The organism is Cyanobium sp. Copco_Reservoir_LC18, assembly GCF_009834675.1.
GTDB lineage: Bacteria > Cyanobacteriota > Cyanobacteriia > PCC-6307 > Cyanobiaceae > Cyanobium > Cyanobium minutissimum.
In genome coordinates this window covers 1-54309 of the sequence record NZ_ASAC01000010.1, presented here as the reverse complement: position 1 = coordinate 54309, position 54309 = coordinate 1, and the positions used below count along the sequence as shown (strand labels likewise).

60 protein-coding genes and 2 tRNA genes (1 of these 62 only partly in view) are annotated in these 54309 nt (G+C 68.1%); 39 read left to right on the top strand and 23 right to left on the bottom strand.

The features are described 5' to 3' along the window. Positions 1-193, bottom strand: partial view of a tRNA (guanosine(46)-N7)-methyltransferase TrmB gene (gene trmB / locus L107_RS04265; protein WP_159816770.1) — the beginning only. It extends 533 nt beyond the left edge of the window; only the first 193 of its 726 coding nucleotides appear in the window; it begins with the start codon at positions 191-193; the stop codon falls past the left edge of the window. A 2-nt stretch (positions 194-195) separates the two neighbouring features. After that, complete coding sequence (locus L107_RS04260; RefSeq protein ID WP_159816606.1) at positions 196-1521, bottom strand: FIST N-terminal domain-containing protein; 1326 nt, start codon at positions 1519-1521, stop codon at positions 196-198. 60 nt (positions 1522-1581) lie between these two features. On the opposite strand from L107_RS04260, the gene L107_RS04255 reads away from it, so the two are divergent. From L107_RS04255 to L107_RS04230, 7 genes are all read left to right on the top strand, one after another. Then, the gene (locus L107_RS04255) at positions 1582-2193 is read left to right on the top strand and encodes a DUF3177 family protein (RefSeq protein ID WP_159816605.1); all 612 of its coding nucleotides are present in this window, start codon (positions 1582-1584) and stop codon (positions 2191-2193) included. A gap of 23 nt (positions 2194-2216) precedes the next feature. Continuing rightward, positions 2217-2588 carry a hypothetical protein gene (locus L107_RS04250; RefSeq protein ID WP_159816604.1) on the top strand — a complete coding sequence of 124 codons (372 nt, stop codon included), beginning with the start codon at positions 2217-2219 and terminating at the stop codon, positions 2586-2588. A gap of 30 nt (positions 2589-2618) precedes the next feature. Then, positions 2619-2891 (top strand): VOC family protein, encoded by a 273-nt coding sequence (locus tag L107_RS16590; protein WP_236550499.1) that lies wholly within the window; start codon positions 2619-2621, stop codon positions 2889-2891. A gap of 5 nt (positions 2892-2896) precedes the next feature. Continuing rightward, a complete protein-coding gene (locus tag L107_RS04245; RefSeq protein WP_236550498.1) occupies positions 2897-3814 on the top strand; it encodes a hypothetical protein in 918 nt (305 codons plus the stop codon). 61 nt (positions 3815-3875) lie between these two features. Next, positions 3876-4388 (top strand): hypothetical protein, encoded by a 513-nt coding sequence (locus L107_RS04240; protein ID WP_159816603.1) that lies wholly within the window; start codon positions 3876-3878, stop codon positions 4386-4388. Further along, positions 4336-4923 carry a hypothetical protein gene (locus tag L107_RS04235; protein ID WP_159816602.1) on the top strand — a complete coding sequence of 196 codons (588 nt, stop codon included), beginning with the start codon at positions 4336-4338 and terminating at the stop codon, positions 4921-4923. Before L107_RS04240 ends, L107_RS04235 begins: the two co-directional genes overlap by 53 nt. Positions 4924-4945: 22 nt before the next feature. After that, a complete protein-coding gene (locus tag L107_RS04230) occupies positions 4946-5896 on the top strand; it encodes an aldo/keto reductase (RefSeq protein ID WP_159816601.1) in 951 nt (316 codons plus the stop codon). Here L107_RS04230 and L107_RS04225 read toward each other — a convergent pair whose 3' ends face one another. After that, positions 5897-6565 carry a TetR/AcrR family transcriptional regulator gene (locus L107_RS04225; RefSeq protein ID WP_201295801.1) on the bottom strand — a complete coding sequence of 223 codons (669 nt, stop codon included), beginning with the start codon at positions 6563-6565 and terminating at the stop codon, positions 5897-5899. 118 nt (positions 6566-6683) lie between these two features. Between L107_RS04225 and L107_RS04220 the strand changes: the two genes are divergently transcribed. From L107_RS04220 to L107_RS04205, 4 genes are all read left to right on the top strand, one after another. Next, complete coding sequence (locus L107_RS04220; protein ID WP_159816599.1) at positions 6684-7391, top strand: Coq4 family protein; 708 nt, start codon at positions 6684-6686, stop codon at positions 7389-7391. 11 nt (positions 7392-7402) lie between these two features. Continuing rightward, complete coding sequence (locus tag L107_RS04215) at positions 7403-8593, top strand: MFS transporter (protein ID WP_159816598.1); 1191 nt, start codon at positions 7403-7405, stop codon at positions 8591-8593. A gap of 236 nt (positions 8594-8829) precedes the next feature. Then, the gene (locus L107_RS04210; RefSeq protein WP_159816597.1) at positions 8830-9249 is read left to right on the top strand and encodes a hypothetical protein; all 420 of its coding nucleotides are present in this window, start codon (positions 8830-8832) and stop codon (positions 9247-9249) included. A 241-nt stretch (positions 9250-9490) separates the two neighbouring features. After that, positions 9491-11479 carry an ATP-binding protein gene (locus L107_RS04205; RefSeq protein ID WP_159816596.1) on the top strand — a complete coding sequence of 663 codons (1989 nt, stop codon included), beginning with the start codon at positions 9491-9493 and terminating at the stop codon, positions 11477-11479. A 658-nt stretch (positions 11480-12137) separates the two neighbouring features. Here the strand turns inward: L107_RS04205 and L107_RS04200 are convergent. After that, complete coding sequence (locus tag L107_RS04200) at positions 12138-12356, bottom strand: hypothetical protein (RefSeq protein WP_159816595.1); 219 nt, start codon at positions 12354-12356, stop codon at positions 12138-12140. A gap of 162 nt (positions 12357-12518) precedes the next feature. On the opposite strand from L107_RS04200, the gene L107_RS04195 reads away from it, so the two are divergent. The 8 genes from L107_RS04195 (at position 12519) to L107_RS04160 (ending at position 17583) form a co-directional block, all read left to right on the top strand. Then, a complete protein-coding gene (locus tag L107_RS04195) occupies positions 12519-13367 on the top strand; it encodes a ParA family protein (RefSeq protein ID WP_159816594.1) in 849 nt (282 codons plus the stop codon). Then, entirely contained in the window at positions 13364-13828 is a 465-nt protein-coding gene (locus L107_RS04190) for a hypothetical protein (RefSeq protein WP_159816593.1), read from the top strand. Before L107_RS04195 ends, L107_RS04190 begins: the two co-directional genes overlap by 4 nt. Positions 13829-14844: 1016 nt before the next feature. Beyond that, positions 14845-15093 (top strand): hypothetical protein, encoded by a 249-nt coding sequence (locus L107_RS04185; protein ID WP_159816592.1) that lies wholly within the window; start codon positions 14845-14847, stop codon positions 15091-15093. Positions 15094-15119: 26 nt separating this feature from the next. Continuing rightward, positions 15120-16211 (top strand): M14 family metallopeptidase, encoded by a 1092-nt coding sequence (locus L107_RS04180; protein WP_159816591.1) that lies wholly within the window; start codon positions 15120-15122, stop codon positions 16209-16211. 50 nt (positions 16212-16261) lie between these two features. Further along, positions 16262-16468, top strand: coding sequence for a CopG family transcriptional regulator (locus L107_RS04175; RefSeq protein ID WP_159816590.1), 207 nt, complete (start codon positions 16262-16264; stop codon positions 16466-16468). 189 nt (positions 16469-16657) lie between these two features. Continuing rightward, the gene (locus L107_RS04170) at positions 16658-17014 is read left to right on the top strand and encodes a hypothetical protein (protein ID WP_159816589.1); all 357 of its coding nucleotides are present in this window, start codon (positions 16658-16660) and stop codon (positions 17012-17014) included. Between the two features lie 82 nt (positions 17015-17096). Further along, positions 17097-17330, top strand: coding sequence for a DUF4160 domain-containing protein (locus L107_RS04165; RefSeq protein WP_159816588.1), 234 nt, complete (start codon positions 17097-17099; stop codon positions 17328-17330). Further along, positions 17323-17583 carry a DUF2442 domain-containing protein gene (locus L107_RS04160; RefSeq protein ID WP_159816587.1) on the top strand — a complete coding sequence of 87 codons (261 nt, stop codon included), beginning with the start codon at positions 17323-17325 and terminating at the stop codon, positions 17581-17583. The genes L107_RS04165 and L107_RS04160 overlap by 8 nt, the downstream gene beginning before the upstream one ends. Here L107_RS04160 and L107_RS04155 read toward each other — a convergent pair. Continuing rightward, positions 17576-19108 carry a SulP family inorganic anion transporter gene (locus L107_RS04155; RefSeq protein ID WP_159816586.1) on the bottom strand — a complete coding sequence of 511 codons (1533 nt, stop codon included), beginning with the start codon at positions 19106-19108 and terminating at the stop codon, positions 17576-17578. The two genes, L107_RS04160 and L107_RS04155, sit on opposite strands and share 8 nt — an antisense overlap. 155 nt (positions 19109-19263) lie before the next feature. Further along, the gene (locus tag L107_RS04150) at positions 19264-19833 is read right to left on the bottom strand and encodes an HPP family protein (protein WP_159816585.1); all 570 of its coding nucleotides are present in this window, start codon (positions 19831-19833) and stop codon (positions 19264-19266) included. A gap of 135 nt (positions 19834-19968) precedes the next feature. Between L107_RS04150 and L107_RS04145 the strand changes: the two genes are divergently transcribed. Then, positions 19969-20451 (top strand): nuclear transport factor 2 family protein, encoded by a 483-nt coding sequence (locus L107_RS04145; protein ID WP_159816584.1) that lies wholly within the window; start codon positions 19969-19971, stop codon positions 20449-20451. Positions 20452-20471: 20 nt separating this feature from the next. Here L107_RS04145 and L107_RS04140 read toward each other — a convergent pair whose 3' ends face one another. Together L107_RS04140 and mgtA are read right to left on the bottom strand one after the other, a co-directional pair. Further along, complete coding sequence (locus tag L107_RS04140) at positions 20472-22427, bottom strand: ABC transporter ATP-binding protein/permease (RefSeq protein WP_159816583.1); 1956 nt, start codon at positions 22425-22427, stop codon at positions 20472-20474. Continuing rightward, complete coding sequence (gene mgtA / locus L107_RS04135; protein WP_159816582.1) at positions 22427-24994, bottom strand: magnesium-translocating P-type ATPase; 2568 nt, start codon at positions 24992-24994, stop codon at positions 22427-22429. Before mgtA ends, L107_RS04140 begins: the two co-directional genes overlap by 1 nt. 113 nt (positions 24995-25107) lie before the next feature. Here mgtA and L107_RS04130 point away from each other — a divergent pair, with 113 nt between their 5' ends. After that, on the top strand, positions 25108-25863 hold the full coding sequence (locus tag L107_RS04130) for a hypothetical protein (RefSeq protein WP_201295800.1): 756 nt from the start codon (positions 25108-25110) through the stop codon (positions 25861-25863). Here L107_RS04130 and L107_RS04125 read toward each other — a convergent pair. Beyond that, the gene (locus L107_RS04125; protein ID WP_159816581.1) at positions 25833-26672 is read right to left on the bottom strand and encodes a glycosyltransferase family 25 protein; all 840 of its coding nucleotides are present in this window, start codon (positions 26670-26672) and stop codon (positions 25833-25835) included. The genes L107_RS04130 and L107_RS04125 overlap by 31 nt on opposite strands. Positions 26673-26771: 99 nt before the next feature. Here L107_RS04125 and L107_RS04120 point away from each other — a divergent pair, with 99 nt between their 5' ends. Beyond that, a complete protein-coding gene (locus L107_RS04120) occupies positions 26772-28553 on the top strand; it encodes a glycosyltransferase family 2 protein (protein ID WP_159816580.1) in 1782 nt (593 codons plus the stop codon). Between the two features lie 30 nt (positions 28554-28583). Here L107_RS04120 and ileS read toward each other — a convergent pair whose 3' ends face one another. Both ileS and L107_RS04110 read right to left on the bottom strand, forming a co-directional pair. Continuing rightward, complete coding sequence (gene ileS / locus L107_RS04115) at positions 28584-31523, bottom strand: isoleucine--tRNA ligase (protein WP_159816579.1); 2940 nt, start codon at positions 31521-31523, stop codon at positions 28584-28586. 25 nt (positions 31524-31548) lie between these two features. Further along, positions 31549-32280, bottom strand: coding sequence for a Ycf66 family protein (locus L107_RS04110; protein WP_159816578.1), 732 nt, complete (start codon positions 32278-32280; stop codon positions 31549-31551). Between the two features lie 94 nt (positions 32281-32374). Between L107_RS04110 and L107_RS04105 the strand changes: the two genes are divergently transcribed. The 3 genes from L107_RS04105 to crtR all read left to right on the top strand — a co-directional run bounded on the left by L107_RS04105 (position 32375) and on the right by crtR (position 35192). After that, positions 32375-32456 (top strand) — tRNA-Leu (locus L107_RS04105). A gap of 77 nt (positions 32457-32533) precedes the next feature. Then, positions 32534-34084 (top strand): alpha/beta hydrolase, encoded by a 1551-nt coding sequence (locus L107_RS04100; protein WP_159816577.1) that lies wholly within the window; start codon positions 32534-32536, stop codon positions 34082-34084. Positions 34085-34172: 88 nt separating this feature from the next. Then, positions 34173-35192, top strand: a complete 1020-nt coding sequence (gene crtR, locus L107_RS04095; protein ID WP_159816576.1) for a beta-carotene hydroxylase — start codon at positions 34173-34175, stop codon at positions 35190-35192. Positions 35193-35216: 24 nt separating this feature from the next. On the opposite strand, the gene gatC is transcribed toward crtR, so the two are convergent. Next, positions 35217-35510 (bottom strand): Asp-tRNA(Asn)/Glu-tRNA(Gln) amidotransferase subunit GatC, encoded by a 294-nt coding sequence (gene gatC / locus L107_RS04090; protein WP_106220773.1) that lies wholly within the window; start codon positions 35508-35510, stop codon positions 35217-35219. A 51-nt stretch (positions 35511-35561) separates the two neighbouring features. Next, positions 35562-36380, bottom strand: coding sequence for a creatininase family protein (locus tag L107_RS04085; RefSeq protein WP_159816575.1), 819 nt, complete (start codon positions 36378-36380; stop codon positions 35562-35564). Between the two features lie 70 nt (positions 36381-36450). On the opposite strand from L107_RS04085, the gene L107_RS04080 reads away from it, so the two are divergent. Then, a complete protein-coding gene (locus L107_RS04080) occupies positions 36451-36747 on the top strand; it encodes a DUF6679 family protein (RefSeq protein WP_015109479.1) in 297 nt (98 codons plus the stop codon). A gap of 32 nt (positions 36748-36779) precedes the next feature. Here L107_RS04080 and L107_RS16340 read toward each other — a convergent pair whose 3' ends face one another. Continuing rightward, complete coding sequence (locus L107_RS16340; protein ID WP_015109478.1) at positions 36780-36917, bottom strand: hypothetical protein; 138 nt, start codon at positions 36915-36917, stop codon at positions 36780-36782. A 126-nt stretch (positions 36918-37043) separates the two neighbouring features. Further along, positions 37044-37700: a hypothetical protein gene (locus L107_RS04075; protein ID WP_159816574.1), complete on the bottom strand. Its 657-nt coding sequence runs from the start codon at positions 37698-37700 to the stop codon at positions 37044-37046. Between the two features lie 136 nt (positions 37701-37836). Here L107_RS04075 and L107_RS04070 point away from each other — a divergent pair, with 136 nt between their 5' ends. Continuing rightward, a complete protein-coding gene (locus L107_RS04070; RefSeq protein WP_159816573.1) occupies positions 37837-38529 on the top strand; it encodes a DNA-3-methyladenine glycosylase in 693 nt (230 codons plus the stop codon). Beyond that, entirely contained in the window at positions 38526-39536 is a 1011-nt protein-coding gene (locus L107_RS04065; protein WP_159816572.1) for an aspartate carbamoyltransferase catalytic subunit, read from the top strand. The genes L107_RS04070 and L107_RS04065 overlap by 4 nt, the downstream gene beginning before the upstream one ends. Positions 39537-39568: 32 nt before the next feature. Here the strand turns inward: L107_RS04065 and L107_RS04060 are convergent, their stop codons facing one another. From L107_RS04060 to L107_RS04045, 4 genes are all read right to left on the bottom strand, one after another. Next, positions 39569-39907: a DUF565 domain-containing protein gene (locus tag L107_RS04060; protein WP_236550497.1), complete on the bottom strand. Its 339-nt coding sequence runs from the start codon at positions 39905-39907 to the stop codon at positions 39569-39571. Between the two features lie 318 nt (positions 39908-40225). Next, on the bottom strand, positions 40226-40423 hold the full coding sequence (locus L107_RS04055) for a hypothetical protein (protein ID WP_015109473.1): 198 nt from the start codon (positions 40421-40423) through the stop codon (positions 40226-40228). Between the two features lie 44 nt (positions 40424-40467). Then, a complete protein-coding gene (locus L107_RS04050; RefSeq protein WP_159816570.1) occupies positions 40468-40629 on the bottom strand; it encodes a PCP reductase family protein in 162 nt (53 codons plus the stop codon). Positions 40630-40686: 57 nt separating this feature from the next. Continuing rightward, a tRNA-Ala gene (locus L107_RS04045) sits at positions 40687-40759 on the bottom strand. Positions 40760-40805: 46 nt separating this feature from the next. On the opposite strand from L107_RS04045, the gene L107_RS04040 reads away from it, so the two are divergent. Both L107_RS04040 and coaBC read left to right on the top strand, forming a co-directional pair. Then, entirely contained in the window at positions 40806-41024 is a 219-nt protein-coding gene (locus L107_RS04040) for a DUF2555 domain-containing protein (protein WP_159816569.1), read from the top strand. Then, positions 41014-42285, top strand: a complete 1272-nt coding sequence (gene coaBC, locus L107_RS04035; RefSeq protein WP_159816568.1) for a bifunctional phosphopantothenoylcysteine decarboxylase/phosphopantothenate--cysteine ligase CoaBC — start codon at positions 41014-41016, stop codon at positions 42283-42285. The genes L107_RS04040 and coaBC overlap by 11 nt, the downstream gene beginning before the upstream one ends. Here the strand turns inward: coaBC and L107_RS04030 are convergent. Further along, a complete protein-coding gene (locus tag L107_RS04030) occupies positions 42251-42613 on the bottom strand; it encodes a hypothetical protein (protein WP_159816567.1) in 363 nt (120 codons plus the stop codon). The genes coaBC and L107_RS04030 overlap by 35 nt on opposite strands. A gap of 112 nt (positions 42614-42725) precedes the next feature. On the opposite strand from L107_RS04030, the gene psbO reads away from it, so the two are divergent. The 4 genes from psbO to L107_RS04010 all read left to right on the top strand — a co-directional run bounded on the left by psbO (position 42726) and on the right by L107_RS04010 (position 47384). After that, complete coding sequence (psbO, locus tag L107_RS04025; protein WP_159816566.1) at positions 42726-43538, top strand: photosystem II manganese-stabilizing polypeptide; 813 nt, start codon at positions 42726-42728, stop codon at positions 43536-43538. 146 nt (positions 43539-43684) lie between these two features. Continuing rightward, on the top strand, positions 43685-44854 hold the full coding sequence (sat, locus tag L107_RS04020; protein WP_159816565.1) for a sulfate adenylyltransferase: 1170 nt from the start codon (positions 43685-43687) through the stop codon (positions 44852-44854). A gap of 66 nt (positions 44855-44920) precedes the next feature. After that, positions 44921-46765, top strand: a complete 1845-nt coding sequence (ftsH3, locus tag L107_RS04015) for an ATP-dependent zinc metalloprotease FtsH3 (protein WP_015109466.1) — start codon at positions 44921-44923, stop codon at positions 46763-46765. Positions 46766-46793: 28 nt separating this feature from the next. Next, complete coding sequence (locus L107_RS04010; protein ID WP_159816564.1) at positions 46794-47384, top strand: bifunctional 4-hydroxy-2-oxoglutarate aldolase/2-dehydro-3-deoxy-phosphogluconate aldolase; 591 nt, start codon at positions 46794-46796, stop codon at positions 47382-47384. Positions 47385-47393: 9 nt separating this feature from the next. On the opposite strand, the gene aroC is transcribed toward L107_RS04010, so the two are convergent. Both aroC and psbA read right to left on the bottom strand, forming a co-directional pair. After that, positions 47394-48482, bottom strand: a complete 1089-nt coding sequence (gene aroC, locus L107_RS04005) for a chorismate synthase (RefSeq protein ID WP_159816563.1) — start codon at positions 48480-48482, stop codon at positions 47394-47396. Between the two features lie 125 nt (positions 48483-48607). Continuing rightward, the gene (gene psbA, locus L107_RS04000) at positions 48608-49687 is read right to left on the bottom strand and encodes a photosystem II q(b) protein (protein ID WP_015109068.1); all 1080 of its coding nucleotides are present in this window, start codon (positions 49685-49687) and stop codon (positions 48608-48610) included. Positions 49688-49893: 206 nt separating this feature from the next. Here psbA and L107_RS03995 point away from each other — a divergent pair, with 206 nt between their 5' ends. Together L107_RS03995 and L107_RS03990 are read left to right on the top strand one after the other, a co-directional pair. After that, positions 49894-50268 carry a hypothetical protein gene (locus tag L107_RS03995; RefSeq protein ID WP_159816562.1) on the top strand — a complete coding sequence of 125 codons (375 nt, stop codon included), beginning with the start codon at positions 49894-49896 and terminating at the stop codon, positions 50266-50268. Between the two features lie 2 nt (positions 50269-50270). Next, entirely contained in the window at positions 50271-50696 is a 426-nt protein-coding gene (locus tag L107_RS03990) for a hypothetical protein (protein ID WP_159816561.1), read from the top strand. Here L107_RS03990 and L107_RS03985 read toward each other — a convergent pair. Further along, positions 50681-51625, bottom strand: a complete 945-nt coding sequence (locus tag L107_RS03985; protein ID WP_159816766.1) for an aspartoacylase — start codon at positions 51623-51625, stop codon at positions 50681-50683. The genes L107_RS03990 and L107_RS03985 overlap by 16 nt on opposite strands. A gap of 60 nt (positions 51626-51685) precedes the next feature. Between L107_RS03985 and L107_RS03980 the strand changes: the two genes are divergently transcribed. From L107_RS03980 to L107_RS03970, 3 genes are all read left to right on the top strand, one after another. After that, complete coding sequence (locus tag L107_RS03980) at positions 51686-52678, top strand: glutathione S-transferase C-terminal domain-containing protein (RefSeq protein WP_159816560.1); 993 nt, start codon at positions 51686-51688, stop codon at positions 52676-52678. Further along, positions 52675-53349, top strand: a complete 675-nt coding sequence (locus L107_RS03975; protein ID WP_159816559.1) for a DUF2301 domain-containing membrane protein — start codon at positions 52675-52677, stop codon at positions 53347-53349. The genes L107_RS03980 and L107_RS03975 overlap by 4 nt, the downstream gene beginning before the upstream one ends. Next, a partial coding sequence (locus tag L107_RS03970; protein ID WP_159816558.1) for an ATP-binding cassette domain-containing protein occupies positions 53346-54309 on the top strand: 964 nt, incomplete at its 3' end. The genes L107_RS03975 and L107_RS03970, both read left to right, overlap by 4 nt.

Genomic DNA, 54309 nt, shown 5'->3' with positions numbered 1-54309 from the left:
GGGGCCGGCGGATCTCCAGGCCCAGGTGATTGCGCTGCGGCGCCAGGGGGGCCATCGCCAGCAGGAAGCGGCCCCGGGCGGAGCCGATGTCGAGGTGGAGGGGCAGGGAGGGATCGGCGAACAGCTCGACCAGTGGCGGCAGGGGCCGCGCCAGCTGGTGGATCCGGCTGAGCGGGTTGACGTGCTGACGCACCATCAGAGCGGCGCGGCGGTGCCCCCGGGCGGGTCGTTGGGCACCAGGAAGCCCCAGCTGGCGGTGTAGCCGTGCAGGTGGGTGGTGCCGCCCACCGGACCGATCTCGCCGTTGCAGAACAGGCCGGCGATCGGCACCGTGCCGAACACCTCCCGGCAGAGGCTCACGTCACCGTCCGCCTGGCCGTAGAGGCCTTCGCCCCGGCCCAGGCAGGCGAACAGGAAGGCGGCCAGGGGTTCGCTGCGCCGCCGGGCCTGGCCGGCCAGCAGCTGGCGGGATTCGTCCCGGGAGGCATCAGCATCGCGGAGCTGGAACTGGACCTTCTGGCCGACGCGCATCCGTTCGCCCACCGCCACCGCCCCGTTGCGGGGGTCGACGCCGATCAGGTTGCGCACCAGGAAGGAGCCGGGCGCCTCCGGCGCGGGGGTGAGGTCGGCGGTGGGGAGGCTGAAGTCGCTGCGGCCGACGCCGAGGAACAGGGAATGCTTCACCTGCTCCCGCTCGGCGGGGGTGAGGTCGGTGAGGATCGACTGCAGGGCGGCCACGGGGCTGTTGCGGGTGCTGCCGCAGCTCACCTCGATCACCACGTTGCGCTGGGCCTGCTCCACCTCCAGCACCGGGCCGATGGGCCGGCAGCCCTGGGCCACCAGGGGATCGAGCCGCCAGGCCCCCTCGATGACACAGCCCACCGCCCCGGTGCGGACCGTGTCGGCGGGGTCGCCGTCGCTGGCGCCACTGCCACCTGTGCCGAAGAGCAGCGAGCCGTGGGCGGCGCTGTGGGGGCCGGCGATGCCCCCCACCTTGGTGGTGTTGGGGTAGGCGTAATCCAGGCCGCTGATCAGGTCGTTGATGGCGGTGCCGGTCGGATCGAGCAGCAGCAGCATCGACTGGCCCTCCTCCAGCTCGGCCCCCACCCGTTCCCGCCAGGGCTCGGCCGGACCGTCGAGGTCGGGCAGGGAGGTGGTGTCGATGGCGAAGGGGCGCAGACGGGCGCCGGGCAGCCGCAGCAGGGTGACGGCCAGGGCCGGCTGGTGCTCGATCTCGTGGGGAACCCCCGCCGTGTCGGTGCCCACCACGCCGCCGCCGACACAGCCCAGCCAGTGGGCGGCGTTGAGCTTCTGCTGCAGCAGGGGCAGCAGGCGGGGGAGGTCGCTGGCGTAGCTGGCTGAGGCGAACACCAGGGCCAGGTCGGCCTCGCCGGAGCCGCGGAGCTGCTCGAACACCTGGTTGACGGCTTCCTGGAGCGAGGCATCCCGGCCGAGGGCGGTGCGGCACCAGGGGCCGCCGGGACGACGCTGCAGCCAGGGAAAGGAGGGGAGGGAACCCATGGACGGACCCTATCGCCTGGGGGGCACACGGATAATGGCGCCTTACCGAACCGAGCGGACGTGCCGGAACAGCTCTATCGCTCCCTGGTCTGGCTCGACGTGCGGCTGGGGATGCTGTTCGCCGTGGGGCTGCCGCTGGTGCTGCTCGTCTGGGCCGCCCTGCGCAAGGAGCAGGCCCTGGTGCGCCTGATGGGCCTGTATTGGAAGGTGGCCAGCCTGCAGCTGATCGCCCTGCTGCTGCTCACCGACAACCGCCCCACCGGCTTCCTGCTGCTGGTGCTGGCGCCGCTGCTGGTGGTGGTGACCCTGTGGTTCTGGGTGGATCTCAACGAGGAACTGGCCGACATGCCCCCCTGGCGGGCCCTGCCGCTGACTCTGCGCATCTGGCGCTGGAGCCTGACCCTGCTGTCCCTGGGCGGGGCGAGCCTGGCGGTCACCGCCCTGCCCTGCATGGGCGGCGCCGGTCTGCGCCTCTGCCGGGCCTGGCTGGAGGCGCCGCAGGGGCTGCACGGCGTGGTGGCCCGGGTGTTCGCCTTCGTGTTCGGCGGCGAGTGGACGCCCGGTGTGGCCGCCTTCGTGGGCTACGCCGCCCTGGTGGCCTATGCGGTGGGGCTGCTGCAGTGGCTGGTGGTGCGCCTGCCGCGGCTGGGCCGGGTGGCCGGCGAGTTCTGAGCTGAGCTTCGGAGCTGTTCCCCATGACCGACACCACGCCCGACCCCGCCTCCCCCTCCGTCGCCGCCCTGCTGGCCGCGCTGGAAACGATCAGCCGGGAGCGCCCCGACCGGGTGCTGCGCCTGGTGGGCACCCTGCCGCTGCCGGAGCCGGATCCCTCCGGTGCGGGTGAGGAGCCCTTCGAGCTGCTGATCTTCCGCGGCTTCTCCAGCAGCGTCACCCACCCCACCGCCTTCGACCCCGACCAGCCGGCCCTGCCGGCCTCGGCCCGCATCACCGCGGCCCTGCTGCTCGCCGGCCCTCTCAACCCCAGCGATGAACGCGGCCTGGCGGGGCCGCTGCCGGCGGCGACCTACCTGGATCCAGGGGCCTGGGACGGAGCGACCGGGGTCTGATTTGGCGATCACGATGGGTTTGACGGGGTGATGCTTGGGGAGCCGGGAGGTACCTATCACTTCGAATTCACCACCTGTCGCCATCATCCAGTTCTCCCGACACCCACCCCGGACGATCTGATTGTCTTCTTTGTGCCGGACAGGCAGGAATGGTTGCAGCGTTGCCAGACCATGGAATCGGCGGGGTTCAAGTCCGTCGGTCCCTTCAATCCTTACTGGGAGCAACAGGGGCGCACGTTCGAAGACCACGATGGCTATCGCATCGTGTTGCAGGGGAGCTCCTGGAACAACCGCACGGAGTAGCTCGCATGAAGTCGCTCGGACGAAGCGTGCAGGCCCTCGGTAAAGTCATCGCCCGAGAGCCCCTGAGTCATTTGTTCCGCCCGACCCTCCGGTTCCTGCTGCCCCTGGCGGGTCTGGCCGTGGTGCTGGCCCATCCCGAGGCGGCCCGTGCCGGCGCCTGCGAGGACAGCTTCGCGCAGACGGGCAACCCCCTCTCCGGCACCCGCTTCCAGGCGCAGGTCACCATCGACGACCTGACCCCACCGGTGGCGATTCGCCAGCTGCGCGGCATCGCCGCCGGCCGGGGTTACGACATCCTCAGCGAAGAGGCCGACGACGGCAGCATGCTGCTGGAGCAGCCGCGATCGGGCTCGGCCCGGCCGTTTCCGATCATCGCCACCGCCCTCGCCGAGCAGGCGGCCGCCAAGGTGAAGCTGGAGGCGAAGCTCCCGGCCGGGATGCTGGCCGGGGCCGGTGGGGCGCGCACCGAACTCTGCGCCATGCTGAACGCCATCAAGGGCGGCCCGGAAGGCATCGCGGCGGCGGAGCGCAGCGCGGGGGCGGTCTCCTCGGCTGGCCCGGTGGTCATTGATGCCCTGGTGCTGTCGCAGCAGATCTCCCAGGAAGCCGACACCAACGCCGCCTCGATTCCCTCCCGCTACCAGGGCAAGACGTTCACCATTAAGGGTCGGGTGGCGCACGTCGCCAGGGACGGCAGCGCTTACCGCATCGACTACGACATTCCCCGCTCCACCAACGATCTGGCGATCAGGTTCGGCAAGTTCCGCTTCCTCACCCAGATCAGCTGCCTGGCCGCCAAGGGCCAGGGCGCCTATGCCCTCTCCCTGCGTGAAGGCCAGGGCATCCGGCTGACGGGGCAGTACAAGGACTACGACCCGGCCCGGCATGTGATGTGGTTCGAGGGCTGCCGGCCGGTGGATTGAGGGGCGGCTGACAGACAAAGCCAGGCGGGCTGGCCATCATGACGGGGCCGTCAGGAGGGCCATGGCCGCCAGGGACCCGATCCGGGACTTCTTCAGCTTCCTGCTGGGGGGCGTGCTCTTCACCATGGGCGCGTTCCTGTTCTTCAACCAGGTGATGGTGAGCTCGGTGCCGATGGGCCTGGGATTCCGCCTCGGCCGGCGCTTTTCGGGGGGCTGGGGTGGTGCGGGTTCGGCCTGGGGTGGCGGCTGGGGCGGCGGTTTCGGGATGTCCCAGGGGCTGGGGGGCGGCTTCGGCCTGCTGCTGATCCCGCTCACGGTCGGGGTGTGCCTGCTGTTCGCCCTGCGCAACCAGCGCTGGGGCTGGTTCCTGGTGCTGGCCTCGGTGGCGGCCCTGGCGGTGGGGGTGCTCCAGACCCTGATCATGAGCTTCCAGCCCACCTCCCTCTGGAACCTGCTGACGATGGTCGCCCTGATCGGCAGCGGCGGCGGGCTGATGTTCCGTTCACTGATGGCCTACGACGATGGCAAGGACCGGCAAGAGCGAGCGGACCGCGGCGAGCGGCAAGACCGTTGAGGACCTGATCGTCGAGATGGAGCCGGTGCCACCCGGGGGACGGCCCCCGACGCCGCCGGCCCTGCCGCCGGCGTCCGAACCGGCCCGGTTTCCGATCCTCCAGCGGCTGCTGATGGTGGCCCTGGTGCTGGTGGGCTTCGGCGCCGGCTGGCTGGCGGCCGGCCTGCGGGCCTCCCTGGCCGAGAAGCCGGCCGCCGGCGGGCGGGGCGAGACCCGCCAGGACCTGCTCGCCGATGGCTGGGCGGAGGCGGATCAGGGGGTGTTCACCCGCCGTTGCCAGGGGATCTGCCGCAAGCCCCGGCTCTACGGCGGCGGCATCGTCGATGTGATGGAGGTGGCCTGCCTGGAGCGCCCCTGCGGGACCATCCAGGTGACGTTCGATGTGCTCGACGGCACGGGCCAGGTGATCGGGGAGGTGGCGGAAACCAAGATCGGCCGGCAGGGGGAACGGCTGCAGTTCGTGATCGAATCGGATAAGCCGCAGGCCCGAAGCTTTGCGCTGCGCTCCTTCACCGCCCGCGCCAGGGTGGAGTGATGCTCATCCGGGGTTCAGCGCCTTGAAGACACTCCCCTTTGACGACGGCTCCGAGCTGCCGATGCTCGGCCTGGGCACCTGGAATTCCCCGCCGGGGGAGGTGGGGGCGGCGGTGACGGCGGCCCTGCGGCTGGGCTACCGCCATATCGACTGCGCCGCCATCTACGGCAACGAGGCCGAGATCGGCGAGGCCCTGGCCGCGGCGATCCGCTCCGGCCTGGTGAAGCGGGAGGAGCTCTGGATCACCTCCAAGCTGTGGAACAACGCCCATGCCCCCGAGGACGTGGCCCCGGCCCTGGAGCGCACCCTGGCCGATCTGCAGCTCGACCACCTCGATCTGTATCTGATCCACTGGCCGGTGGCGACCCGACCCGGCGTGCTGCTGCCGGAGGTGGCCGGCGATCTGATCGCCCTCGAGGCCCTGCCGATCGCGGCCACCTGGGCGGCGATGGAAGCGGCCGTGGAGCGGGGCCTGTGCCGCCACATCGGCGTCAGCAACTTCGGCATGGCCACCCTCTACGGCCTGCTGGGGCAGGCGCGGATCCGGCCGGCCATGAACCAGGTGGAACTCCACCCCTACCTGCAGCAATGCTCGCTGTTCGCCTTCTGCGAGGCCCATGGCGTGCACATGACGGGCTTTTCGCCGCTGGGGGCCCCTGGCCTCAGCCTCCCGGTGCCGTCAGGGAGCCGGCCGGTGCTGCTGGAGGACCCCACCATCACAGCGATCGCCACCCAGCGGGGCCTCACCCCAGCCCAGGTGCTGCTGCGCTGGGCCCTGCAGCGCGGCACGGCGGTGATCCCCAAGTCGGTGACCCCGGCACGGCTGGCCGAGAACCTCGCCGCCGGCGAGGGCGAGCTGGCCCCCGAGGACATGGAGGCGATCGCCGGGCTCGACCGGGGCCATCGCTTCATTGACGGCTCCCTGTGGGTGAAGGAGGGCGGCCCCTACACCCTGGAGTCGATCTGGGCCTGATCAGGCGGGTGGGCCAGCCCCGGCCAGCCGCCGCCGCATGTAAGCGATGGCCAGCTCGCCGGCTTCGGCCACCAGTTGGTCGCGGCGGCCCTGCTCCTGGGTGGCCGCCAGCCAGAGCAGGTGGCCGACGGTCTTGACCAGCACGTAGGCGAGCAGGTGGGCGTCCTCTTCGCCCAGGTTTGTGCACTCGCAGCCGGCCCGCTCCACCAGCAGGCCAGCCCAGTCGGCGATGAGGCGGGCGTCGGCCTCGGCCTCGATGGCCAGCAGCTCGGGGGTGGCGCTCTGCACATCCAGGAAGATGGCCGGGTAGCCGGGGTGGTCGCGGGAGAAGCGATCGGTGAGGGCCACGGCGGCGGTGATGGAGTCCTCCAGGGAGAGCGACTGGCCGTCCCCCTCATCGAAGAAGGCCCGAAGCTGCTCGTGCAGCTGCTCGGCGTAGCCCTCGGCGAGGCTGCGCAGGATGGCGCCCTTGTCGGGGAAGAACTGATAGAGGGAGCCGATCGGCACCCCGGCCCGGGCGGCGATGGCGTTGGTGGTGGTGGAGCCCACGGCGCCCTCCACGAACAGCTCCTCGGCCGCGGAGAGGATCCGCCGCACCCGCTCCTGGCTGCGGGCCTGGCGCGGCTGGCGGCGCAGGGGGGCGGGTTCGCGGGGAGTGGCGTCGGCCATGGGGAATCGGGCGCAGCCTGAAAACCTGAGCAATCCTCGCATCCCCGTTGACAAACGCGAGCGATGCTCATAATTTCATGCACGTGAGCAATGCTCATGTTTCTTCGCGCTGACCCCGATGACCACCACTGCTTTCCGCCCCACCACCGCGCTCTTCGAGCCCCAGGAGCTCCCGCCCCAGCTGTTCCGCGTCCTCGGCACCTTCGTGGCCATGAGCGGCGGCGACACCGACCTCGAGCTGGTGGGGGCCCTGGCCGACGCCCTGCTGGAGACGCCCTCCTATGCCCTGATGGCCGAGCAGCTGCGCCGCGATCCGGCCTGCGCCGCGCTGATCGAGGCGCGCTGGATCCCCCCGGCCCACGACCTGGCGCAGCTGGCAACACTGCCCGAGGGCAGCCTCGGCCAGGCCTACGCGGCGTCGCTGGCACGGCTGGGCTACGACCCCAACCTGCACGCCGGCATGGTGCCCGCCAGTGATGCGGCCTATGTGGAGCTGCGGCTCAGCCAGACCCATGACCTCTGGCACGTGGTCACCGGCTTCGACACCACGGTGACGGGCGAGATCGGCCTGCAGGCCTTCCATCTGACCCAGTTCCCCTACCCCCTGGGGGCCGTGCTCACGGCCCAGGCCCTGGTGTCGGCCACCCTCGGGGCCCCCGAGCTGCTGCCGGAGCTGGTGGAGACGATCCGCACCGGGCTGCAGATGGGCCTGGAGGCCAGGCCCCTGTTCGCCCAGCGCTGGGAGGAGGGCTGGGAGCGGCCGCTGGTGGAGTGGCGCGAGGCGCTGCAGCTGCGGCCCTTCGCCGAGCGGGTGGGGCAGCTGTGAGCGGGAAGGCCGTGGGCGGATCCCTGCTGCGGCGGCCCGGCTTCCGCTGGCTGTGGCTGGGCCAGACCCTGCTGTTCGCCGGCGTCCAGTTCTGGTTCGTCGCCGTCACCTGGCTGATGCTGCTGCGCACGGGCTCGGGCACCGCCCTGGCCCTGGTGCTGATGGCGGCGGCCCTGCCTCGGGGGCTGCTGCTCCTGCTGGGCGGCGTCCTCAGCGACCGCCATCCGCCCCGGACGATGGCAGTTCGGGCCGGAACGATCCTGGCGACGGCCACCGGGGTGCTCACCCTGCTGGCCAGCCGCGACGCCCTCGACCTGGGCCCGGTGCTGGCGCTGGCGGCCGTGTTCGGGGCGGCGGAGGCCTGCCTCTACCCCGCCGCCCTGGCCCTGCTGCCCCGCCTGCTGGAGGACCGCCACCTCGGCAGGGCCCACGCCTGGCTCCAGGGCAGCGAGCAGATCAGCAACGTGGCCGGCCCGGCTCTTGCGGGGCTGTCCCTGGCGGTTGCCGGGGCGACGGCGGCCCTGGCCTTCGACACCGTGATGCTGCTGCTCGCCGTGGGCTGCTTCGTGCAGATGCGGCCTTGCCTGGCCGCGGCGGACACGGCCCCGTCGGGGGGCCTGGGGCAGGGCCTGCGGGAGGGGATCGCCTTCGCCTGGGGCCACGGGGCGATCCGCACGGGCCTGACGCTGATCGCCATGATCAACCTGGCCGTGCTGGGCCCGGTGGTGATCGGCGTGGTGGAGCTGGTGACGCTGCGCTTCGGCGGTGGCGCCGCCAGCTACGGCTGGCTCCAGGCCGCCTACGGCGTGGGTGCCCTGGTGGGGGTCTGGTGGGCCGGCCGGTTCGGCGCCATTGCCCATCCGGGGGGCGCGCTGGGCTGGCTGTCGGCCGGGCTGGGGGCGGGCCTGCTGGGGCTGGCGGTGGCCGGCCAGTGGTGGACGGCGGCCGCCCTGCTGGCGGCGATGGGAATCGGCGGCGGCCTGGTGGGGGTGCTGGCCACGGCCTGGTTGCAACGGGAGACCCCGGCACCGCTGCAGGGCCGGGTGATGGCCCTGGCGATGCTGGCCGGCGTCGCCTTCGATCCCCTGTCCCAGGCCCTCTCGGGGGTGCTGATCGACATCTCCCTGCCGGGGCTGTTCGTGATCGCCGGGGGGAGCCTGCTGTTCACTGTGCCGTTTGCTTTGGGCAGTGCACGGGGGTGACCGCCTTGGGTTGGATCTTTTTGCGGGTCTTGAGCAGCTCAAGATGGGTGAATCGGCAAAACTTGGGTATCGCCGGTTACAGGTGGTTATCTGACCCGTGAATCATTGTTAGATAGTGGAAGTTGCGCTTAAGGCTGTGCAGCATCGCGATTTCAAGCCATCCTCCCTGCCGCTAGAAGGGTGGTTCTCTGATTGGGAGCACATGCGAAGAGTGGTTCACGTAACCGTCTAATGACTTGTTCGCCCAAAGTTCACTCATCAAACCACTGGAGAGTTCAATGCAAGAACATTACTGGGTTGTCGGCGCAATGTTTGGGGGGAGGGAAGACATGCTTGAAGAGTTTGTACGCCGAGGCTACTGGTACTGCTGGGATCCAAAGTTGAATCGTGAAATTCCTGAAAACGTCGCTGAATTGTTTCCAAAAATCAAGGCTGGTGATCGTCTTGTGGTAAAAAAGATGCTTGGGCAAGGTTCTTCGTCAATTCAAGTGCTCGCCTTAGGCATAGTCACCGATACTGACCTAGAAGAGTGGCGGGTGTATGTCAAGTGGCTCCTCACTGATCTTTCGCGAGAAGTCCCAATCAAGAACTTTATGGGCTCACTTCATGGTCCCGTTGAGGCCTCGTCATGGAGGGACAGTGCATTTTGCATCTGAATTCTTTACAGGCCTTAGGGCTAACTCCTACATCAAGTGGACCTGCCTGCGGCAGACCACTCATGTTGAACGTTAGACCGCCTAACTTCCCTTCAAGGAAACTATCCAAGTACCATAAGCGAATCACGCTCGGCAAGTCATGGAAAAATCACAATTAATGCACATAGAGTGAGTTGCTCTTACGCCATGGTGGATCACTCTCCCAACTGATTGTAATTTCCTTTCGGTAACTGCTAAACCTATGGAAATCGAAACAAAATACGCTCTCCGGCTTTTCTTTCCAAGTCCAACGTTTGTCCAGATTTATTTTGAAGCAATTGCCAATGCAATTGATGCCGGTGCCACTGACGTACACATCACCATTAAATCAGATGGTAAAATTCATAACCCAAACATTCTTGAGATAACAATACAAGATAACGGATTAGGCTTTTCAGATGAAGGATACGAGCGCTTTAAGCGCGTTCAGGAGCCTCAGGATTCAATACACAAAGGCTTAGGACGCATCGTATTTCTTCAGTACTTTGCTCGTGTTGATGTTTCAAGCATTTACTCAGGATCCAAGCGAAACTTTAGCTTTGTTCATAATTTCAATGGGGATTCAGAGGTGGTTCAAGCGAATCCCTCGGATCAAGCAGGGACCAAGCTCACATTTAAGGAATTTAGCAATAGCCGATTGAAATCATATGATGATATCAGGCCGTCTGCGATCAAACGTGAATTACTCGAGCAGTTTCTTCCTGCTTTGCACGAGCGGAGGATTGCAGAAAAGCCACTTAGGATAAAAATCTCTCTGAATACTGATGAAAGCAATCCGCAAAAGAACTTCTATTCCGATACATTGCTTCTCTCCCCAGATGATCTGCCTGAACTGAAGATCTCAGTAATCAGCGAGCCAACGCTTCATTTCTTTAGTAAGATAGAGGTTTTTTCGGCGGTTCTGACGGGTCAGGAATATCCACTTGTTCTTACTGCGGTTAACATTGATGGCCGTTCTATCCCTATAAAGATTCTTGCTCCATTGAATATCCCAGCAGGGACATCTGCAATCTTTCTCTTTAAATCTGATCTTTTTGGCAAGTCTGATCTGGCTCGACAGAAACTAATCCTTCCCGAAGGGGTTCGAGAGAATGATCTCTTTCGATATCTTAAGCTAGAAGTTGGCCGAATTCTTGGTGAGGAACTTCCTGAGATAAGAACACGTAACGCAGAAGTGAAGACCAGCTTTGAAGAGGACTTCCCTCATCTTATTGGTTTATTTGATGAGACAACAGTCGGACTCATCGCTCGCGATGAGGTGCTTGAGACCGCGCAACGAAAGTTTTTTCAGCAGCAAAAAGAGATAATTGACTCAGATCCAACGGACGATGATGCGTTTCAAAAGTCACTAGAAATGTCGGCTCGTTCACTCACGGAGTATATTCTATACCGAGATTGGGTAATCAAGCGTCTGAAAAGTACGACACCAGAAGACATTGAGGCCACACTGCATAACCTTATTGTGCCTCGGTATAAGACCTTTGATCAGGAGAGCCTAGTACAGGATATCTACAGAAATAATGCTTGGATACTGGATGACAAGTTCATGACATTCAGAACAATTCTTAGTGAGGCAAGCATGAAAGCAGTCATAGCTGCAATAACTCTTGAAGATGAATCGGTAGAGGATGAAGGCAGGCCTGATATCTCAATGATCTTTTCCGCAGACCCTGATAAGGCCGAGTGCGTTGACGTTGTTGTTGTTGAGCTGAAAAGGAAAAAGAAAGATGATAAAGAATCAACTTATGCAGGAGTGCAGCTTGTCAAGCGTGCACGTCTTCTTGTTGACCATTGCCCAAATATTCAAAGAGTCTGGTACTATGGCATTATTGATATTGACGATGACCTTTCTCAGTTATTGGAAGATATGGCATGGACGCCCCTATATTCGAAGGGCAAGGTATTCTATCAACCATTTACTGTTAGGAGGAAGTCAGATGACATGCCGATTCCTGCGCCAACCTTCCTGATGTCATTTAATTCAATTACTGAAGACGCGGCGGCCAGGAATCATGCATTCCTGGAGTTGCTTAAGAGTAACTTTAGAAACCAAGAGAAACTTTCTGCTGGCATGCCGATCGTTGATAATCCTCCAGTAGCTTTCGAAAAGCCAGAATCACCAAACAACACTAACAGCGGTCTAGAATCATCTTCACCCTGCCCTGAAGAAAGGGATCAACTTCGTCAGTAGATGCTTCTGGAGGGTGAGGATGAGGGTTGGCCAGGCAAATGATGTTAACTATTGAAGATTCAGAGTCAGGGGCACCTGAGTGGCGGATTAGGACCTTCTTTGACTACTGGCGCAAGAGGCAGGGGTTCATTGAAGGCTTGGACTTGAAGGAAAACTGTCACGAAGCGAATGTCCTTTTGTGGGCTGCTATCGATGCGCTTTCCAATCATTGGGCTAAGAATCTTGGCAAAAGCCATGTCACGAAGACAAGCAAGCGGCTTATGTTTGATGCATTTCTTGCTGCTTACGGCGGTGAACACTTCCAGCTAGTCTCCTTGCCAGATGTTTGGCAACGTGCGTCATGTCACCCTGGGGATTTACCCGTAGAGTGTCGCTCACTTTGCCAATGCATTGACCGCCGCACTCCCCAATCAACTGACCGACACACTCGGCGATTAAGCGATGATCTCGTACTAACTACACTTCTTAAGCGTATAATAGATTCTTGCGACTTGAAAGATCCAAACTCCTTGTGCATCTGGCTTAGGGCATCTCGCTACGGCTCTCTTGCATACAAGAGCATGAGAAACTCATACATTCATGAGGGACGACCAGGGCGCACCTCCCACTCCTTCGCGCTCCATGATTCAGAAGTCGCACCTACATACTTGACCAACATCTACGCATCGCCAGGGGTAATTGGCTTCTCCCCAAGCTTCATGCTGAGAGTCCTTAATCGCTGCATCAATGCTTTTGAAAGAGAGTCGCTGGATTTCCAGATTGATCCTTCACCACCATAGTCTGAAGGCGATGAATATACCTGAAACCCTAGCTGACCAAAATCACCATTCACCTGAGCCGCCACCTCAAAGCTGTTTTGAAGTTCCTCGGGAGCCATGCGGCTAGATGATGGCCGTTGGTGGTCAGCACAATGGAGCGCATCGCCGATGCCGTAGGATCATCATTACGCCTAACTCCTCCGCGGGCACTAACTTCTAATTGCCCTTAGAACAGTGATTTTTTAATGGCAGCAAAACCGAAGAAGCCGCATTGCCCCGTTGTGGCCGTTCTCAACATGAAAGGCGGCGTTGGCAAGACAACAATTTCTGCGCATGTCTTTCGACATCTGTACTCACATTTGCGGAAGCGAGTGCTCCTCGTTGACCTTGATCCGCAGTTCAATTTAACACAAGCGGTGTTGACGGAGAAGAAGTACGAATCGCACAAGGCTGATGGGCGCACTATCTTCAGTGTGATGGAAGACACGGCTCCCGCCTCCATCTTTAAGGTGACCAGCACTGTCGGTTCGCCGCCATCCCTTGACCAAGTATCTGTGAAACTGCGGCAATTCCAGAATACAAATCCTGAGATCAACCTGCTACTGGTTCCTGGCGACTTTGGTCTGGTTAAGTATTCTATGATTGAGGCAACTAACGTGTTGGCCCCCATCAAGACTCGGTTCTCGCAGTTTATTGAAGGCTGTCGTCAAGAACGAGATCTGGTTTGCATCGACTGCAATCCCAGCAGTTCCTTCTTGACGATGTGTGCTCTCCAAGTCGCAACGCATGTCCTTGTTCCTGTAAGGCCTGATCGCTACTCCATACTCGGTCTACGAATGCTGAATCGGTATATTGCTGATTTGCCAATCCTCTCACGGAAACCGGCCTTGATGGTGTTGCTAAATGGAGTCAAGTCGTCGGGCTATGACCCAACCGTTGAGAACGCTCTACGGAGCGACCCGGATTTTGGGCCGGCAACCCTTGCCAACAGCCTGCACATCTCACGTGTTCTTGAGGCCTCGCCCGGCTACACTGGCTTCGCTACTGACAAACGTGGTCAAGGCTGGCGAGTGACGCCGAGAATCACGGCCATCGTTATGGAGTTGAAATCTGCGTTAGGTCTGACATGAACGACGCTTATGTTCGAATCTGCCGCCTACTTGCGGCCTCTGGATATCGAGAGAAGGAACTTATTGAGTTCATTGAGCAAGCTACTTTTGAAGGGTCAAAGTTCTTTCTCTCAACTATCCGCGAATTGCGCAAACATGAGAACAATGAATCAGCTTATCACGTGTTTATTGACAGGCCTTCCCATGCATCTAAAACTCCATCGAGTGATACGGCCATTAAGATCGAGCGCCTGCTTGTTGACGAAGCGCGGATGCCTAGGGCGGCTGCAATAAGTGCGCTAAGCGAAGAAGTCAAGCGCCATTTTCCATCGCGTCACATTCCTTCGGAGTCTCGCAAGGGTTTCGTTAATTGGATTCGCCGGCTCTCTGAGGTGGTGCCAGAGAAGGATCTTCTTTATTTGGCGACGGCAATTCGCAATCGCGTAGTACAAGACGCTCCCAGTGACTGGCGACTCAAGTAGGCTATGCATGCAAACCAGACTTATGATCTTACGGTTGCAAGCCATGTGTTTTCCGGGAAGCATGGAGCCGAGATCTCGTTGGCCGTAGAGCAGAACTCGTCTCTGCTTGTTCACTGGCTGACCTATCTGTCGAGCTATCACAAGACGGGAGTTGGTGACGAATTACTTGACGCAGTCGCCTCGGCGATTCGAGAGGTTGCTGGAGTTTTGTCGTTGGGTCTCGTGAGGCCTGCTTTGTTTTCGCTCCGTAGTCAAATTGACCTGCTACTTGGATGGCTGTACTTCAAAGACCACTGCGTAGAGTGGTTGCATGTAAACCAAACGGGTGACGGGTTTAAGCTGAAGAAGGAGCTGTTTAACTACCTAGATCAGCACATACCAGAATTTGGAGCGAGGATTAGGACGCTGCGTGATATTAAGACTCGGAACGAAGTCGACCCTTATCGCTTGCTCTCGGCACACATTCACGCACAAAGTCTGCCAGTTCTACCAGTCGTGACTGACCTGGCCGACTTGGTAAGGCCTAAGTCAGCTTGCCTTGAGTGTGCTGAGGTGTCCTTTGAGGTCGCCGAGTTTCTCAACGATCTACTACTTGCCATCTACGCTCCCGATTGGGCATCTTTGCCAGTTCCCGTGCGGACGGCACTTGTATCTCGATTTAAGTCAACAGATCAACAAAGGGCCTTCTTCCCGTAGCAGGGTGCGGGTCAAGCTTTTCTCAGCCTTGCTCACTATTGCGAGCTCTTTAAGGCTGTGATAAGGCATGCTGCGTATCATCTCAGTTTGGCCTAGCATCGTTCTCCCCCGCAGGTAGCTACGTTTGCCCGTTCAGAAGTGAATTCGTAACCTACAATTCATCTTTGCTGATCGAGTTATGGCTGTTTCTTGTTCTTGAGAGAGAGCTAACAACTCGATAGCCCAGGAATCGTGGAAGAACCCTGGTGCAGTTCCTTGCAAGCCAAGCTCCCGTAGGCGGGAATCTAGGTGCCCTTCTTCTGCAACTAAGACTGGGGCTGGTGGCTGAGACGGAGCGCAACGGGTTCCGGATGGGGGTTTGCATCTATCCCAACCCAGATGCCAGTCCCGATCCAGAGCGTTACGCCCGGATGCCGTCCATCCATGCACCAAGAGAATGGTCATGGTCGAGGTTCTGGTGGATCGCCCAGTCCCAGGATGTGATGGAGATCATCGACGCGCTTGAGAAGACCTTTACTAGCGACCCTGATATTCACATCCTGTCGCGCCACCACGCCCACCCCTCCTGATCGCCCCCGGCCCCACCCCCTCCCCCATGGCCACCAGCGACTACTTCCGCCCTGATTCCCGCTCGGCCCGTGAGGCGTTCATGGCCGCCGCCCGTGGCGCAGGCGCCCGGCTCAGCAGCCATGTCCTGCCCGAACACCGCGGCCCGGCCGGCGAGCCGCTCGCCATCGATGTGGCGGCCCTGGGCCCCGCCGAGCCCGAGTCCCTGCTGCTGCTGATCTCCGGCACCCACGGCGTGGAGGGCCTGGCCGGCTCCGGTTGCCAGGTGGGCGTGTTGCTGGATGAACTCCACGGCGCCCTGCCGGCCGGCGGCGGGGCGCTGCTGATCCATGCCCTCAACCCCCATGGCTTCGCCTGGCTGCGTCGCGGCAACGAACACAACATTGATCTCAACCGCAACGGCCTCGACTTCCGCGGCCCCCTGCCCCAGAACCCCGCCTACGACGCGCTCCACGACGCCCTGCTGCCCGGCGACTGGGACGGGCCCGAGCGGCAACGGGCCGACGCCCTGCTGGAGGCCTTCATCACTGGGCAGGGCATGGCCGCCTACCAGGCGGCGCTGCAGCGCGGCCAGTACACCCATCCCACCGGCCTCTTCTACGGCGGCAGCCGCCCCAGCTGGTCGCTGTCCACCCTGGAGAAGATCCTCACCGATCACCTGGGCCCGGCCTGCAGCCGCCTGGCGGTGATCGACCTGCACACCGGCCTGGGCCCCTGGGGCTACGGGGAGCTGATCGGCAGCGGCAGCAGCGACGCCGACTGGGAGCGGCTGCAACGCTGGTATGGCCCGGAGGTCACCCGGCCCGGCCTGGGCCCCTCCAGCTCGTCGGTGGTGTCGGGGTCGGTGCCTGTGTTTCTGCGCCGGCTGGCGCCATCGCTGGAGCTCACCTACCTGGCCCTGGAGTTCGGCACCCGGCCGATCGCTGAGGTGCTGGCGGCCCTGCGCGCCGATGCCTGGCTGCACGCCCTGCCCGATCGCCCCACCCCCCACCGGGAGGCGATCCGCCGCCAGGTCAAGGGCGCCTTCCTGATCGACAGCCCCGCCTGGCGGGCCGCCGTCTACGGCCGCTGCGCCGATGTGGTGCTGCGGGCTTGTAGGGGGTTGGGGGCTAAGCCGTAGTACCGCTTGGCAGCCGGCAGTACAGGGATGCCGACGACCGGGTGCATGCCATGGCGGTGATCTCAATCAAGTTGAGCGAGGCCCTTGATGCCCAGCTCACCGAGCAGGCCCAACAGCGCCGTCTCAGCAAGTCTGAATTGGTTCGACGCGCCTTGACGGCGTTTCTCCAATCCCCAGAGCAGGGAGTGGAAGACGCAGCACAACCTTCCGCAGTGGACCTGTCATCCAACCCTGCTTACCTTTTTCAGGCGCAATGAGAATGTGCTCGCTTCTCTGGCGGATGCCGCATTGATCCGCCTGGCGGAGATCATCGACTCTCCATCCTTTTGACAACGGACAGTGACTTCAAGATCTATATCTGTACACAATGTACATTTCGATTGCCCACCTTGTGCGGCCCCAGGCGCGGCTGGGGCGAGAGTGGTTCTCCTCGGCGACCCCGCTCGATGCGATCCCCCCTGGTGGCCCTGTGTGCCGTAGCCGCTCTGGTGATCCCGCCCATCCCGGCCGGCCAGGCCCAGACCGCCTGGCAGACCTGCTCCTTCAACGGCCGCGTCGAAGCCTGCCTCGTCGCGGGTGGCTCCACCTCGTTCACGGTCACCTTCCGCTCCGACGGCAAGCAGATCGAGATGGAGAAGGTGGGCGAGCCCTGGACCTGCGGCCAGGGGGACCGGGAGGAATGCGGCAAGTTGCTGATCACCGAGCCCAGCAACGGCCGCACCACCCTGGCCACCTACAGGCAGACCTCCGCCGCCTTCCTGGTGCGCAGCGAGCGCGGCAATACCTACGCGATTCCCTATTGAAGGCGGTAGATCATCGGGTAATGGTTGAGTCGGCTTGCGCAGGCCTGAGGCGGCTACCTTTGCGTTGATGATGTGATGACGGATGCCGACAATCCTCAGAAGTGGCCCGTTCAGGTTCTACTTCTACAGTCACGAGCCAAACGAACCGCCCCATGTTCATGTGGACAGAGATCAGGCATCCTGCAAAGTCTGGCTCTCTCCTGTCGGACTTTCCTCCAGCCTTGGCTTTAAGGCCAACGAGCTTCGTGAGATTGAGCGGCTGGTCAGCAAGAACAGAGCTATCCTGCTGAAAGCATGGGAGGAGTTTCATGGCTAACCCTGGCGAGCGGGTCACAGGCGTTGCCTGCACAGAAGACAAGCTGACGGTCGACCTGGCTGATGGACGAACCATTTCGGTGCCTCTCGCCTGGTATCCCCGTCTTCTGCACGCCACCTCTCAGGAGCGTGTGAATTGGGAGATTGCTGGGGCTGGCTATGGAATCTATTGGCCAGATATTGATGAGGACTTAAGTGTGGAAGGTCTACTCCGTGGAGCGCCGGCGTCCCAGGTCAAGACACTGATCAGTTAGCGCCACCACCACCGCCGCCACCGGCTTCCTCGGCCTGGCCGATGCGGGCGAACAGATCGGTGCTCTCGCGGTTGAGGTGCACCACCTGCACCAGGCTGCCGCCCAGCTTGAGCCGGCGGATCACCTGATCGAGGGCGGCGACGCCGCTCTGATCCCAGATGTGGGCGTCGGCCATGTCGATCGTCACCCGGGCCGGGTGTTCGTGGATCTCGAAACCGGCCCGGAAATAGACACTGCTCACGAAGAACAGCTGGCCGCGCACCACATAGATGCGATGGTCGTCGCCCTCGAGGTGACTCTCCACGGCGATCACCTTGGCCACCTTGCGGCTGAACAGGATCCCGGCCAGGGCCACGCCGGCGAGCAGGCCGATCGCCAGGTTGTGGGTGATCACGGTGATGCCCACGGTGAGCAGCATCACGGCGGTGTCGCTCTTGGGGATCCGCCGGATCCCCGTGATCGAACCGATGTTGGCGGTGTTGATGGCGATCATCACCATCACGCCCACCAGGGTGGCCATCGGGATCCGGTTCACCCAGTCCCGCGCCAGCAGGATCATCGCCAGCAGGCTCACCCCCGAGGCCAGCGTCGACAGCCGCGTGCGGCCGCCGTAGCCCACGTTCATCACCGACTGCCCCACCAGCGCGCAGCCGGCCATGCCGCCGAACAGGGAACTGACGATGTTGCCGATCCCCTGGCCCCGGGCCTCGCTGTTCTTGTGGCTCGTCTGGTCGGTGAGGTCGTCGAGGATGTCCTGGGTGAGGAAGGTCTCCATCAGCCCCACCAGCGAGATCGCCAGGGCCGTGGGCAGGATCAGGCCCAGCGTTGCGAAGCTCAGGGGCACCTGGGGCAGGGCGAACCGGGGCAGGCCCGCGGGCAGCGTGCCCAGGCTGGCCACCGTGGGCAGATCGAGCCCCAGGCCGATCGAGATCCCGGTGGTGATCAGGATGGCGATCAGGGCCGACGGCACCACCCGGGTGAGGCGCGGCAGCAGGTAGATGATCGCCAGGGTGAGCAGCATCAGTCCCCACACCGCCGGCAGCTGGGCGGCTTCGACCACCACCTTTTCCGGGTGGAAGACATCGAGCCCCAGCTGGGGCAGCTGGGCCAGCAGGATCAGGATCGCCAGGGCATTGACGAAGCCCGCCATCACCGGCTGCGGCACGAAGCGCATCTGGTGGGCCAGCCGCAGGTAGCCCCAGGCGATCTGGAAGACCCCGGTGAGCACTCCCGCCGCCAGCAGGTACTGCAGGCCCAGCCCCTGCCCAAGCAGGTCACCCTGCTGCACCAGGCCCGTCATCAGCAGGGCCGTGGAGCCGGTGGCGGAGGTGATCATCGCCGTGCGGCCCCCCACCACCGCCAGGGTCACCGACAACAGGAAGGCCCCGAACAGGCCCACGCTGGGGTCCACCCCGGCGATGCCGGAAAAGGCGATCGCCTCCGGAATCATGGCGAAGGCCACCACCAGGCCCGAGAGGATGTCGCGGTGGGGCAGGCCCCACCACTCCTTGATGGAGAAGGTCATGAAAAAACTTGGATGGATCAATCCCTGTTCAGGTCCCCCGGCCGCGGGCCGACCGGGTGCTGCCACGGCGGCGGTGGCCTACGGGGGAGTGATCGTCATGGGGCCGACCGTACCAGCCCTCCGGCACCACAGCCGGGTGAGGCTGGAGGCCGTGCTCAGAGCCAGTGCAAGGGGTAGGGCATCGCCCCCGGCACCCAGCGGCTGAAGGCCCAGGCCAGGAGCACCAGCAGCAGGGATCCGATCAGCACCGGGAACAGCAGGAAGGGCCACGACATCCCCAGAAAGGCGGCCAGAAACGCCATGCCCCCGGCGGGGGGATGCAGGCAGCGCAGCTGCTGGCCCAGCAGGATCGTGAGCGCCACGGCCAGCGCCAGCACCAGGGGGCCCTGGCCCAGCAGACTCACCAGCCCCACCCCCAGGCTCCCCCCCAGCGTGTTGCCGAGCACCACGTTGCGCGGCTGCGCCAGTGGGCTGCGCGGGTAGCCGAAGAGCAGCACACAGGAGGCCCCCAGGGGCGCCACGATCAGCACCTGCCCGCTCCAGACCGTCAGCAGAGCCATCAGGCCGACGGCCGTGAGACCACCCAGGGACGTGACGCCGATCTGGCTCAGCCGGAAACGGGGCTGCACGCGGCGCCCCCGTTGACGTTCCCGGCGCTGGAGCACCACCAGTCGCCTCAGCCGCCGGGTGCCCAGCCCCGTGGAGCGTGCCCTGACTCTCCCCATCGGCAGCGGCGCCCCCCTGCTGGCGAGGGTAGAGGGAGAAACCGGCAAGGCACGGGTCGGGCCCCACGAACCAGCGGACGGCCCCGGCCATCCTGGACACCTGACCTAGCCTGCCCCCACCTCGAAATCGCCCCCTTGACCACCGCTCCGGAGGCACCCAGGCCTCCCCTTCCCCCCTTCGATGCCGCATCGGCGGCGAAGAAAGTGCGCCTGGCTGAGGATGGCTGGAACAGCCGCGATCCGGCCCGGGTGGCGCTGGCCTACAGCCCGGGCAGCGTCTGGCGCAACCGCGCCGAGTTCGTCAGCGGCCGTGCGGCCATCGAGCAGTTTCTGGCCCGCAAGTGGGCCCGGGAGCTCGACTATCGCCTGATCAAGGAACTCTGGGCCTTCCACGGTCATCGCATCGCCGTGCGTTTCGCCTATGAATGGCACGACGATTCCGGCCACTGGTTCCGCTCCTACGGCAACGAAAACTGGGAGTTCGATGACCAGGGCTTCATGCACACCCGCATCGCCAGCATCAACGACCTGCCCATTCAGGAGAGCGATCGCAAGTACCACTGGCCCCTCGGTCGCCGCCCCGATGATCACCCGGGCCTGTCGGATCTGGGCCTCTGAGCCTCTGTGGCTGCGCGCCGTCAGCAGGGCTCCAGGCTCCAGCCGCCGCTGCCATCGAGCCGCAGCACCCGCTCGTGGAAGGCCGCCAGGCTGGGCCGGTGCCCCACGCTGATCACCGCCATCCGGGCCTGGCGCAGCAGTCCGTACAGGTGCTCCTCGGTGGCCAGATCCAGGGCGCTGGTGGCCTCATCGAGCATCACGAAGGCGGGTCGCCGCAACAGCAGACGGGCGAAGCCCAGCCGCTGCTGCTCGCCGCCGGAGAGCACCTGCTCCCAGTCGGTTTCGGCCTCCAGATCGAGGTAGCGGCAGATCAGCGGCTCCAGGCGCGCCTGGCTCAGGGCGCGCCGCAGCTCCTCCTCCCCCACCGCTCCCGCTTCGGGCGGCAGGGTGTAGAGGAGCTGGTCCCGCAGGCTGCCCAGGGCCAGGTAGGGCTTCTGGGGCAGCACCATCCACGCCGCCGCCGCCGGGGCCGCCATCCGCCCGCCGGCGGCAGGCACCAGGCCGCAGAGCACCCGCAGCAGCGACGTCTTGCCGCAGCCGCTCGGCCCGCTGATCAGCAGCCGCTCCCCGGCACCCAGCTGCAGATCCAGCTCCCGCACCAGCAGGCCGTCGCCCCCCGGGTTGGCCACGCTGAGCCGCTGCAGCTGCAGGGCCGGGGCCACGGGGGTGGCCGGGGTGCCGGTCGCCCGGGGGCCTGAGGCGCCGCGCAGTTCGCCGATGCGGTGCAGGCTGGCGAACAGGCCCGAGAAGTCGTCGGCCCGATCCACCAGGAACGACAGGGCCGCCTGCACCTGGGCGAAGGCGATGCTGCCCACCGTGAGCTGGCCCAGCGACACCCGGCCGCTGAAGTAGGCACCGGACAGCACCAGGTAGGGCACGAACTGCATCAGGAAGCCGTAGAGGCCGGTGCCCTGGCCCACGAAGGCCCGCCAGCGGATCACCCGTTCCAGGTTCACCAGCACCCGGCCGAAGCGGCGATCCAGGCCCGTGCGCTCCCTGGCCTCACCCTGCAGGAAGGCGATGCTCTCGGCATGGCGGCGCAGGTGCATCAGGGCGAAGCGGAAATCGGCTTCCAGGGCCTGCTGCCGGAAGGTGAGCGAGGCCAGCCGCCGCACCAGCCGCAGGATCACGGCGTTGCCCGCAACGGTGGCGATCACCAGGGTGAGCACCAGGGTGCCGCTGATGCCGAACAGCACCAGCACATAGGCCCCCAGGGCCAGCAGCGAGGCGCAGAAGCCGAAGAACAGGCTGGTGGAGCTCGCCACCGCCCGCTCTACGTCGTCGGCGATGCGCTGGTCGGGGTTGTCGATCGATCCGGCGGCCTCCAGCCGCAGGTAGGCATGGTCGGCCAGGTAGGCCTCCGACAGGTTGGCGGTGGTGCGATCGCGCCAGGCGAGCGAGAAGCGCTGCTGGCCGTAGCTGTTGAGGAACTGCACCGGCAGGGTGACCAGGTAGATGCCGACGAGCCCGGCGGCGGTGCCCCAGAAGCGGGGGGCACTGCGCACGTTGAGAGCCTCCATCACGGCCCCGTTGCCCTCGGTGAAGGCCACGTCCACCGCCGTGCCCAGCACCAGCAGGGCCAGCAGCAGGGTGAGGGCCAGCCAGCGGCGGCGCAGGCCGGCGGCCAGGCCCCGCACCAGCGCCAGCCAGGCCGCCAGGGCGGCTGCGGCCACCGCCAGGGCGATCGTCCCCTGGTGCTGGCTCTCGTAGCTGTGCAGGGCGTCGCGCAGGTAGGGAAAAGCCTGATCCAGCCGGGCCGGGCCCAGCAGCGCGGCGATCAGCTGGCAGGCGCTGCCGGTCAGCAACACCGCCGCCCCCAGGGCCAGGGCCGCCGAGGCCGCCAGCAGGGCGGCGCCCCGCAGCAGCGGCCGGCGACCGCTGCCACCGTCCGGGGCACCGGGCAGCAGCACGTCGGCGGCGAGGCAGTGGAATTCGCCCAGGAGATGGCCGAAGCTGGGCTTGGAGGTGGGCGCCATCAGCGCCCCAGGTGCCGGTAGAACCAGCCCTTGGCCCGTTCGGCGCTGACCACGTAGGCCGCCAGGATCACCGCCATCAGGGCCAGGAAAGCCGGGGGCAGCGGCACCAGGCCGAACAGATGGCCCAGGGTCGTCCAGGGCAGCAGCAGGGTGAGGCCCACCACGGCGCCGGTGGTGGCCATCAGCCAGGGTGAGGGCCGGCTGCGGAACAGGGGCCCGCGGGTGCGGATCACCAGCACGATCGAGGCGGCCGAGATCACCGACTCCACGAACCAGCCGGTGCGGAACTGGGCCGCATCCGCCTTCAGCACCCAGAGCAGCACCGCGAAGGTGAGGTAGTCGAACACCGAGCTCACCAGGCCGAAGGTGACCATGAAGCGCCGGATGAAGGGCAGGCTCCAGCGGTGCGGCCGCTCGATCCAGTCGGGATCGACCCGGTCGGTGGCGATGGTCATCTCCGGCAGATCGGTCAGCAGGTTGGTGAGCAGGATCTGCTTGGGCAACAGGGGCAGGAACGGCAGCAGCAGGGAGGCGCCGGCCATCGAGAACATGTTGCCGAAGTTGGCGCTGGTGGCCATGAACACGTACTTGAGCGTGTTGGCGAAGGTGCGCCGCCCCTCGCGGATGCCCGCCAGCAGCACCGCCAGATCCGGTTCCAGCAGCACGATGTCGGCCGCCTCCTTGGCCACGTCCACCGCCCCCTGCACCGAGAGGCCCACATCGGCGGCATGGAGGGCGGGAGCGTCGTTGATGCCATCCCCCAGGTAGCCCACCACATGGCCGGCGTTGCGCAGGGCATGGATCAGCCGCTCCTTCTGGTTCGGTTCGATCTCGGCGAACACATCCACCGCTTCGGCCCGCACCGGCAGGGCGATGTCGCTGAGCTGCTGCAGCTGGGCGCCGGTGAGCACCTCGGGGTTGCGCAGGCCGGCTTCCTGGCCCACCCGGGCCGCCACCAGGGCGTTGTCGCCGGTGATGATCTTGAGGCGCACCCCCAGCCGCTCCAGTTCGGCCACGGTGTCCCGGACCCCGGGACGCAGGGGATCGCTCAGGCCCAGCAGGCCCAGGAACGCCATCCCCGCCTCATCCTCCGGACGCACCCGGCGGGGCACCTGCGGGCCCTCGGGCGGCCAGCGCCGCACGGCCACCGCCAGCACCCGGTACCCCTCGGCGCTCCAGTCGGCATAGAGGCGGCGCAGGTCCGGCTCCACCGCCGCCAGCGGCCGGGTGGAGCCATCGGCGCCCTCGGCCCGGTCGCACACCTCCAACACCTTGAGGAAGGCCCCCTTGGTGATCAGCACCGGGGTGTCGCCCTGGCGGGCCAGCACGCTGAGGCGCTTGCGCACGAAGTCGAAGGGGAGCTCGTCGAGCTTGCTCCAGTCGCCGTGATCGCCGCCGCCGGCCTCGCGGATCGCCGCATCGATCGGGTTGCTGAAGCCCGTTTCGAAGCCGGCGTTCACCGCCGCCAGGTGCAGCACCGCCGGGTTGGCGGCCCCGTCGATGCCGCAGCTGCGCTGCACCCGGGCCGTGCCCTCGGTGAGCGTGCCGGTCTTGTCGGAGCAGAGGATCGCCATGCTGCCGAAGTTCTCGATCGACGAGAGTCGCTTGACGATCACCTGCAGGGCGGCCATCCGGCGGGCGCCCTGGGCCAGGTTGACGCTGATGATCGCCGGCAGCAGCTGCGGTGTGAGCCCCACCCCGAGGGCCAGCGCGAACAGGAACGAATCCACCACCGGCCGGCGCAGGAACACGTTGACCGCGAAGATCGCGATCACCAGCCCCAGGGTCACCTCCAGCAGCAGGGCCCCGAAGCGGCGTACGCCCCGCTCGAAGTCCGTCTCGGGGCTGCGCTGGCGCAGCCGCGCCGCGATCGAGGCGAACTGGGTGGCCGCGCCTGTGCGCACCACCACCGCGGTGCCGCTGCCGCTGACCACGTGGGTACCGAAATACAGCACGCCGGTGCGGGCCGCCAGGGGGGCCTCGGCGGCCACCGCCACCGCGTGCTTGCTCACCGGAAAGCTCTCGCCGGTGAGGGCCGCTTCGTTGAGGCTGAGGTCCCGTTCCTCCAGCAGGCGGCAGTCGGCGGGGATCCCGGCCCCGGCCGAGAGCACCAGCAGATCGCCCGGCACCACCGCGGCCACCGGCACGGGCTGCTCGCTGCCGTCGCGGCGCACCCGGGCGGTGGTCTGCACCGTGCGCAGCAGCTGGTCCATGGCGCCGGCGGCGCCGTGCTCCTGCCAGAAGCCCAGCAGGCCGCTGATTAGCACGATCACCAGGATGATCAGCCCGTCGGTGGGCGAATCCAGCAGGAAGGAGAGCAGCGCCGCGCCGGCCAAGATCAGGATGATCGGGCTGGTGAACTGGCGCAGCAGCAGCAGCGCGGCCCCTCCCCGTGCCGGAGCCGCGAGGCTGTTGGGGCCCTCGCTCAGCAGGCGCCGGCCCGCCTCCTCGGAGCTCAGCCCGTTCGTTCCGGTGCCGAGCCTGGCCAGCAGCTCGGCGATCGGTTCGCTCCAGAACGGCTCGCCGCTGGCGGCGGCTGGCGATGGGCCGGGGGCTGGATGGGACATCGGAGCAGGCCCGGATCTTCCCAGCCTGATGGAGGAATCGTCCGCTGGTGCCATCGGACCGGGCGCGCCGCAGAGGGCATCGTTAAGGTCTGGGACGTCAGGCGCGGCGCGGCATGGAGGAGACCCTCGTCTTCGTGAGTGTGGGCGCCACCGCCACCGCGGAGCAGGAAGCCTTCGTGCGATCGATCGAAGATCGCCTGCGCAGCGAATCCCTGGTTCCCAAGACCATCGGCCGCAACACCTTCAGCGCCGATGCCCCCCTGAAGGCCATCACCGAGCTGATGGAGCACTGTGCCGGCATCGTCGTCATCGCCCTGGAGCGCTCCTACTTCCCCGCCGGCCTCGACAAACGCGGCGGCCCCCGCCAGGCCGGCCTCACCGAGGTCCGCCTGCCCACCCCCTGGAACCACATCGAGGCGGCGATGGCCTACACCAAGCACCTGCCGTTGCTTGTGATCGTGGAGGCAGGGCTCAAGGCCGAGGGCCTGCTGGAGCCCGGTTACGACTGGTACGTCCAGACCCTGCCCCTGGAGGCAGCGGCGCTGGCCTCCAATGAATTCAACGGCGTGCTGGCCGACTGGAAGGAGAAGGTGCTGGTCCGGGCGCCGGCGGCTGGCGCCACGGCACCCCGCCGTCCCCAGGCCCTCAACCCGGCCGAACTCTCGATCGCCGACCTGCTCGGTGCCCTCCGGCCGGTGCAGCTCTGGAGCGTGGCGATCGCCCTGGCCGGCCTGCTGGCGGGGGCCTTCAGCCTCGGCGCCCGCCTGGTGCCCCCCTTGAAGGACCCATCACCCGCCCGGAGTGCTCTGCCGGGGCCGGCCAACCCGGCCGCTGAGCTTCAGGCCGGCGACACCTCCGGGCGCGGTTGAACGTCGGTGCCGAAGCTTTCCTCCTGATACACCAGGCCGCAGTTGCGCCGGATCCAGTGGGGATTGCGGCCCCGTTCCTCCTTGAGGGAGGCGATGCGATGGCCGCTCCACGCAGACCAGCGCAGCGGAAACCTCGACACATGCGATCGCCCGGCCATGGCGTCGTGAATCATGCAATCCGGCATGTAGAACCCTTCGCGCTGGGTGGTCAGAAACTTCAGCAGCTCCTGGCAACCCTGGCGCGTCAGGACGAAGGCATGCAGGCAATAGAGCGGCCCCTGGAGCACATCGCCCAGCTGCTGGCACGGCCAGGGCCAGAGCTTCTGGCTCAGGCGGGTGAGTTTCCGCGAGCGATTCAACCGCCTCGCTGGATGCAGGCGGGGCAGGGCGTCGTACTGAATCTGGGAGCCCAGGAACAGCAGGTCGAAGTGGCGCGGGGTTTGCTTCAGGAACGCCGGCGCCAGCTGGTGCCACCGCCGCGAGAAGCGGATGTCATCCTCGAAGATGCACGCCCGCGGATAGCCCTGGTCGATGATGTGCTGGAGCAGGGTCAGCTGGGTCACGGCGCAACCCTGGGCGCCGGGAAGGTTGAGAAAGTCTTCGCGATCAAGGAGTTGTGTGATGCCGAAGGATTGCAGACTCTCCCTGACGTTTCCCGTCGCGCCGTCAAAGGCCGACCAGCGACGCGTGTCCGTGAATCCTGCCCATTCCAGTTGCTGACGGCTGCTCTCCCACCGATCCGGCCGGCGATCGAGATTGATCAGAAAGGCAGGGGTGTTCAGTAAGTCCTGCCAGGAGAGTTTGGCCATGCCTCAATGCGGTGCGCAGTCAGGCGCGGACTTCGGCATACTGAGAAGCATCATGGAGAGGGATGGTATCATCACAATCCGGCTTCCGATTGGCTGTAGATGAACGCCCCCGTACGCCGCGGCGTACGCCACACCCCCGTACGTGACGGCCCGGGCGGCTCACCGGCCCATCCCCTGGTCACCGTCGTCGTGGTGTTCCGCGAAAGGCACAGCGTTGCCCTTCGGTCGCTGCACTCGATCCTCGAGCACCGGGACTACCCCTTCGTCCTGCACTACCGCGACAGCCAGTCCCCGCCCTCGGTGCGCCGGGAGCTTGAGGCGGCCGAGGCCCGCGGCGAGCTGAGCCTGTTCCCGGCGGCACCCGGCACCCCCAACCAGCAGCGCAACCAGGCCCTGCAGGCGGTGACGACGAAATATGTGTGCTTCATCGACAACGACGTGCTCGTCACCAGGGGCTGGATCGAGACCCTGGTGACCACGGCGGAGCGAACCGGAGCGGGCATCGTCTTCCCCCTCTACCTGATGGGTGAGTTCGCCGCCGATCGCATCCACATGGCCGGCGGCAAGAACCATCTGTCGGAGAAAGACGGCCGGATCGAATACAACGAAGAGCATCTGTTCGCCAATGCTCCCGCCTCCCGCATCACCCCAACCCTGCAGGGTGGCGACTCCGATTTCGGCGAGTTCCATTGCATGCTGCTCAGCATGGCGATGCTCCGGGAGGTGGGCCCCCTTGATGAGGCCTACCTGCAGGTGAATGAGCACATCGACATCGCCATGCTGGCCCGGCAGGCGAACTACCGGGTCATCTTCGAGCCGAAGTCCGTCGTCAGCTACGTCTACGCCAGCGAACACTCCCCCTACTGGCTCTGCGACATCGAGCCCTTCCGCAGGCGCTGGAGCCATGAGGTGGCGGCCCGGGATGTGGCCCACCTCTCCAGCAAATGGAAGCTGCGCTCCCTCCAGAGCATGACCTCCTTCCTCAACCGCCAGATCGGCAGCATGGAGCCGCTGCACCCCCGCCCCCGGGAGCCCCTGGCCGAGGCGGCCGCCGTGGACAACCACGCCTATCCCTATGTCCACTCCTTCCCTTTGCTGGTGCGGCAGTGCCTGGCGAACGGCCATTCGCCCCAGGAGATCGCGGAGCTGAACAGGGTGTTCGATGTGGCCGCCGAGCTGCACGGCGGCTCCTTCCGGGGCTCCAAGAAAACCTTCCAGGAGCATGTCGTGCGCACCGCCAGTGTCCTGGAGGTGCACGGCGCCCCCTTCGATCTGGTCAAGGCCTCCCTGCTGCATGCCGTCTACATGGCCCACACCACCTCCGGCCGGCACCTGGCCCCCACCGCGCGGAACCGGGCCCTGCTGCGCGAGCTGGTGGGCCGCAGGGTGGAGGCCATCGCCCACGCCTACGCGGCCGCCAGTGCCGCGGGCCCCCGCCAGGCCCCGCCGCCGGTGATCGAGGAACTGCCGATCGTCAGCGCCCAGGCCAGCGTGGTGCGGATCGCCAACGACATCGAGGATCTCCTCGACCACGCGGCCCTGCTGGAGCGCAAGTCGCTGAAGCAGTTCGCCCGGGTCCACGCCACCCACGGGCCCGTCGCCGAGGCCTGCGGCTACCGCGCCCTGGTGGCGGAGTTCGCCGAGCGCATCCGCCTGGCCGAGGCGGCCCTGGCGCCGGGCTCCCAGGATCCGGCGGCGGCGGCCTGGCTGATCGAGCTGCTGCGGCAGCGCTCCCCCCATCCCCTGCTGCAGTCCCATTCCCTCGCCGTGCGCTCACGCCGGCTGGCGGCCCGCGTCGTGCGCAAGCTCCCCCGGCGGGGCATTCCCCTGCCGCTCAAACTGGCGGCCCGGAAAGTGCTCAGTCCCTTCGGACTGGTCTGAACCGGAGCCCTGGCTGCCGCCGGGGCCCGATCAGGCGGGCCCGGCCCCCTGACGCTCCAGCACCCCCACGCAGCGCCCGCACAGGCTGGGATGGTCCGGGTGCTGGCCGATGTCGCTCTCGTGGTGCCAGCAGCGCTCGCACTTCGTCCCCGCCGCCCGGGCGATCCGCACCCGCACACCTTCCTCCTCGGTCTCCGCCAGGAGGGTCTCCGCCGGCGGCGGCCCGCCCACCCGCAGCGCCGAGACCAGCAGCCAGTCGGCCAGGTTGTCGACCTCCGGATGGGGGCTGGCCTCCACCAGCGCCAGGGCCTCCGGCAGGGAGGCCGCCTCCACCGCCCCATCCGCGGCCGGCGCCACCAGCTCCAGCTGCACCTGGGCCTCGAGGGAGGCGCCCAGTTCCCCCCGGCCGCGGCAACCCTCCAGCACCCGGTTCACCTGGGCGCGCAGCTCCAGGATCCGCTGCATCGGCGCCAGCAGCTCGGGGGCCGCCCAGTTCTCCGGCACCGTCGGCCAGCCCCGCTCGAACACCGAGACCTCGGCCACCGGGTAGGGCAGGTTCTGCCAGATGTCCTCGGCCATGTGGCAGAGCACCGGCGCGATCAGCCCCGCCAGCCGCTCCACCACCAGGTGCAGCACCGTCTGGCAGCTGCGGCGCCGGAAGTCGCCGGCCGCACTCACGTAGAGGCGGTCCTTGGCGATGTCGAGATAGACGTTGGAGAGATCCACCACGCAGAAGTTCTGCAGGGCCTGGAAGAAGCGGTAGAACTCGTAATGCTCGAAGTCGGCGTTCACCGCCTCGATCAGGCTGGCGGTGCGCTGCAGCATCCAGCGATCCAGCAGGGGCAGATCGTCGATGGCCACGGCATGCTCGGCGGGCACGAAATCGTGCAGGTTGCCCAGCAGATAGCGGGCCGTGTTGCGCACCTTGCGGTACACATCCGCCAGCTGCCTGACGATCCCAGGCCCCAGCGGCACGTCGGCGGAATAATCCACCGAGCTCACCCACAGCCGCAGCACGTCGGCGCCGTAGGCCGGCTCCTGCTTCTCGTTCCTGCCCCCCTCCACCAGCACAACGGGGTCCACCACGTTGCCCAGGGACTTGCTCATCTTGCGGCCCTTCTCATCGAGGGTGAAGCCGTGGGTGAGCACCCGCCGGTAGGGGGCCGTCCCGTTCACGGCCACCGAGGTGAGCAGGCTGCTCTGGAACCAGCCGCGGTGCTGGTCGGAGCCCTCCAGATAGAGATCGGCGGGGTAGTTCAGTCCCCGGCCCTGCAGCACGGCGGCCCAGGAGGAACCCGAGTCGAACCACACATCCATCGTGTCGGTGCCCTTGCGCCACTGGTCGGCCTGGTCGGCCCAGGCCGGCGGCAGCAGGCCCGCCTCGTCCCGCTCCCACCAGACATCGGCGCCGTGCTCGGCGATCAGGGCCTCGGCGTGGGCCAGGGTGTCGGCGTTGAGCAGCACCTCGCCCGTCTCCCGGTGATAGAAGACCGGAATCGGCACCCCCCAGGAGCGCTGGCGGGAGATGCACCAGTCGCCCCGGTCGCGCACCATCGCCTCGATCCGGTTGCGGCCGCTGGCCGGCAGCCACTCCACCGCCGCGATCGCCTCCAGGGCCTGGGCGCGGAAGCCGTCGACGGAGGCGAACCACTGCTCGGTGGCCCGGAAGATGGTCGGTTTCTTGGTGCGCCAGTCGTAGGGATAGCGGTGCTCATAACGCTGCTCGGCCAGCAGCAGCCCGGCATCCCGCAGGGCGGTGATGATCGCCGGGTTGGCGTCCTTGAGCACGTTGAGCCCGGCGAAGGGGCCCGCCTCGGCGGTGAGGGTGCCGGCCTCGTCCACCGGGCAGAGCACCGGCAGGCCGTACCTGTTGCCGGTGTGGAAGTCGTCGACGCCGTGGCCCGGCGCCGTGTGCACCAGGCCGGTGCCGGTTTCGGTGGTGATGTAGTCACCGCCGATCACCACCGGGCTGGTGCGATCCAGCAGCGGATGGCGGTACAGGATGCCCTCCAGCTGGGCCCCCTTGAGGGTGAGCAGGGGTTCGAGCGGCCGCTCCAGGCTGGTGCGCAGCTGCTCCACCAGCTGGGCGGCCACCACCAGGTAGCGGGGGGTGCCGCCGTTGGTGGTGCCGTCGCGGCAGATGGCGTAATCCAGCTGGCCATTCACCGACACCGCCAGGTTGGCCGGCAGGGTCCAGGGGGTGGTGGTCCAGATGGCCACGAACAGCTGCTCCCGGTGGGCCGCATCCGTGGGGCCGGCGATGCCGGCGTCGGCCAGCAGCCCGGCCAGCGGCGCCGGCAGGTCCACCACCGGGAAGGCCACGTAGACGCTGGGGGAGGTGTGCCCGTCGGGGTACTCCAGCTCGGCCTCGGCCAGGGCGGTGCGGGAGCTGGGGCTCCAGTGCACCGGCTTGAGGCCCCGGTAGATGTGGCCCGCCAGCACCATCTTTCCGAAGACGCCGATCTGGGCCGCCTCGTACGACTTCTGAAGCGTCAGGTAAGGCTCCTCCCACTCGGCCCAGATGCCCCAGCGCCGGAAGCCGCTCCTCTGGGCCTCCACCTGCTCGAGGGCGTAGGCGTGGGCCCGGCGCCGCAGGTCGATGGGGGTGAGCCCGCGACGCTCCTCGCTGCCCAACCCCTGCAGCACCTTCAGCTCGATCGGCAGGCCGTGGCAGTCCCAGCCCGGCACGAAGCGGGCCCGGCGCCCCTGCAGCAGGGCGTGCTTGTTGATGATGTCCTTGAGGATCTTGTTGAGGGCGTGGCCCACATGCAGGGCGCCGTTGGCGTAGGGCGGGCCGTCATGCAGGGTGAAGGGCTCCCCCGGGTTGCCGCGGCTGAGGCGTCCGTAGAGATCGTGCTGCTTCCAGAAGGCCTGCAGTTCCGGCTCCCGCACCCGGGCGTTCGCCCGCATCGCAAAGGGCGTCTGCAGCAGGTTGAGCGTGTCCTTGTAGGACGCCGGGCTTGCCGTCACGTCGCCGGGGCGCGAGAAGGCTGGATTATCCCGCCTCGCCGAGACCCTCCTCCGGCAGTGGCGGCGTCGGCTCGGGCGGGGCCTCCGGGTCGGCCTCCGGCGCCGCTGCCGGCGGAGCCTCCGGAATGGCCTGCTCCAGCAGGGCGTCGATCGCCTCGAACCCGCTGACCACCAGGGGCCCTTCGCCGCTCGCCTCGGGCGCCCCGGTGGTCTCCGCCGTCTCGGCCACCGCCGTCACCGGCTCGGCCACCACCTCCTGGGCCACTTCCGCTGCCACAGCCACCGCGGCGGCCTCCGGTGCCGCTGCCGGGGCGGCGGCGTCCGCCTCGGGACGCACCCACTTCTTGGTGCTGGCGGGGCGGGCGGCGCGCCGTTCCGCCAGCCAGGTCCCCAGGCCGCTGGCCAGGGCGCCGGCCAGCTGCAGCAGCCGCCCCAGGGAGGCCCCGAGCTGGCTGAGGCTGGTCCGCCAGCGCTCCCACGACCAGAGCCGCTGGCGTTCTTCGTCGCTGAGCAGGCGCCAGCGGGCCTGGCCCACCTCCACCCCGAGCCGGCCGATCAGCAGGCCGCCGCAGAGCACCGCCAGCATCGGCGCACCGGTGAGCCGCTCGGCGCTGGTGACGAGCACCAGGCCCAGCAGCAGCACCACCGCCCCCCACACCGAATCCCTGGCCCGGCTCAGCTCCGAGGCCAGCAGGGGCAGCAGCAGCAGCAGGGTGCCGAGCAGCAGGGCCAGGAAGCCTCCGAGGGTGGCAAGCATGGCCGGGGCGACATCTGGTTCCATTCTGGGCGGTGACCACCGGGGCGCCGCCGCCGACGGATCGCACCGGCCGCTCTGTCTAAAGTCCAGCCAGGCCCACCTGGCGGAATTGGTAGACGCGCTGGATTTAGGTTCCAGTGGCTCAGGTCGTGGGGGTTCAAGTCCCCCGGTGGGCATCCCTGACGGATCCGGGCCCGCCTTGAGGTGTGCTTCCGAGGGCGCACCTACGCTTCCCATCAATGGGAATGCCTGCATGACGAGCCCTCTCCGCCAGCTCACGGCGCTGCTCCTGGGCGTGGGGTCGCTGCTGGCGGCGGCTCCCGTCCGGGCGCTGGAGGAGATCCAGCTCACCCTGCCCCTGCTCGAGACGGCGTTCACGGTCCAGATGCGCGAGCTGCGGGATCAGCGCACCCTGCTCTCCGGCAACAGTGACCTCGCCGAGCTGGATCGGGCCACCAACGGCGCCATCGGCCGCCGGCTGGTGGAGGCCTTCCAGACACCCCTGCCCCTGCCGCTCAAGGCCCTCGCCGAGCAGTCGGTGGGTTCACCCCTGGTCAACCAGGTGCTGCTGCTGATCTCCTCGGTGGTGCTGGTGGAGGGGGTGCGCCAGCCGCTCGACTCCAGCCAGCTCGCGGCCTCCCTGGAGAGCAGCCAGGCCAAGGGCAGCCTGAACCTGCTGGAGGTGCTGGAGGCCCTGCCCGGCAAGAGCGCCACGGTGGATCTGCAGCGGGTGGTCTTCGCCATCGATCGACTCACCAGCCAGCAGCGCCTGGGCAACCAGCTGGTGGCCTCCCTGCCCGCCGCCGGGATCAGCCCGGCCCTCAGCCAGGCCGGCCCCCTGGCGGTGAAGCGCCAGGAGGTGGCGATCCCCGTCACCCACCGCCCCAAGCCCCTGCAGGTGGTCACGATCCAGCCGGAAACCGGCTCCAATGGCCGTCTGGTGCTGATTTCCCACGGCCTCTGGGACGACCCGGAAAGCTTCGAGGGCTGGGGCCGGCACCTGGCCAGCCACGGCTACACCGTGCTGCTGCCCCGCCACCCCGGCAGCGACAAGTCGCAGCAGCAGGCCATGCTCTCCGGCCAGGTGCCGCCCCCCAAGCCGGAGGATCTGCGGCTGCGGCCCATGGACATGACCTCGGCCATCGACGCGGCCGCGGCCGGCAGCCTGGGGTTGCCCTCGGGGCTCCGCACCGATGCCGTCGTGGCCATGGGCCAGTCCTACGGCGCCACCACCGTGCTGCAGCTGGCCGGGGCCCGGCCCAGCGCGGCCCTGCTCAAGCGCTTCTGCGACGACGTCACCAATCCGGCCCGCAATGTCAGCTGGGTGCTGCAGTGCAGTTTCCTCAGCTCCGCCGACCAGGCCGGCCTGGCCGATCCCCGGGTCAAGGCGGTGGTGGCGGTCAGCCCGCCGATGTCGCTGCTGTTCGACCAGGGTTCAGCCAGGGCCATGGGCGGCCGGGTGCTGCTGGTCAGCGGCAGCCGCGACTGGGTGGTGCCCTCGGGCCCTGAGGCGCTGCGCCCCATGGCGATGGAGGCCCGCAACGTCGGTGGCGGCCACCGTCTCGTGCTGGCCAAGGATGGCGACCACTTCAACCTGCGCTCCCATTTCGAGAACGGCGGTGGCGCCCTGCGGGGCCTGCTGCTCGCCTGGACCGATGGGGCCTTCGCCGCCGGTGCCGCGGCGGCTCCGGGCCCGGACGCGCCGCCGCTGCTGCCCCCCGATGGCTGGGGAGCCACCGAGTTCCCCCTGGTGGACATCACCGGCAGCCTTCGCAGCCTGCCGCTCGGCCCCAACCAGCCATGACCGCTCCGTCCCGGGCCGCCGTGTCGCGCCGACCGGGCGTCTTCCGTAATCTGGGGCCTCCGTTGGGGATCCGGACCTGGCCCAGGTCATGACAGACACGCTGGCACCCACGTCCGCTTCCGTGGCTTCGACCACCCCCGTGTCGCGGCTCAGTGTCCCCAGGGAGTACCTGGATCCCCCCGCCGCCTGGAACCCCACGGTGGGCCTGTTCCTGGCCGGCTACGGCCTGGCGGCCCTGACCATCTGGGGCTGGTTCGTGGGTGGCTGGCCCCTGCCGGCCCTGCTGGCCCTGGGCTTCCTGGCCCTGCACCTGGAGGGCACCGTCATCCACGACGCCTGCCACAACGCCGCCCATCCCAACCGCATCTGGAACGCGGTGATGGGCCATGGCGCGGCCCTGCTGCTGGGCTTCAGCTTCCCGGTGTTCACCCGGGTGCACCTGCAGCACCACGCCCACGTCAACGATCCCAAGCTCGATCCCGACCACATCGTCAGCACCTTCGGGCCCCTGTGGCTGATCGCGCCGCGCTTCTTCTATCACGAAGTCTTCTTTTTCCGCCATCGCCTCTGGCGCAAAAATGAGCTGTTCGAGTGGGTCCTGGCCCGCACCATCTTCGTGCTGATCGTGGTGGCGGCCGCCCAGCACAACTTCCTGCCCTTCGTCTTCAACTGCTGGTTCGCCCCGGCCCTGATGGTGGGCGTCACCCTCGGTCTGTTCTTCGACTACCTCCCCCACCGGCCCTTCCAGTCCCGCAACCGCTGGCACAACGCCCGCGTCTACCCGAGCAGGCTGATGAACTGGCTGATCATGGGCCAGAACTATCACCTGATTCACCATCTCTGGCCGTCGATCCCCTGGTTCGAATACCAGCCGGCCTATCACGCCACCAAGCCGATCCTCGATGCCAAGGGTTCACCCCAGCGGCTCGGATTGTTCGAGAGCCGTGCCGACGGCCTCAACTTCCTCTACGACATCTTTCTGGGCGTGCGCTCCCACAAGAAGCGCCGCAGCCGTCTGCGTCCCCTGGTCCGGCTGATGCCCACCCGCCATGCCCGCCGGCGCGTGCTCGAACTGCTGCACCGCACCGCCATCTCGCCGGTGCGCTGAGCGCCCTGTCCCCGCCGGCCCGCGTCAGTCGCCCAGAATCTTCGGCACCCGGAAGAAATCCCCCTCCCGCTGGGGGGCCAGGGACAGCAGCTCCTCGCGCACCGGGGTGGGATCCACCGCGTCGGGGCGGGTGACGTTGACCACCTCCACCGCCCGGGTGGTGGGGGGCACCCCTTCGGTGTCCACCTGCTCGAGATGGGCGACGTAGTCGAGGATCCGCTCCAGTTGAACGGTGTAGGTGGCGATCCGCTCCTCGGGCAGGGCCAGGCGGGCCAGCTGGGCCACCTTGCGCACATCGTCGGCCGTGATCCGCTCCATCGTCGCGCTCGTCGTCGTCGTCGTCCGAACCTAGCCGCGGCCGTCGCCGCCTCAGCCCGCTTCCCCGTCCGGCCCCAGGAAGTCGGCCAGGTCGTCGGCCAGGGCCGCCGCCGCCAGCTCCAGGAAGCGGGCGCCATGCTCGGCGCTGGCCAGGAACGGGTCGGAGCCCATGCGGCCATCGGGATGGCGGCGGCGGAAGTCCTCGGGGCCATGGATCGGTCCGGCCGGGGCCGCCTCCGGCAGCGGCCGCTGCTTGGCAACCAGGCTGGGCTCCAGGTGCAGGGTGAGGGCGATCTCGCTGGGGGTGGCGTGGTGCCCCTCCCGGTCGCCGTAGCGATCGCGGGCCTCGCGCATCACCGGGCCGGCGGTGAACCAGTTGGCCAGACGGCAGCGCAGCCGCTCGGCGCCCGGCAGCCCCCGGGAGGCGGCGGTGCCGTAGGCCTGGGCGAAGGCGGCCCGGGCGGTGGCGATGTTGCCGCCGTGGCCGTTGATCACGTAGATGCGCTCGAAGCCGTGGCGCGCCAGGGACAGCACCACGTCATGGAGCACGGCCAGCAGGGTGGAGGGCTGCAGGCTGATGGTGCCGGCGAAGCCCAGATGGTGCTCGGCCATGCCGAAGGCCTGGGCGGGCGTCACCAGCACCCCGGTGCGGCGTCCCACCTCCAGGGCCACCGCCTCGGCGGTGAGGGCGTCGGTGCCGATGGCGCCGGTGGGCCCGTGCTGCTCGGTGGACCCCAGCGGCACGATCACCCCCCGGCAGCGGGTCAGGTAGTCCTCCACCTCGGGCCAGCTGCGCAGCTGCAGCCGGATCGCCTCGTTGCTGGCCACGGGGCCCGGAACCGTGCTGGGGCCTGGGGCGGTGCTGGGCATCGATCGGGTCATGGTGAACATGGCGGCCGGCGCCGTGCTGCCTAGGATCGACCCTATCCGCGGCGTCACGATGCTGCATCGCAAGCTCGACCGTTTTCGCCTGGAGCAGCGACCGGTCTGGGTCTACCTGCTGGATCAGCAGCGCTGGATCGAGCGGGCCCTGGTGGTGGAGATCGAGGGCGATCTGGTCACCCTCCGCTACGACGACGAGGACGGCGACGAGCGCCACAGCTGGGAGGAGAGCGTCCGGCTGGCCTCGATCGGGGCCGTCAGCACCCGGCTGGCCTCGGTGAGCCGCTCCGCCGATGCCGACGACCTGCCCACCACCGGCGACTGTCCCGAGGCCGAACGGCTCGGCAGTTCCTGATCGGTGGCTCGACGGCCGCCTGCGGGTGGAACTCAGTGGGCGGTGCCGTTGCCGTCGTAGTCGTCGGTGTCGTAATAGCCCCCCTTGGTGCCGAAGAACAGGGTGGTCAGCACGAACAGGCCGCTGACGGCCAGAAGCACGGTGCCGAGGTTGAAGCTGGCGGTTTCCATGGTGGGGCGTTGATCAGGAGGTGGGGCTGTTCAGCGCTGAGGCCAGTGTGGCCCGTCGGCGCGTCCACCGCTCCCCGGGGCGGCCTCCGGTCCGCTTCCCCGCACCGTCGACGGTGCCGTGGGGTGTCAGGCGAGGTGGGCGCTGAGCAGCTCGAGGTCCTGGGCGTAGAAATCCCGGATCGAGCCGATCAGGGACGGAGACAGGGCCCGGCGCACCTCCTCGGCCAGGCCCTGCTCCGAGGCGTTGACCTTCACCGGGCTGTGTTCGCTGATGAAGCCCTTCTCCTGAAGCCAGACATCCAGCCGGCTCAGATGGCTGACCTGATCAACGATCAGCTGGCCGGATTCGTCGAACAGCCACCAGCTCTGGGGCCGGAAGATGAAATCGACCCGATGCAGGCTCTGCTGAAACAGCCAGTCCTCACAGAAGGTCCGAAAATCCGACAGAGCCCAGCGCGGGGGCCTGTGCAGCGGAAACTGGGACACCAGCTCGGTGCCGCCGCGCAGCGAGAAGCAGTAGGCCGAAATCAGCCGCTCGACGGGACAGCGAACGAAGGCGACGGAGGTTCGGGCGGCATAGAGGCGGTCGCCCAGCAGCTTGCGCCGGATGAAATCGGCATAGAGGTGCCCGAGGGGGCGGCCGTGGATCAGGGTGGCGGCATAGGTGCCTCCGCACCGGGGGACGTGCACAAAGATGTACCCGGACTTCAGGTAGTCGAGGCGTGCCTTCAGGCCTGTCCGGGTGAAGCGCAGCCGATCGAGGATGGAGTAGCGCTTCGCCATGGCCGCCCAACGTTATCCCTTGGTTAAGACCTGGTTAAGCCAACCGAGTCCCTTCCTGCCGTACCAAGGGACACGGGATGCAGAACGCAACGGAAAAGCCAGCGACCTGGCTGCAGACTCGGCCGGAGGCCGCCCCATGGTGACCAGCCGCCACGACCCTCCGGTTCCTCCCCTCCCCCCGCCCTTCTTCGCCCGCCCCGCCGAGCTGGTGGCCCCGGAGCTCATCGGCTGCCTGCTGCTGCGGCGCCAGCCGTCGGGGGCCCTGCGCTGGGGCGTGATCGTCGAGACCGAGGCCTATTGCCAGAGCGAGCCGGCCTGCCACGGCCACCGCCGCCGCTCGGCCAGCAACGACACCCTCTTCGGGGAGCCCGGCCGGTTCTACGTGTATCTCACCTACGGCGTGCACCACTGCGTCAACGTGGTCACCGGCCGTCCCGACTGGGCCAACGGGGTGCTGCTGCGGGCGGCCGCCCTGCCGGGGGAGCCGGAGCGGGCGGCGGCCGGGCCCGGCCTGCTGGCCCGCTGCTTCGCCATCGACCGCCGCCACGACGGCCTGATCGCCGAGCCCGCCTTGGGCCTGTGGCTCGCAGCCCGGCCGCCTGCCCTGGCGGAGCTGCTGGAGGGGCCGGGGCCCCAGGGGGAGTCGCCGCTGCGGCAGACCCAGCGCATCGGCGTCTCCCAGGGGCAGGAGCTGCCCTGGCGCTGGTACCTGCGCGCCAGCCGCAGCGTCAGCCGGCGGGGCCGCGGCGATCGCACGCCCCGCCACGATGGGCTCGCCGCCCTGCTGGCCTCTACGGTTGGGGCGTTCGACGGGAGCAGAACGCCTTGAGCGGCTGGAGTCACCGCCATGTGCTCGACCTGGCGTCCTTCTCGGTCGACGACTTCGCCACCGTTCTCGAACTGGCCCAGCGCTTCCGGGCCCTGCCGGTGGCCGGGGCGCGCCGCCTGCCCGCCCTCCAGGGCCGGCTGATGACCAGCCTCTTCTTCGAGCCCAGCACCCGCACCCGCAGCAGCTTCGAGCTGGCCGCCAAACGGCTTTCGGCGGAGGTGCAGAGCTTCTCCCCCTCCTCGAGCTCCCTCAGCAAGGGGGAGAGCCTGCTCGACACCGCCCGCACCTACGTGGCGATGGGCGCCAACATCCTGGTGGTGCGCCACCGCTGCGCCGGGGTGCCCCACAGCCTCGCCCGCGACCTCGACCGCTGCGGCGAGCGCGTGTCGGTGCTCAGCGCCGGCGATGGCCTGCACAGCCACCCCAGCCAGGGTCTGCTCGACCTGTTCACCCTGGCGCGGCATTTCGAACCCGAAGCCCCCTCCCCCGCCAGCCTGCGGGGCCGCCGCATCGTCATCGTCGGCGACGTGCTCCATTCCCGGGTGGCCCGCTCCAACCTCTGGGCCCTCACCGCCTGCGGCGCCGATGTGGTGCTCTGCGGGCCGGCCACCCTGCTGCCCGATTGCTTCGCCGACTTCGTGCTGGCCCCGCCGCCGGGCCAGGGGGCCGATCCGGTGGCCGCCCGGGGCCGGGTGCGGATCGAGCGGCGCCTGGAGGAGGCCCTGCCCGGGGCGGATGCCGTCATGACCCTGCGCCTGCAGAAGGAGCGGATGCAGCAGCACCTGCTCACCAGCCTGGACACCTACCACCGCCGGTACGGCCTCAGCCACCGGCGCCTGGCCCTCTGCGGCGACGCCGTGCCGGTGCTGCACCCCGGCCCGGTGAACCGGGGGGTGGAGATCGCCGGTGACCTGCTCGATGATCCCGGCCGCAGCCTGGTGGAGGAGCAGGTCCGCAACGGCATTCCGATCCGGATGGCCCTGCTCTATCTGCTCGCCGCCGTCTGAGGGCTCAGCCCGTCGGAAGGCGGTCCCAGCCCTCAGAGCAGCTTGAAGCCATCCAGCAGCAGCCCGTAGAGCAGGCCCATGCGGGCCATGTCCAGCACCTGCAGCCGCAGCTTGAGCGGCTGGGACAGCAGCCGGCCCCGCACCCGGGCCGCCACTTCGATGGCCAGCACGCACACCAGGGCGCCGAGGGGATCGAACAGGGAGAGGGCTCCGGTGATCGAGCCGACGCTGCCGCCGATCACGAAGCCGCCCAGCAGCACGATCAGCAGCAGGGAGAGGCGGCGCCAGGGATTCTCAGCCCAGGCCTCCAGCAGGTTGCCGGACTGGGTGATCCGCTGCTGGAATCGGGTCTGCTGGAAGCGGGGAGGCAACGGTGCGAACCTGCCGCTGGGTGGAAAGGGGAGCAGGGGGCTCACCACCCAAGGGTGGAAAGCCGCTGGCGGTGATCCCCATCACCCGGCCCATTCCCTGCGATCTCTTGTCTACACCATCTCTGGCGTCTTGACAGCATTTTCCCCCCACCGATAGGGGATGCCAATAAAAAAGCCCGAGGCCGAGGCCCGGGCGGGGTGATGGGGACGACACCAGCAAACCAATCTCCAGCGGGTCGGGCAAGGGGGGGCAGCCGCTGACCGGAGCGTCCCTGCGGGGGCTTGACGGGTGGCGTGGTCGTTCTCAAACGTCGCGGTTCAGCCGTCCCCGTCCTTCTTGCGGGATCCCTTGCCTTCCAGCAGCTCCAGCAGGGCCTCCATCTGGGCCATCACCCCCCGCACCTCACCGGCCTCCGGCAGGAGCCCGTCCTCCATGACGCCCTGGTGCATCTCCCGCAGCTCCTGGCGGATGTAGCGCAGATGACTGACAACCTGTTCGCGCTTGGACTGCGACATTGAGCGGGCCCCTGATCAACCCCCTCTTTTACCCCATCGCCGATTCACTTCCGTCCGAAACGCTCCCTGGCCTGCTCGTAGAAGGCGAGATCCACACCGTCCAGCCCCGCCTCGCGGGCCAGGGATTCGATCTTGCGCCGGATGATCGGCCGCACCAGGAACGGGATCTCCTTCAGGCTGGTTTCGGCGTCGCTGCTCCAGTCCATCGGCAGGGGTGGGCGTGGGCCGGGGCTCCCGGGAGCCCGGCCGGGAAGAATGGTGGATGGAGAATAGGGGACTCGAACCCCTGACCTCTGCGGTGCGATCGCAGCGCTCTACCAGCTGAGCTAATTCCCCTTCGATCGCCATTATCACCATCCCGTCCCCCTCCCCGGCCGCCCCCTTGGTTGATTCCAGCCTGTCCATCACTCCCGAGCGGCTCGCGGCCTTCGATGAGGCGTCCATCGCCGAGCTCGCCCGACGCCTCGAGGACGACGACTACCTCACCCCGTTCGCGGGCCTGGCCGACTGGCACCTGCTGCGCGCCCTGGCCATCCACCGCCCCGACCTGATCCGGCCCTACGTCCATCTGGTCGATCAGGAACCCTTCGATGAGGAGTGAGGAGGACGCCCTTGCGGGACGGCGGGTGCTGGTGCTGATCAGCGGCAGCATCGCCGCCGTCAAGCTGCCCCAGCTGGTCAGCGCCCTGGTGCAGCGGGGGGCCCTGGTGCGCTGCGTGCTCAGCCCCGCCGCCGAGCGGCTGGTGAGCGCCGTGGCCCTGGCCAGCCTCAGCCGGGCCCCCTGCCACATCGAGGCCGACCAGTGGAGCCACCGGGAGGCCCGGCCCCTGCACATCGCCCTGGCCGAGTGGGCCGAGGTGGTGCTGCTGGCCCCCCTCAGTGCCACCAGCCTGGCCCGCTGGGTGCACGGCATGGCCGACACCCTGCTGGCCAGCACCCTGATCGCCTGCGAGGCCCCCGTGGTGGCCGCCCCGGCCATGAACAGCGCCATGTGGGCCGCCCCGGCGGTGCGCCGCAACTGGCGGGAGCTGCGGCGCTGGGAGCGGGTGCTGCCCCTGGAGCCCGGCAGCGGCCTGCTGGCCTGCGACCGGGTGGGCGACGGGCGCATGGCCGACCCGGCGCTGCTGCTGCTGGCGCTGGAGTCGGTGCTGCTGGCCGGCTGCCGCCGCGACTGGGCCGGGCGCCGCCTGCTGGTCAGTGCCGGCCCCACCCGGGAGGTCCTCGATCCGGCCCGCTGCCTCACCAACCCCAGCACCGGACGCATGGGGGTGCTGCTGGCCCAGGCCGCCCGCCTGCGTGGAGCCACGGTCGATCTGGTGCACGGCCCGCTGGCGGTCGATCCGGCCTGGCTGGAGGGTCTCCAGTGCCACCCCGTGGTCACCGCCGCTGAGATGGAAGCGGCGCTGCTGCGGCTTCAGGACGGCGCCGATGCCATCGCCATGGCCGCCGCCGTCGCCGACCACCGCCGCCGCAGCCCCGAGGGCCGCAAGCTCCCCAAGGAGGCCCTGGAGGCCTCCCTCACCGGTGGCTGGGAGCCGGTGCCCGATCTGCTGGCCGCCCTGGTGCGGCGCCGGCCGCCGGCCCAGGTGGTCCTGGGGTTCGCCGCCCAGAGCGGTGAAGTGCTTGAAGAGGCCCGCGCCAAGTTCGCCCGCAAGGGCTGCGATCTCCTGTTCGCCAACCCGATCGACCGCCCCGGGGCTGGGTTCGGGACGGCTGGCAACGAGGGCTGGCTGCTGGGTCCGGGGTCCGGGGAGCGCCGCCTGGAGCCCATGGGCAAGCTGGCCCTGGCCCACCGGCTGCTCTCGGCGCTGGCGGAAGTGGCGGCCCTCAGGACTCCGGTTCGGGTGCCAGCAGATCCATGAACGTGCGCAGCTGCAGCCGGGGGATGTAGGGCCAGCCGCCGCTGCTCTCCATCTCGGAGAGCAGGGTGAACAGGCCGTTGCGGTCGCCGGGGAGGCTGCTGCGGAAGGGTCCGTCCTGGATGGTGCGGTGCAGGTGCTCGATGCGGCGCAGCAGATCGAGCAGGGCTTCGGGCTGCTCGGCGCGCTGCTCGGCCATCCTCAGAAGGGTGTCGAGGGCCCCCTGGAGCTCGGGGTCGGCGGCTGGGTCGAAGGCTGGGTCGGGCGCGGGTGCGGACGTCGGCGGAGAGGGCGTGGATTCGTCGATCGGGTGGGTGCGGCTCAGGGACATCTCCCTCTCATACAGGTTGTTGAGAGCCCACGCAAGCCACCTGGAATGGGCGTTTTGCACCGGTAGGATCCCGGCCAGCCCAGTTCCCGTTCCGTCTCTGCGGCTTCTCCCCATGCGTTTCCGTCCCCTGCTGGCCCTCGTGCTGGCTCTGTGCCTGACCCTGGTGTCCGCATGCAGCGGCGGGGCCAAAGCCGTTGATCGGGCCAACCTCACCTACGAAGACATCCACAACACCGGTCTGGCGAATGACTGCCCGACCCTCCCCGACTCCGCCCGCGGCACGATCGCCCTGGATCCCTCGGCCACCTACCAGCTCAAGGAGATCTGCATGCACCCCTCCGAGGTCTTCGTGAAGGGGGAGCCCGCCAACAAGCGCCAGGAAGCCCAGTTCGTCGCCGGCAAGATCCTCACCCGCTACACCTCGAGCCTCGATCAGGTCTACGGCGACCTCAAGGTCAGCGGTGACCAGCTCACCTTCAAGGAACTGGGTGGCATCGACTTCCAGCCGATCACCGTGCTGATGCCCGGCGGTGAGGAAGTGCCCTTCATGTTCTCCAGCAAGGAGCTCAAGGCCTCCGCCGCCGGCACCGCCTTCTCCACCAGCACCGACCTCAAGGGCGAGTACCGCGCCCCCAGCTACCGCACCAGCAACTTCCTCGATCCCAAGGGCCGCGGCCTGACCACCGGCTACAGCAGCGCTGTGGGTCTGGTGCCCGCCGGCGATGAGTTCGCCGGGGAAACCGTCAAGCGCTACGTGGATGGCTCCGGCACCATGGATCTCTCCATCACCAAGGTCGATCCCAGCACCGGCGAGTTCGCCGGGGTGTTCACCGCCATCCAGCCCTCCGACACCGACATGGGCACCAAGGCCGTCGTCGACGTCAAGATCACCGGCGAGCTCTACGGACGCCTCGAGCAGGTCTGAGGCCCGGGCCGGGTTCGCCCCCGGCTCCTGGACAACCCGTTGATCCCAGGGGCCCACGGGCCCCTTTTTCATGGCCGCCCTTGTTCATCGCCGAAGGATGGTCTGGGAGGATGGGCCCATTCCCTGTGCTGCCCCGGCCCGTCGCCATGACGCTCGCCAACACCGCCGCCCGCTCCGATCTGATCGCGCCCCACGGCGGCAGCCTCGTCGACCTGATGGTGCCGCCCGACCAGCAGGAGGGGGTGCGCGCCTCGGTGGACAGGGTGCTGGAGTGCAGCCACCGCAACGCCTGCGATGTGGAGCTGCTGATCGTGGGCGGCTTCTCGCCCCTGCGCGGCTTCATGCACCAGGAGGACTACGACGCCGTGGTGGCCGGCCACCGCACCACCAGCGGCCTGCTGTTCGGCCTGCCCATCGTCTTCGACACCGACGACGCCTCCATCGCCGTGGGCCAGCGGCTGCTGCTCACCTACCAGGGCCAGGACCTGGCCGTGCTCACCGTGGAGAGCCGCTGGGAGCCCGACAAGGTGCTCGAGGCCAAGGGCTGCTACGGCACCACCTCCCTGGAGCACCCGGCGGTGCGCATGATCGCCACCGAGCGGGGCCGCTTCTACCTGGGCGGACGCCTCCAGGGTCTGGCCCTGCCCCAGCGGGTCTTCCCCTGCAGCACCCCGGTGCAGGTCCGCGCCACCCTGCCGGCGGGCCAGGACGTGGTGGCCTTCCAGTGCCGCAACCCCATCCACCGGGCCCACTACGAACTGTTCACCCGCGCCCTCGAGGCCCCCAACGTCAGCAAGGGCGCCGTGGTGCTGGTGCACCCCACCTGCGGACCCACCCAGGAGGACGACATCGCCGGCGAGGTGCGCTTCGCCACCTACGAACGGCTGGCCGCCGAGGTGGACAACCCCCGCATCCGCTGGGCCTACCTGCCCTACGCCATGCACATGGCCGGCCCCCGGGAGGCCCTGCAGCACATGATCATCCGCAAGAACTACGGCTGCACCCACTTCATCATCGGCCGCGACATGGCGGGCTGCAAATCGTCCCTCACCGGCGACGACTTCTACGGTCCCTACGAGGCCCAGGACTTCGCCCGTGACCAGGCCACCGAACTCGGCATGGAGACGGTGCCGTCCCTCAACCTCGTTTACACCGAGGAGGAGGGCTACGTCACCGCCGAGCACGCCCAGGCCCGGGGGCTGCACATCCGCAAGCTGAGCGGCACCCAGTTCCGCCAGATGCTGCGCGGCGGGGAGGAGATCCCGGAATGGTTCGCCTTCCGTAGCGTGGTGGAGGTGCTCAGGGCCGCGGCCTGAGCCCCGTCCGACCCCGGACGCCGATTAACATTCTGTTACTTTCATTCTCACACAGGAGACAGGGTCGTGAAGAAACGCTGGCGCAATGCGGGGCTCTACGTGCTCCTGGTGATCGTGATGATCGCCGTGGGCACCGCCTTCCTGGAGCGGCCGGACCCGGCCCGCGCCCCCCGCACCCTGCGCTACAGCGATTTCGTCGAGGCCGTCCAGGCCAACGAGATCTCCCGGGTGCTGATCTCCCCCGACCGCGGCACCGCCCAGGTGGTGGAGAACGACGGCCAGCGCGCCGTGGTGAACCTCGCCCCCGACAAGGACCTGCTCAAGCTCCTCACCGACCACAACGTCGACATCGCCGTGCAGCCCAACCGGGAGCCGGCGGCCTGGCAGCAGGCGATCGGCAGCCTGATCTTCCCCCTGCTCCTGCTCGGCGGCCTGTTCTTCCTGTTGCGGCGCGCCCAGGGCGGCGGCGGCAACCCGGCCATGAACTTCGGCAAGAGCAAGGCCCGGGTCCAGATGGAACCCCAGACCCAGGTCACCTTCGGTGATGTGGCCGGCATCGAGGGCGCCAAGCTCGAGCTCACCGAGGTGGTCGACTTCCTCAAGAACCCCGATCGCTTCACCGCCGTCGGCGCCAAGATCCCCAAGGGCGTGCTGCTGGTGGGCCCTCCGGGCACCGGCAAGACGCTGCTGGCCAAGGCCGTGGCCGGCGAGGCGGGCGTGCCCTTCTTCTCGATCTCCGGCTCGGAGTTCGTCGAGATGTTCGTGGGCGTCGGCGCCAGCCGGGTGCGCGACCTGTTCGAGCAGGCCAAGAAGAACGCCCCCTGCATCGTCTTCATCGATGAGATCGACGCCGTGGGCCGCCAGCGCGGCGCCGGCCTCGGCGGTGGCAACGATGAGCGGGAGCAGACCCTCAACCAGCTGCTCACCGAGATGGACGGCTTCGAGGGCAACACCGGCATCATCATCGTGGCGGCCACCAACCGCCCTGACGTGCTGGATTCGGCCCTGATGCGGCCGGGCCGCTTCGACCGCCAGGTGGTGGTCGACCGTCCCGACTACGCCGGCCGCCTCCAGATCCTCGGCGTCCATGCCCGGGGCAAGACCCTCGCCAAGGACGTCGACCTCGACAAGGTGGCCCGCCGCACCCCCGGTTTCACCGGTGCCGACCTGGCCAACCTGCTCAACGAGGCGGCCATCCTCGCCGCCCGCCGCCAGCTGGCCGAGGTGTCGATGGATGAGGTCAACGACGCCATCGAGCGCGTCATGGCCGGCCCCGAGAAGAAGGACCGGGTGATGAGCGAGCGCCGCAAGCGCCTGGTGGCCTACCACGAGTCCGGCCACGCCCTGGTGGGCGCCCTGATGCCCGACTACGACCCCGTCCAGAAGATCAGCATCATTCCCCGCGGCCAGGCCGGCGGCCTCACCTTCTTCACCCCCAGTGAGGAGCGCATGGAGTCGGGCCTCTACTCCCGCTCCTACCTGCAGAACCAGATGGCCGTCGCCCTCGGTGGCCGGGTCGCCGAGGAGATCGTCTACGGCGAGGATGAAGTCACCACCGGGGCCTCCAACGACCTGCAGCAGGTGGCCCGCGTCGCCCGCCAGATGGTCACCCGCTTCGGCATGAGCGACCGTCTCGGCCCTGTCGCCCTGGGCCGCGCCCAGGGGGGCATGTTCCTCGGCCGCGACATCGCCGCAGAGCGCGACTTCTCCGAGGACACCGCCGCCGCCATCGACGAGGAGGTGTCCCAGCTGGTGGCCGACGCCTACCGCCGCGCCACCGAGGTGCTGCTCGCCAACCGGGCCGTTCTCGATGAGCTGGCCGAGCTGCTGGTCGAGAAGGAGACGGTGGATGCCGAGGAGCTCCAGGAGCTGCTCATCTCCCGCGATGTGACGGTGGCCGCCTACGTCTAGGCCTGCCTGCGAGTCCCTGATCCAGTCGTTGCACCACCAGCCCCTGCTGGTGGTGCTTCGTGCTGAGCAGCCAGCGCTGCTGGCCCCCCAGCTGGGCCAGCTGGCCACCCTGGGGGTGCGCCACGTGGAGATCGCCTGGGGCCCATCCCCGGCCTGGATCCCCGAATGCCGGCAGCTGATCGCCGCCTTCCCCGATCTGCATCTGGGGGCGGCCTCGATCTGCACCCCCGCGGCCCTTGCCGCCGCCCTGGAGGCGGGTTTCTCCTACGGCGTCTCCCCCGTCCTGGAGCCGGAGCTGCTGGAGACGGCGGCGATGGGCCGCTTCGCCCTGGTTCCCGGGGTGATGACCCCCACGGAGGTGAACCGGGCCCGCTCCCTGGGCTGTCCGATCGTCAAGCTGTTTCCCGCCGCCAGCGTCGGCATCGGCCACTGGCGGCGCCTGCGGGATCCCCTCGGCCCGCCTCTCCCTTTCTGCATCGCCGCCGGGGGTCTCCTGCCCGGTGATGTGCGTCCCTGGCTGGAGGCCGGGGTCGACGCCGTCGCCCTGGGCTCGTCGCTGGTGGCCCAGGGGCCGGAGCTGCTGCGGCAGGTGCTGGCTGACCTGCCGCAACGGCCCTGATCGGGCGGATTACCAGAGGCTGCACTGGCCCTGCTGGCGCAGCAGGTGATCGGCCAGCACCAGGGCCACCATCGCCTCCACCATGGGCACCGCCCGGGGCAGGACGCAGGGGTCGTGGCGTCCCTTCGCCGCCAGGGTGGTGGCGGCGCCGGTGGCATCGATGGTCTGCTGCTCCTTGCGGATCGTGGCCGTGGGTTTGAAGGCCACCCGCAGCTGGATCTCCTCCCCGTTGCTGATGCCCCCCTGGATGCCGCCCGAGTTGTTGGTGGCGGTGCGCAGGCGGCCGTCGTCGCTGGGCAGGAAGGCGTCGTTGTGCTCGCTGCCGCGCAGCAGGGTGCCGCCGAAGCCGGAGCCGATCTCGAACCCCTTGGTGGCCGGCAGCGACATCACCGCCTTGGCCAGGTCCGCCTCCAGTTTGTCGAACACCGGCATGCCCAGACCCACCGGCGGCCGCCGCACCAGGCATTCGATCACCCCGCCGCAGGAATCCCCGTCCCGCCCGATCGCCTCGATCCGCTCGATCATGCGCTCGGCAGTTCCGGCGTCGGGGCAGCGCACGATGTTGGCCTCCACCGCCTCCAGGCTCACGCCGGCGGGATCGATCTGGGCCTCGATGGTGTGGATCCGGCGCACCCAGGCGATCACCTCGGTGCCGTGGGTATGGGCCAGCAGCTGTTTGGCCACCGCTCCGGCGGCCACCCGGCCGATCGTTTCCCGGGCCGAGGCGCGGCCGCCGCCGCTGCGGGCCTGGATGCCGTACTTGGCCTGGTAGGTGGCGTCGGCATGGGAGGGCCGGAAGGCCACCTGCATCTCCTGGTAGTCCCCGGGGCGCTGGTCCTTGTTGCGGACCACCATGGCGATCGGCGTCCCGAGCGTGACCCCGTCGAGCAGGCCGCTGAGGATCTCGACCCGGTCCTCCTCCTTGCGGGGGGTGGTGATGCGGCTCTGGCCGGGCCGGCGCCGGTCGAGGTCGGCCTGGATCTGCTCCAGATCCAGCGGCAGCCTGGGGGGACAGCCATCGATGATCACGCCGACGCCACCGCCGTGGGACTCGCCGAACGTGCTGATCCGGAAGAGATCACCGAAACTGCTGCCCATCACACCGCCCTGACCAACCGGGTTTCCCGAAGCAGGGAGCCTACCCAGCCGGAACCCGTCGCCATGAAAAAACCCCCTGCGCGAGCAGGGGGTTGGAAGGTTCCAGGAGATCTGGAGGGGTTGGATCAGCCGATCGCCGGGGCGGTCAGGGCCACGGGGGTGGCGCTGGCAGCGGCCAGGTCGAGGGGGAAGTTGTGCGCATTGCGCTCGTGCATCACTTCCATGCCGAGGCCGGCACGGTTGAGCACGTCGGCCCAGGTGTTGATCACCCGGCCCTGGCCATCCAGGATGGACTGGTTGAAGTTGAAGCCGTTCAGGTTGAAGGCCATCGTGCTCACGCCCAGGGCGGTGAACCAGATGCCGATCACGGGCCAGGCGGCCAGGAAGAAGTGCAGGCTGCGGCTGTTGTTGAAGGAGGCGTACTGGAAGATCAGACGACCGAAGTAACCGTGGGCGGCCACGATGTTGTAGGTCTCTTCCTCTTGGCCGAACTTGTAGCCGTAGTTCTGGGACTCGCTCTCGGTGGTTTCACGCACCAGGGAGGAGGTCACCAGGGAACCGTGCATGGCGGAGAACAGGGAGCCACCGAACACACCGGCCACACCCAGCATGTGGAAGGGGTGCATCAGGATGTTGTGCTCAGCCTGGAACACCAGCATGTAGTTGAAGGTGCCGCTGATGCCGAGGGGCATGCCGTCGGAGAAGGAACCCTGACCGAAGGGGTAGATCAGGAACACGGCGCTGGCAGCCGCCACGGGGGCGGAGTAAGCGACGCAGATCCAGGGGCGCATGCCGAGGCGGTAGGAGAGTTCCCACTCGCGGCCCATGTAGGCGAAGACGCCGATCAGGAAGTGGAAGACCACCAGCTGGTAGGGGCCACCGTTGTACAGCCACTCGTCGAGGCTGGCGGCTTCCCAGATGGGGTAGAAGTGCAGGCCGATGGCGTTGCTGGAGGGAACAACGGCGCCAGAGATGATGTTGTTGCCGTACATCAGGGAGCCGGCGACGGGCTCACGGATGCCGTCGATGTCGACGGGGGGCGCCGCGATGAAGGCGACGATGAAGCAGATGGTGGCGGCCAGCAGGGTGGGGATCATCAGCACACCGAACCAACCGACGTAGAGACGGTTGTTGGTGGAGGTGACCCACTCACAGAACTGGTTCCACACCGAAGCGCCGGAGCGCTGCTGGAGAGTGGCGGTCATGAGTGCAGGAAAGTGTGCCGTCGGGCGTGACGCGGGTGCGCTGGCCGTGGGCGTAAGGAAGGGCGACGGATCGCCTGACAGCAATGTAACAGACCATTGCGGCGTGTGAGGCCGCGTTCATGAAGAAAAGATGAGCGTCCCGCCTGGCCTGGCCCCCCTGCCGCTGCTAGGAGGTGAGGTGCTCCGGTCATCCCGCCCTGCCGCCGATGGTCTCGCGTTCGTCGCTTCCTCCCCAGCCACCGCGTACCGCCGGCCAACAGCTGCGTCGACGTCTGCGCGGTCCGCTGCCCGCCCTGCTGCTGCTCCCCCTGCTGGCGGCCGGCTGCCAGGGCCTGCCCAATCCCGAGAGCCGCCGCATCGAGCAGCTCGAGCTCAAGATCCAGCAGCTCGAGCAGCGGCTCAACAAGGCCGACCTGCGCCCCGACACGGCCGATCCGGCCGGCAAGCCCCCCGCGGGCGTCATCAAGTCGCTGACCCTGCGCACCGACACCGAGGACGACCGGCTGCGCATCTACTGGGCCGACGGCAGCAGGACCGACCTCCCCTGCACCAAGGAACAGACCACCCTCGTCTGCGGATGACCATGACCTTCTCTCCCCTGCGGCCCCTGCTGGGCTGCCTGGCCCTGCTGCTGGCCGTTCCCCTGGCGGGGACCTCCCCGGCCCTTGCCCAGATGACCCAGGAGCAGGCCTTCCAGCGGGGCCGGGCCGCGAACCTGGCCCGGATGCGGGCCGAGGTGATCAACGGCGGCCTCGGGGTCTACCGGCCCGCCGCCTGCATGTACGAGCGCAGCGGCGGCAGCTGCCTGGTGCGCGCCGATGCCGAGGGCTTCCTGTTCCGCTTCTACGGCGGCGTCCCCGGCTGGCTCCAGCTCGGCCTGCCCCCATCGGTGGAGACGGAGATCCTCGTCGCCCCGGATGGACGCAGCGTCCTGAGCGTGCTGTACAACGGCGTGCCCCGCTCCCAGCCCGCCCCCGCCGGCCAGCCCCAGGTTCAGCCGGGGCTCTGAAGGTTGCCGGCCAGGGCCTGGAGCGCCTGGCCCCAGCCCGGCTCCACCGGCCAGGACTCCCGGCGGGTGAGGCTGAGGGCGATGCCCTTCTCCCCGTAGGCCGCCTCGTTGATGAAGACGGCCCAGACGGGCCCCTCCTCCTGACCCGCCTGGGGATGGAACGGAATCGTGGCCCCCTCGGCCGTCAGGAAGAGGGGGTCGCCGGCGGCGACCGGCTGCCAGTCGCGGTTCTGGCGCTGGGGATGCACCACCGCCGCCGGGGAGCCGTCGCCGTGGCGCGGCAGATCGAGGCTGCCCAGGTGCCGGTGCACCACGAGCCGGTCGGGCTGGCGCAGGGCTCCGGCGCGGGCCGCCGCCAGCACCTCCAGGGCCGCCTCCAGGGCCAGCTGGCTCTGCCGGCAGATCGGTTCCTGGATCACGCCCTGGGGCACCGGGCCCACCTCCACCACCAGCCCGCAGGGCCAGCGCTCCACCAGGTAGCCGGTCTGGGCCCGGTCCTGTTCATGCAGGTAGATCGGCAGGCCCAGGCGCTGCTGCACCCCCGCCGCCAGGGCCAGATCGGCCGGCCGCCGGCCGTAGACCACCAGGCTGTTGCCCATGGCGGCCGTGGTGCTGTGCAGGTCGAGGGCCACCAGACAGGGGTCGCTGCCGCCGGGCCCGTGGCGGGCCAGCAGTTCCCGGGCCCGCTCCAGTTCCCGGTTCCCCGGCCCGGGGGCGGCCAGCAGGTCGGGAACAAAGCTGCGGTTGAGGTCCTGGTCGAGGTAGCGCACCCCAGCGGCATGGGCGGCGGGGTTGCCCAGCACCAGCTCCAGGGCCAGGCCACTGCTGCGCAGCAGCGCCGGGTGCCGTCGCCAGGCCTCCAGCAGCCAGGGCGCATTGCGTTCGTTGCCGTGGGTGCCCCCCACCACCATCACCCGGCCCGCCACCATCGCCTGCTCGCTCACACGCCCCAGCCTGGCGCAGAGTCAGGGCAGCCAACCGTGATGTCCATGGCCCCGCCCGCCCCGCTGGTGCGCTCCGCCCGGCAGCTCTGGCAGTGCCAGTGGCGTCTGCTGATGGGCGGGCTCGGCCCCGCCGACGGCCAAGGCCGCTACCGCCGGCCGGCCGGGGCCTTCACCGCCCTGCCGCCGCTGCCGGCGGACGCCACCGAGGCCGGCGGCCACGTGCTGATCGTGGGCCGCAGCTGCCCCTGGGCCCACCGGGCCTGGATCACCTGGACCCTGCGGGGCCTGGCCCCGGTGATCGACACGGTGGTGGTGGTTCCCGATCCGGATGCCGGCCGCTGGCGGTTCAGCGAGCCCTTCGAGGGCTGCGCCACCCTGCTCGGCCTCTACCGCCGCTGCGGCGCCGATCCCCGGGCCCGGGCCACCGTGCCGGCCCTCTACTCCCGGAAGAGGGGGACGATCCTGGTGAACGAGAGCGCCCGCCTGATTGAACTGCTCAACGCCTGGCCCGCGCCGCCCGGGGCTCCGGACCTGGCCCCCCCGGCGGACCTGCCGGCGATCACCGCCTGGCGGGAGCGCCTGCAGGGGGATGTGAATGATGGGGTGTACCGCTGTGGCTTCGCCCGCAACCAGGCGGCCTACGACCAGGCCGAGGCGGCCCTGTTCGCCGCCCTCAGGGCAGTGGAGGCAGCCCTCGCCGCCGGCGGGGAGAGCGGCGGCTGGCTCTGCGGCGGTGCCGGGCCCAGCCTGGCGGACGTGGTGCTGTTCCCCACCCTGATCCGCATGGAGCTGGTCTACGCCCCCCTGTTCGGCTGCAGCCGCCAGCCCCTCTGGCAGCTGCCGCGGCTGTGGGACTGGCGGCGCCGCTTCCACGGCCTGGCGGGGGTGGCCGCCACCTGCTTCCCGGACGCCTGGCGGACCGACTACTTCGGCGCCCTGTTCCCCCTCCACCCCTCCGGCATCGTCCCGGCGGGACCGGACCTGGCCACACTGGTGGGCAGCCCGCCCCCGGCCGCCCCCGGCGCCCCCATCCGATGAGCAGCTCCCTGGCCACCCCGGACGGCTCCGACCCCGTCTTCGAGGGGGTGTACGGCCGCTTCACGATCACCGCCACCGACCGCCGCGAGGTGCTCGGTTACCGGCTGGCCCTCACGGCCCTGGCCCTGGCCCAGCTGGCCCTGCTGGCCCAGTGGCGCCAGCTGGGCCCCAGCCTGCTCTGGCCCTGGCTGCTGGTGATGGCGGCGGGCCTGGGCCTGGCCCTGCGCTGGATCCACATCTACCTGCGTCCCCTGCACCGGGCCCTGCAGCTGTTCTGGCTGGCGGGCTGCCTGGGCGGGCTGCTGCTGGCCCTGCGGGCCGGACCGGGCCAGATGCTCCCCGCCCTGGCCCAGCAGCCCCTGTGGATCCTGGCGGTGGGGCCCTTCTTCGCCGCCCTGGCCGGCATCGGCTTCAAGGAGTTCTTCTGCTTCCAGCGATTCGAGGCGATCGGCGTCACCCTTCTGCTGCCCCTGGCCCTGCTCGGACGTCTGGCCGGCGTGCTCAGCCCGGCCACCACCGCCAGCCTGCTGGCGGCCGAGGCCCTCCTGCTGCTGGTGCTCTGCCTGCGCAAGTTCCCCATGCCGGCGGCGGCGGACGTGGGCGACAAGAGCGTCTTCGCCCACCTGGAGCAGCAGCGCCGGGGGCCGGACCCGTCCGTCGAAGCCCCATGAGCCTGATCAGCCTGGTGGGGGCCGCCAAGGACTTCGGACTGCGCAGCCTGTTCGCCGACCTCGACCTGCACGTGGGCGAGCGGGACCGGCTGGGGCTGATCGGCCCCAACGGGGCCGGCAAGAGCACCCTGCTGCGGGTGCTGGCGGGCCTCGAACCGCTGGATCGCGGCGAGCGCCGCTGCCACGCCCGCACCCGGGTGGTGCTGCTGGACCAGGAGCCCCGCCTGGATCCGGCCCTGACCGTGCTGGAGCAGGTGTTCGCCGGCGATGGGGAAGCCATGGCCCTGCTGCGGGAACACGCCGGGGTGAGCCACCAGCTGGCGAGCGGGGCGGAGGAGGGACCGTTGCTGGCCCGCCTCAGCGCCCTGCAGCACCGCATGGACGGCTGCCAGGCCTGGGATCTGGAGCGCCGCTGCCGCGAGGTGCTGGAGCGTCTGGGCATCGACGCGGCCCACCAGGAGCGGACGATCGGCGAACTCTCCGGCGGCAACCGGCGCCGCGTCGCCCTGGCGGCGGCCCTGGTGGCCGAGCCGGAGGTGCTGCTGCTGGACGAACCGACCAACCACCTCGATGCCGAGGGGGTGGAATGGCTGCAGAGCTACCTGGATCGCTTCGCCGGCGCCCTGGTGCTCGTCACCCACGACCGCTACCTGCTCGATCGGGTCACCCGCCGCATCGTGGCGGTGGATCGGGGTGAGGCCCGCCCCTATGAGGGCAACTACGGCACCTACCTGGCCCTGAAGGCGGCCGAGGAGGAGGCGGAAGCCTCCAGCGCCGCCAAGCTCAAGGGCACCCTGCGGCGGGAGCTGGCCTGGCTGCGCCAGGGCCCCAAGGCCCGCAGCACCAAACAGAAGGCGCGGCTGCAGCGCATCGAGGCCCTGCGGGAGGCTCCCACCCGCCAGGGCCGGGCCAGCCTGGCGATGGCCGCCACCGCCCGGCGCATCGGCAAGCGGGCGATCT

Excerpts from the sequence above, each read along its gene's own strand:
- L107_RS04260 (WP_159816606.1), bottom strand. The coding sequence starts at position 1,521 with ATGGGTTCCCTCCCCTCCTTTCCCTGGCTGCAGCGTCGTCCCGGCGGC.
- L107_RS04250 (WP_159816604.1), top strand. The coding sequence starts at position 2,217 with ATGACCGACACCACGCCCGACCCCGCCTCCCCCTCCGTCGCCGCCCTG.
- L107_RS16590 (WP_236550499.1), top strand. The coding sequence starts at position 2,619 with ATGCTTGGGGAGCCGGGAGGTACCTATCACTTCGAATTCACCACCTGT.
- L107_RS04245 (WP_236550498.1), top strand. The coding sequence starts at position 2,897 with ATGAAGTCGCTCGGACGAAGCGTGCAGGCCCTCGGTAAAGTCATCGCC.
- L107_RS04240 (WP_159816603.1), top strand. The coding sequence starts at position 3,876 with ATGGCCGCCAGGGACCCGATCCGGGACTTCTTCAGCTTCCTGCTGGGG.
- L107_RS04235 (WP_159816602.1), top strand. The coding sequence starts at position 4,336 with ATGGCAAGGACCGGCAAGAGCGAGCGGACCGCGGCGAGCGGCAAGACC.
- L107_RS04225 (WP_201295801.1), bottom strand. The coding sequence starts at position 6,565 with ATGGCCGACGCCACTCCCCGCGAACCCGCCCCCCTGCGCCGCCAGCCG.
- L107_RS04220 (WP_159816599.1), top strand. The coding sequence starts at position 6,684 with ATGACCACCACTGCTTTCCGCCCCACCACCGCGCTCTTCGAGCCCCAG.
- L107_RS04205 (WP_159816596.1), top strand. The coding sequence starts at position 9,491 with ATGGAAATCGAAACAAAATACGCTCTCCGGCTTTTCTTTCCAAGTCCA.
- L107_RS04200 (WP_159816595.1), bottom strand. The coding sequence starts at position 12,356 with ATGGCTCCCGAGGAACTTCAAAACAGCTTTGAGGTGGCGGCTCAGGTG.
- L107_RS04190 (WP_159816593.1), top strand. The coding sequence starts at position 13,364 with ATGAACGACGCTTATGTTCGAATCTGCCGCCTACTTGCGGCCTCTGGA.
- L107_RS04180 (WP_159816591.1), top strand. The coding sequence starts at position 15,120 with ATGGCCACCAGCGACTACTTCCGCCCTGATTCCCGCTCGGCCCGTGAG.
- L107_RS04175 (WP_159816590.1), top strand. The coding sequence starts at position 16,262 with ATGGCGGTGATCTCAATCAAGTTGAGCGAGGCCCTTGATGCCCAGCTC.
- L107_RS04170 (WP_159816589.1), top strand. The coding sequence starts at position 16,658 with ATGCGATCCCCCCTGGTGGCCCTGTGTGCCGTAGCCGCTCTGGTGATC.
- L107_RS04165 (WP_159816588.1), top strand. The coding sequence starts at position 17,097 with ATGCCGACAATCCTCAGAAGTGGCCCGTTCAGGTTCTACTTCTACAGT.
- L107_RS04160 (WP_159816587.1), top strand. The coding sequence starts at position 17,323 with ATGGCTAACCCTGGCGAGCGGGTCACAGGCGTTGCCTGCACAGAAGAC.
- L107_RS04155 (WP_159816586.1), bottom strand. The coding sequence starts at position 19,108 with ATGACCTTCTCCATCAAGGAGTGGTGGGGCCTGCCCCACCGCGACATC.
- L107_RS04150 (WP_159816585.1), bottom strand. The coding sequence starts at position 19,833 with ATGGGGAGAGTCAGGGCACGCTCCACGGGGCTGGGCACCCGGCGGCTG.
- L107_RS04140 (WP_159816583.1), bottom strand. The coding sequence starts at position 22,427 with ATGGCGCCCACCTCCAAGCCCAGCTTCGGCCATCTCCTGGGCGAATTC.
- mgtA (WP_159816582.1), bottom strand. The coding sequence starts at position 24,994 with ATGTCCCATCCAGCCCCCGGCCCATCGCCAGCCGCCGCCAGCGGCGAG.
- L107_RS04130 (WP_201295800.1), top strand. The coding sequence starts at position 25,108 with ATGGAGGAGACCCTCGTCTTCGTGAGTGTGGGCGCCACCGCCACCGCG.
- L107_RS04125 (WP_159816581.1), bottom strand. The coding sequence starts at position 26,672 with ATGGCCAAACTCTCCTGGCAGGACTTACTGAACACCCCTGCCTTTCTG.
- L107_RS04120 (WP_159816580.1), top strand. The coding sequence starts at position 26,772 with ATGAACGCCCCCGTACGCCGCGGCGTACGCCACACCCCCGTACGTGAC.
- L107_RS04110 (WP_159816578.1), bottom strand. The coding sequence starts at position 32,280 with ATGCTTGCCACCCTCGGAGGCTTCCTGGCCCTGCTGCTCGGCACCCTG.
- L107_RS04100 (WP_159816577.1), top strand. The coding sequence starts at position 32,534 with ATGACGAGCCCTCTCCGCCAGCTCACGGCGCTGCTCCTGGGCGTGGGG.
- crtR (WP_159816576.1), top strand. The coding sequence starts at position 34,173 with ATGACAGACACGCTGGCACCCACGTCCGCTTCCGTGGCTTCGACCACC.
- gatC (WP_106220773.1), bottom strand. The coding sequence starts at position 35,510 with ATGGAGCGGATCACGGCCGACGATGTGCGCAAGGTGGCCCAGCTGGCC.
- L107_RS04085 (WP_159816575.1), bottom strand. The coding sequence starts at position 36,380 with ATGCCCAGCACCGCCCCAGGCCCCAGCACGGTTCCGGGCCCCGTGGCC.
- L107_RS04080 (WP_015109479.1), top strand. The coding sequence starts at position 36,451 with ATGCTGCATCGCAAGCTCGACCGTTTTCGCCTGGAGCAGCGACCGGTC.
- L107_RS16340 (WP_015109478.1), bottom strand. The coding sequence starts at position 36,917 with ATGGAAACCGCCAGCTTCAACCTCGGCACCGTGCTTCTGGCCGTCAGC.
- L107_RS04075 (WP_159816574.1), bottom strand. The coding sequence starts at position 37,700 with ATGGCGAAGCGCTACTCCATCCTCGATCGGCTGCGCTTCACCCGGACA.
- L107_RS04070 (WP_159816573.1), top strand. The coding sequence starts at position 37,837 with ATGGTGACCAGCCGCCACGACCCTCCGGTTCCTCCCCTCCCCCCGCCC.
- L107_RS04055 (WP_015109473.1), bottom strand. The coding sequence starts at position 40,423 with ATGTCGCAGTCCAAGCGCGAACAGGTTGTCAGTCATCTGCGCTACATC.
- L107_RS04050 (WP_159816570.1), bottom strand. The coding sequence starts at position 40,629 with ATGGACTGGAGCAGCGACGCCGAAACCAGCCTGAAGGAGATCCCGTTC.
- coaBC (WP_159816568.1), top strand. The coding sequence starts at position 41,014 with ATGAGGAGTGAGGAGGACGCCCTTGCGGGACGGCGGGTGCTGGTGCTG.
- L107_RS04030 (WP_159816567.1), bottom strand. The coding sequence starts at position 42,613 with ATGTCCCTGAGCCGCACCCACCCGATCGACGAATCCACGCCCTCTCCG.
- psbO (WP_159816566.1), top strand. The coding sequence starts at position 42,726 with ATGCGTTTCCGTCCCCTGCTGGCCCTCGTGCTGGCTCTGTGCCTGACC.
- sat (WP_159816565.1), top strand. The coding sequence starts at position 43,685 with ATGACGCTCGCCAACACCGCCGCCCGCTCCGATCTGATCGCGCCCCAC.
- aroC (WP_159816563.1), bottom strand. The coding sequence starts at position 48,482 with ATGGGCAGCAGTTTCGGTGATCTCTTCCGGATCAGCACGTTCGGCGAG.
- psbA (WP_015109068.1), bottom strand. The coding sequence starts at position 49,687 with ATGACCGCCACTCTCCAGCAGCGCTCCGGCGCTTCGGTGTGGAACCAG.
- L107_RS03995 (WP_159816562.1), top strand. The coding sequence starts at position 49,894 with ATGGTCTCGCGTTCGTCGCTTCCTCCCCAGCCACCGCGTACCGCCGGC.
- L107_RS03990 (WP_159816561.1), top strand. The coding sequence starts at position 50,271 with ATGACCTTCTCTCCCCTGCGGCCCCTGCTGGGCTGCCTGGCCCTGCTG.
- L107_RS03985 (WP_159816766.1), bottom strand. The coding sequence starts at position 51,625 with ATGGTGGCGGGCCGGGTGATGGTGGTGGGGGGCACCCACGGCAACGAA.
- L107_RS03980 (WP_159816560.1), top strand. The coding sequence starts at position 51,686 with ATGGCCCCGCCCGCCCCGCTGGTGCGCTCCGCCCGGCAGCTCTGGCAG.
- L107_RS03975 (WP_159816559.1), top strand. The coding sequence starts at position 52,675 with ATGAGCAGCTCCCTGGCCACCCCGGACGGCTCCGACCCCGTCTTCGAG.